This is a genomic window from Ramlibacter sp. (assembly GCF_050250995.1).
Classification (GTDB): Bacteria; Pseudomonadota; Gammaproteobacteria; order Burkholderiales; family Burkholderiaceae_C; genus Ramlibacter.
The window spans coordinates 1-55,969 of sequence record NZ_JBFWNP010000035.1; the positions used below are offsets into that span (position 1 = coordinate 1).

At 68.9% G+C, this 55,969-nt stretch carries 52 protein-coding genes and 1 riboswitch; of the genes, 22 read left to right on the plus strand and 30 right to left on the minus strand.

All coding sequences use genetic code 11. The features are described from left to right. Positions 1–121 precede the first annotated feature (121 nt). Complete coding sequence (locus tag AB7E83_RS19485) at positions 122–721, minus strand: FHA domain-containing protein (protein WP_428572443.1); 600 nt, start codon at positions 719–721, stop codon at positions 122–124. Positions 722–794: 73 nt separating this feature from the next. Continuing rightward, positions 795–1,388, minus strand: coding sequence for a hypothetical protein (locus AB7E83_RS19490; protein ID WP_428572444.1), 594 nt, complete (start codon positions 1,386–1,388; stop codon positions 795–797). Between the two features lie 93 nt (positions 1,389–1,481). Between AB7E83_RS19490 and AB7E83_RS19495 the strand changes: the two genes are divergently transcribed. Continuing rightward, the gene (locus AB7E83_RS19495) at positions 1,482–2,717 is read left to right on the plus strand and encodes a YbfB/YjiJ family MFS transporter (protein ID WP_428572446.1); all 1,236 of its coding nucleotides are present in this window, start codon (positions 1,482–1,484) and stop codon (positions 2,715–2,717) included. On the opposite strand, the gene AB7E83_RS19500 is transcribed toward AB7E83_RS19495, so the two are convergent. The 3 genes from AB7E83_RS19500 to AB7E83_RS19510 are packed head-to-tail and all read right to left on the minus strand — an operon-like array spanning position 2,614 to position 5,414. Then, entirely contained in the window at positions 2,614–3,498 is an 885-nt protein-coding gene (locus AB7E83_RS19500; protein WP_428572448.1) for an alpha/beta fold hydrolase, read from the minus strand. The two genes, AB7E83_RS19495 and AB7E83_RS19500, sit on opposite strands and share 104 nt — an antisense overlap. Next, complete coding sequence (locus tag AB7E83_RS19505; RefSeq protein ID WP_428572451.1) at positions 3,495–4,685, minus strand: MFS transporter; 1,191 nt, start codon at positions 4,683–4,685, stop codon at positions 3,495–3,497. Before AB7E83_RS19505 ends, AB7E83_RS19500 begins: the two co-directional genes overlap by 4 nt. Positions 4,686–4,703: 18 nt before the next feature. Continuing rightward, a complete protein-coding gene (locus AB7E83_RS19510) occupies positions 4,704–5,414 on the minus strand; it encodes a transglutaminase-like domain-containing protein (RefSeq protein ID WP_428572453.1) in 711 nt (236 codons plus the stop codon). A gap of 65 nt (positions 5,415–5,479) precedes the next feature. On the opposite strand from AB7E83_RS19510, the gene AB7E83_RS19515 reads away from it, so the two are divergent. Then, positions 5,480–5,851, plus strand: coding sequence for a DUF2007 domain-containing protein (locus tag AB7E83_RS19515; RefSeq protein WP_428572454.1), 372 nt, complete (start codon positions 5,480–5,482; stop codon positions 5,849–5,851). Here the strand turns inward: AB7E83_RS19515 and AB7E83_RS19520 are convergent. Continuing rightward, the gene (locus AB7E83_RS19520) at positions 5,817–6,392 is read right to left on the minus strand and encodes a M23 family metallopeptidase (protein WP_428572455.1); all 576 of its coding nucleotides are present in this window, start codon (positions 6,390–6,392) and stop codon (positions 5,817–5,819) included. The genes AB7E83_RS19515 and AB7E83_RS19520 overlap by 35 nt on opposite strands. A gap of 13 nt (positions 6,393–6,405) precedes the next feature. Then, the gene (locus AB7E83_RS19525) at positions 6,406–7,491 is read right to left on the minus strand and encodes a L,D-transpeptidase family protein (RefSeq protein WP_428572456.1); all 1,086 of its coding nucleotides are present in this window, start codon (positions 7,489–7,491) and stop codon (positions 6,406–6,408) included. Positions 7,492–7,619: 128 nt separating this feature from the next. On the opposite strand from AB7E83_RS19525, the gene AB7E83_RS19530 reads away from it, so the two are divergent. After that, on the plus strand, positions 7,620–7,898 hold the full coding sequence (locus AB7E83_RS19530) for a toxin-antitoxin system TumE family protein (protein ID WP_428572457.1): 279 nt from the start codon (positions 7,620–7,622) through the stop codon (positions 7,896–7,898). A 1-nt stretch (position 7,899) separates the two neighbouring features. Continuing rightward, positions 7,900–8,262, plus strand: coding sequence for a MarR family transcriptional regulator (locus tag AB7E83_RS19535; protein ID WP_428572458.1), 363 nt, complete (start codon positions 7,900–7,902; stop codon positions 8,260–8,262). 12 nt (positions 8,263–8,274) lie between these two features. Here the strand turns inward: AB7E83_RS19535 and AB7E83_RS19540 are convergent, their stop codons facing one another. After that, on the minus strand, positions 8,275–10,296 hold the full coding sequence (locus AB7E83_RS19540) for a penicillin-binding protein 1A (protein WP_428572459.1): 2,022 nt from the start codon (positions 10,294–10,296) through the stop codon (positions 8,275–8,277). A gap of 196 nt (positions 10,297–10,492) precedes the next feature. Between AB7E83_RS19540 and AB7E83_RS19545 the strand changes: the two genes are divergently transcribed. From AB7E83_RS19545 to AB7E83_RS19560, 4 genes are all read left to right on the plus strand, one after another. Continuing rightward, positions 10,493–11,278: a DODA-type extradiol aromatic ring-opening family dioxygenase gene (locus AB7E83_RS19545; RefSeq protein WP_428572460.1), complete on the plus strand. Its 786-nt coding sequence runs from the start codon at positions 10,493–10,495 to the stop codon at positions 11,276–11,278. Between the two features lie 73 nt (positions 11,279–11,351). Continuing rightward, a complete protein-coding gene (locus AB7E83_RS19550; RefSeq protein WP_428572461.1) occupies positions 11,352–12,581 on the plus strand; it encodes a CynX/NimT family MFS transporter in 1,230 nt (409 codons plus the stop codon). A 9-nt stretch (positions 12,582–12,590) separates the two neighbouring features. After that, the gene (locus AB7E83_RS19555) at positions 12,591–13,856 is read left to right on the plus strand and encodes a phospholipase D-like domain-containing protein (protein WP_428572462.1); all 1,266 of its coding nucleotides are present in this window, start codon (positions 12,591–12,593) and stop codon (positions 13,854–13,856) included. A 48-nt stretch (positions 13,857–13,904) separates the two neighbouring features. Continuing rightward, positions 13,905–14,753 carry an alpha/beta fold hydrolase gene (locus AB7E83_RS19560; RefSeq protein WP_428572463.1) on the plus strand — a complete coding sequence of 283 codons (849 nt, stop codon included), beginning with the start codon at positions 13,905–13,907 and terminating at the stop codon, positions 14,751–14,753. Here AB7E83_RS19560 and AB7E83_RS19565 read toward each other — a convergent pair. The 7 genes from AB7E83_RS19565 to AB7E83_RS19595 form a co-directional block, all read right to left on the minus strand. After that, the gene (locus AB7E83_RS19565) at positions 14,750–15,553 is read right to left on the minus strand and encodes a hypothetical protein (RefSeq protein WP_428572464.1); all 804 of its coding nucleotides are present in this window, start codon (positions 15,551–15,553) and stop codon (positions 14,750–14,752) included. The two genes, AB7E83_RS19560 and AB7E83_RS19565, sit on opposite strands and share 4 nt — an antisense overlap. Positions 15,554–15,564: 11 nt before the next feature. Further along, positions 15,565–16,017: a CesT family type III secretion system chaperone gene (locus AB7E83_RS19570; RefSeq protein ID WP_428572465.1), complete on the minus strand. Its 453-nt coding sequence runs from the start codon at positions 16,015–16,017 to the stop codon at positions 15,565–15,567. A gap of 122 nt (positions 16,018–16,139) precedes the next feature. After that, positions 16,140–16,859: a PAQR family membrane homeostasis protein TrhA gene (gene trhA, locus AB7E83_RS19575; protein ID WP_428572466.1), complete on the minus strand. Its 720-nt coding sequence runs from the start codon at positions 16,857–16,859 to the stop codon at positions 16,140–16,142. A 90-nt stretch (positions 16,860–16,949) separates the two neighbouring features. Next, entirely contained in the window at positions 16,950–18,290 is a 1,341-nt protein-coding gene (locus AB7E83_RS19580) for a lipase/acyltransferase domain-containing protein (protein ID WP_428572467.1), read from the minus strand. Between the two features lies 1 nt (position 18,291). Continuing rightward, positions 18,292–19,053: a hypothetical protein gene (locus tag AB7E83_RS19585; protein ID WP_428572469.1), complete on the minus strand. Its 762-nt coding sequence runs from the start codon at positions 19,051–19,053 to the stop codon at positions 18,292–18,294. Beyond that, positions 19,053–20,150, minus strand: a complete 1,098-nt coding sequence (locus AB7E83_RS19590; protein WP_428572470.1) for a CHAT domain-containing protein — start codon at positions 20,148–20,150, stop codon at positions 19,053–19,055. The genes AB7E83_RS19585 and AB7E83_RS19590 overlap by 1 nt, the downstream gene beginning before the upstream one ends. 75 nt (positions 20,151–20,225) lie before the next feature. Further along, positions 20,226–22,262, minus strand: a complete 2,037-nt coding sequence (locus tag AB7E83_RS19595) for a hypothetical protein (RefSeq protein ID WP_428572471.1) — start codon at positions 22,260–22,262, stop codon at positions 20,226–20,228. Between the two features lie 214 nt (positions 22,263–22,476). Here AB7E83_RS19595 and AB7E83_RS19600 point away from each other — a divergent pair, with 214 nt between their 5' ends. The 5 genes from AB7E83_RS19600 (at position 22,477) to AB7E83_RS19620 (ending at position 26,168) form a co-directional block, all read left to right on the plus strand. Continuing rightward, complete coding sequence (locus AB7E83_RS19600; protein WP_428572472.1) at positions 22,477–22,674, plus strand: hypothetical protein; 198 nt, start codon at positions 22,477–22,479, stop codon at positions 22,672–22,674. A 97-nt stretch (positions 22,675–22,771) separates the two neighbouring features. Next, positions 22,772–24,259 (plus strand): radical SAM protein, encoded by a 1,488-nt coding sequence (locus tag AB7E83_RS19605; RefSeq protein WP_428572473.1) that lies wholly within the window; start codon positions 22,772–22,774, stop codon positions 24,257–24,259. A gap of 84 nt (positions 24,260–24,343) precedes the next feature. Beyond that, the gene (locus AB7E83_RS19610; RefSeq protein ID WP_428572474.1) at positions 24,344–25,081 is read left to right on the plus strand and encodes a 2OG-Fe dioxygenase family protein; all 738 of its coding nucleotides are present in this window, start codon (positions 24,344–24,346) and stop codon (positions 25,079–25,081) included. Next, the gene (locus tag AB7E83_RS19615; RefSeq protein ID WP_428572475.1) at positions 25,078–25,860 is read left to right on the plus strand and encodes an AzlC family ABC transporter permease; all 783 of its coding nucleotides are present in this window, start codon (positions 25,078–25,080) and stop codon (positions 25,858–25,860) included. The genes AB7E83_RS19610 and AB7E83_RS19615 overlap by 4 nt, the downstream gene beginning before the upstream one ends. After that, a complete protein-coding gene (locus AB7E83_RS19620; protein WP_428572476.1) occupies positions 25,857–26,168 on the plus strand; it encodes a hypothetical protein in 312 nt (103 codons plus the stop codon). The genes AB7E83_RS19615 and AB7E83_RS19620 overlap by 4 nt, the downstream gene beginning before the upstream one ends. A gap of 19 nt (positions 26,169–26,187) precedes the next feature. Here AB7E83_RS19620 and glsA read toward each other — a convergent pair whose 3' ends face one another. Further along, positions 26,188–27,120 (minus strand): glutaminase A, encoded by a 933-nt coding sequence (gene glsA, locus AB7E83_RS19625; RefSeq protein ID WP_428572477.1) that lies wholly within the window; start codon positions 27,118–27,120, stop codon positions 26,188–26,190. Positions 27,121–27,308: 188 nt separating this feature from the next. Here glsA and AB7E83_RS19630 point away from each other — a divergent pair, with 188 nt between their 5' ends. Together AB7E83_RS19630 and AB7E83_RS19635 are read left to right on the plus strand one after the other, a co-directional pair. Beyond that, the gene (locus AB7E83_RS19630) at positions 27,309–27,824 is read left to right on the plus strand and encodes a (2Fe-2S)-binding protein (protein WP_428572478.1); all 516 of its coding nucleotides are present in this window, start codon (positions 27,309–27,311) and stop codon (positions 27,822–27,824) included. Continuing rightward, positions 27,821–30,022: a molybdopterin cofactor-binding domain-containing protein gene (locus AB7E83_RS19635; protein WP_428572479.1), complete on the plus strand. Its 2,202-nt coding sequence runs from the start codon at positions 27,821–27,823 to the stop codon at positions 30,020–30,022. The genes AB7E83_RS19630 and AB7E83_RS19635 overlap by 4 nt, the downstream gene beginning before the upstream one ends. A gap of 28 nt (positions 30,023–30,050) precedes the next feature. Here AB7E83_RS19635 and AB7E83_RS19640 read toward each other — a convergent pair whose 3' ends face one another. Together AB7E83_RS19640 and AB7E83_RS19645 are read right to left on the minus strand one after the other, a co-directional pair. After that, positions 30,051–31,250 carry a PLP-dependent aminotransferase family protein gene (locus tag AB7E83_RS19640; protein WP_428572480.1) on the minus strand — a complete coding sequence of 400 codons (1,200 nt, stop codon included), beginning with the start codon at positions 31,248–31,250 and terminating at the stop codon, positions 30,051–30,053. A 50-nt stretch (positions 31,251–31,300) separates the two neighbouring features. Next, on the minus strand, positions 31,301–32,407 hold the full coding sequence (locus AB7E83_RS19645) for an ABC transporter substrate-binding protein (protein ID WP_428572481.1): 1,107 nt from the start codon (positions 32,405–32,407) through the stop codon (positions 31,301–31,303). Between the two features lie 194 nt (positions 32,408–32,601). Between AB7E83_RS19645 and AB7E83_RS19650 the strand changes: the two genes are divergently transcribed. Then, the gene (locus AB7E83_RS19650) at positions 32,602–32,847 is read left to right on the plus strand and encodes a helix-turn-helix domain-containing protein (protein ID WP_428572482.1); all 246 of its coding nucleotides are present in this window, start codon (positions 32,602–32,604) and stop codon (positions 32,845–32,847) included. Then, positions 32,841–34,172 (plus strand): type II toxin-antitoxin system HipA family toxin, encoded by a 1,332-nt coding sequence (locus tag AB7E83_RS19655; protein WP_428572483.1) that lies wholly within the window; start codon positions 32,841–32,843, stop codon positions 34,170–34,172. Before AB7E83_RS19650 ends, AB7E83_RS19655 begins: the two co-directional genes overlap by 7 nt. Before the next feature lie 2 nt (positions 34,173–34,174). Here the strand turns inward: AB7E83_RS19655 and AB7E83_RS19660 are convergent, their stop codons facing one another. Then, on the minus strand, positions 34,175–35,785 hold the full coding sequence (locus tag AB7E83_RS19660; protein WP_428572484.1) for a gamma-glutamyltransferase family protein: 1,611 nt from the start codon (positions 35,783–35,785) through the stop codon (positions 34,175–34,177). A 45-nt stretch (positions 35,786–35,830) separates the two neighbouring features. Here AB7E83_RS19660 and nth point away from each other — a divergent pair, with 45 nt between their 5' ends. The 3 genes from nth to AB7E83_RS19675 are packed head-to-tail and all read left to right on the plus strand — an operon-like array spanning position 35,831 to position 37,863. Continuing rightward, positions 35,831–36,475: an endonuclease III gene (nth, locus tag AB7E83_RS19665; RefSeq protein WP_428572485.1), complete on the plus strand. Its 645-nt coding sequence runs from the start codon at positions 35,831–35,833 to the stop codon at positions 36,473–36,475. Between the two features lie 40 nt (positions 36,476–36,515). Next, positions 36,516–37,541: a response regulator transcription factor gene (locus AB7E83_RS19670; RefSeq protein ID WP_428572486.1), complete on the plus strand. Its 1,026-nt coding sequence runs from the start codon at positions 36,516–36,518 to the stop codon at positions 37,539–37,541. Between the two features lie 43 nt (positions 37,542–37,584). Continuing rightward, on the plus strand, positions 37,585–37,863 hold the full coding sequence (locus AB7E83_RS19675; protein ID WP_428572487.1) for a hypothetical protein: 279 nt from the start codon (positions 37,585–37,587) through the stop codon (positions 37,861–37,863). A 17-nt stretch (positions 37,864–37,880) separates the two neighbouring features. Here the strand turns inward: AB7E83_RS19675 and AB7E83_RS19680 are convergent, their stop codons facing one another. From AB7E83_RS19680 to AB7E83_RS19730, 11 genes are all read right to left on the minus strand, one after another. Then, complete coding sequence (locus AB7E83_RS19680; RefSeq protein WP_428572489.1) at positions 37,881–39,278, minus strand: efflux transporter outer membrane subunit; 1,398 nt, start codon at positions 39,276–39,278, stop codon at positions 37,881–37,883. Next, complete coding sequence (locus AB7E83_RS19685) at positions 39,275–42,514, minus strand: efflux RND transporter permease subunit (RefSeq protein WP_428572490.1); 3,240 nt, start codon at positions 42,512–42,514, stop codon at positions 39,275–39,277. The genes AB7E83_RS19680 and AB7E83_RS19685 overlap by 4 nt, the downstream gene beginning before the upstream one ends. A 10-nt stretch (positions 42,515–42,524) precedes the next feature. Further along, positions 42,525–45,626 (minus strand): efflux RND transporter permease subunit, encoded by a 3,102-nt coding sequence (locus tag AB7E83_RS19690; protein ID WP_428572491.1) that lies wholly within the window; start codon positions 45,624–45,626, stop codon positions 42,525–42,527. Then, the gene (locus tag AB7E83_RS19695; RefSeq protein WP_428572492.1) at positions 45,623–47,242 is read right to left on the minus strand and encodes an efflux RND transporter periplasmic adaptor subunit; all 1,620 of its coding nucleotides are present in this window, start codon (positions 47,240–47,242) and stop codon (positions 45,623–45,625) included. Before AB7E83_RS19695 ends, AB7E83_RS19690 begins: the two co-directional genes overlap by 4 nt. 279 nt (positions 47,243–47,521) lie before the next feature. Then, the gene (locus tag AB7E83_RS19700) at positions 47,522–47,959 is read right to left on the minus strand and encodes a universal stress protein (RefSeq protein WP_428572493.1); all 438 of its coding nucleotides are present in this window, start codon (positions 47,957–47,959) and stop codon (positions 47,522–47,524) included. A 104-nt stretch (positions 47,960–48,063) separates the two neighbouring features. Continuing rightward, a complete protein-coding gene (locus AB7E83_RS19705; protein ID WP_428572494.1) occupies positions 48,064–49,515 on the minus strand; it encodes a cobyric acid synthase in 1,452 nt (483 codons plus the stop codon). Further along, entirely contained in the window at positions 49,512–50,345 is an 834-nt protein-coding gene (locus AB7E83_RS19710; protein ID WP_428572508.1) for an ABC transporter ATP-binding protein, read from the minus strand. The genes AB7E83_RS19705 and AB7E83_RS19710 overlap by 4 nt, the downstream gene beginning before the upstream one ends. Before the next feature lie 17 nt (positions 50,346–50,362). Continuing rightward, on the minus strand, positions 50,363–51,337 hold the full coding sequence (locus AB7E83_RS19715) for a FecCD family ABC transporter permease (protein WP_428572495.1): 975 nt from the start codon (positions 51,335–51,337) through the stop codon (positions 50,363–50,365). Next, positions 51,334–52,254, minus strand: coding sequence for an ABC transporter substrate-binding protein (locus AB7E83_RS19720; RefSeq protein WP_428572496.1), 921 nt, complete (start codon positions 52,252–52,254; stop codon positions 51,334–51,336). The genes AB7E83_RS19715 and AB7E83_RS19720 overlap by 4 nt, the downstream gene beginning before the upstream one ends. Next, positions 52,247–53,056 carry an ABC transporter substrate-binding protein gene (locus AB7E83_RS19725; RefSeq protein WP_428572497.1) on the minus strand — a complete coding sequence of 270 codons (810 nt, stop codon included), beginning with the start codon at positions 53,054–53,056 and terminating at the stop codon, positions 52,247–52,249. Before AB7E83_RS19725 ends, AB7E83_RS19720 begins: the two co-directional genes overlap by 8 nt. A 25-nt stretch (positions 53,057–53,081) precedes the next feature. Then, positions 53,082–54,887 carry a TonB-dependent receptor domain-containing protein gene (locus tag AB7E83_RS19730; protein WP_428572498.1) on the minus strand — a complete coding sequence of 602 codons (1,806 nt, stop codon included), beginning with the start codon at positions 54,885–54,887 and terminating at the stop codon, positions 53,082–53,084. 86 nt (positions 54,888–54,973) lie between these two features. After that, positions 54,974–55,242: riboswitch (cobalamin riboswitch) on the minus strand. Positions 55,243–55,276: 34 nt separating this feature from the next. Between AB7E83_RS19730 and AB7E83_RS19735 the strand changes: the two genes are divergently transcribed. Both AB7E83_RS19735 and AB7E83_RS19740 read left to right on the plus strand, forming a co-directional pair. Further along, positions 55,277–55,483 carry a DUF904 domain-containing protein gene (locus AB7E83_RS19735; RefSeq protein WP_428572499.1) on the plus strand — a complete coding sequence of 69 codons (207 nt, stop codon included), beginning with the start codon at positions 55,277–55,279 and terminating at the stop codon, positions 55,481–55,483. A gap of 8 nt (positions 55,484–55,491) precedes the next feature. Further along, positions 55,492–55,815 (plus strand): cell division protein ZapA, encoded by a 324-nt coding sequence (locus AB7E83_RS19740; protein WP_428572500.1) that lies wholly within the window; start codon positions 55,492–55,494, stop codon positions 55,813–55,815. The last annotated feature ends 154 nt before the right edge of the window (positions 55,816–55,969 follow it).

Genomic DNA, 55,969 nt, shown 5'->3' on the forward strand with positions numbered 1-55,969 from the left:
TATCATGTCCATGGTGATCACTCCGTTTTGCTCCCGCTGAAAAATTCAGCAGGACCGTGATACACCCTGGTCAATTTTGGGTTGGCACACCCCTCAAAAAATGGTCAGTTTTCGGTTGGCGTCAACAAATCATGCGGGTCCCGGCGAGCTCCAGCACGTCCATGTGCTGCAACAGCTGCGCCTCGTCGCCGAGGGGCTCGTTGTTCAGGAGCGGCCGGCTGGGACCCGTGAGGTGCGTCACGAAATAGCCGCCTCGGCGGTGCGACACGGAAACCACCGCGATCCCCGGCTTGCCGAAGGTGGTGACCGCCTTGACGATGGGCACTTCGAGCCCCGCCGAGGTGCCGGTCTGCACCTGGAAGAAAGCATGCGCGGGGGCGGCGTCGGCCGGCATGGCCGAGGTCTGGCCGAAGCCGCTCGGCTGCTCGGAGGCCTGCAGGTAACGGATTCTGAACGGCCCGATGGCGATGACGTCGCCGTCGTGCAGCAAGGTGCGCGCCTTGAGCATGTGGTCGTTGACGTAGGTGCCGTTCGTGGAGCCCAGGTCGCGCAGCCAGATGTCGGCAATGCCTTCCAGCTCGAAGCGGCAGTGCTTGCCGCTGACGACCATGTTGTCGAGCACGATGTCGTTGCCCGGCGAACGGCCGAGCGTCGTTTGTGCCTTGGTCAGGTAGACGTGCTTGACTTCGACGCCCTGGACCGAGGCGATGAGTTGCGGCATGGTGATCTTTCCGGTGCCCGCTCCCCGCGGTCACGGCCCATGGTAGCGGCGGGCGCGCCGCGCTACAACCGGCTCAATCCCAAGGGCCTTCCGACAGCGGCCCTGCGGCCCTCGGCGCAAGCCGATCGATGATCTCGATGCAGCACTGGAAGACTTCATGGTAGGCGGAATCTTCTCCGCCGGAAGCGATGGCCGCCGGTTGCGCGGCCTGGGCATCCGTGCGCCGGCCCACATAGGTCTGGCAGAACGACTCGAAGATCGACTGGAACTCCTCGGCCGAGGATGCGCGCGACACACCGATCGCCGGATCCACGGCGCCCATCGCAGACGAAAACGATTCGAGTCGACCGCCGAGGTCCGTGAGTTGCGGCATGTAAGCCGTGGTGAACCTGTCGAGGTCCACTCTGCCGGGCGTCGCGCGCAGGTCCGAGACGAGCATCTCTCGCTTGAGGCGCTCGACCGCCGTGCGCATGCCGATGAGTTTCTCCAGCACTCTCGGGACATCGTCCCCGGAAAGTTCGGCTTCCCTTCCTCGGCGGGCGAGACGCTCGCCGTCGACCGGTGCCACCGCGATCTCGAGCTCCGGCTCGGGCCTCTTCGCCGGCACCGGGCGGGCAGCGGGCTGGAGCGTCGCAAAAAGCATCGAATCCGAATAAAGCCTGTCCATCGGGACTCCCGCAGTTGAAAAGTGCCCGGATCATAGGAGCGGGTCCCCCTCGTTCCGCAGAGACCATCGTCTAGCCGTTAGCATCGGCCGGGCATGCATCCCCGCCCCGCCGCCATCGCCCTCGCCGGCCTCGTCTCGCTCGCCGTCGCCATGGGCATCGGCCGCTTCGCCTTCACGCCCATCCTGCCGATGATGCTGCACGACCGCACGGTCGACCTCGCGCAGGCCAGCTGGCTCGCGAGCGCGAACTACATCGGCTACCTGCTCGGCGCGCTCCTGTGTACCTTCCAGCCCTGGTTCGCGGCGCGGCTCGGACGCACGGGGCCGGTGAATGCAGGACGGCTCGTGCGCATCGGCCTCGCGGTCACCGTGCTCCTCACCCTCGCCATGGCAGCGCCCTTGCCCGCGCTGTGGCCGACGCTGCGCTTCGCCGCGGGCGTGACGAGCGCGGTGGTGTTCGTGTATACGACGACCTGGTGCCTCGGCCGCCTCGCGCGCTTGCAATTGCCCGCGATGGGCGCGCTGATCTACACCGGCCCCGGCGCGGGCATCGCGCTCGGCGGACTCGCGGCGAGCGCGATGGTGGCGCTCGACTGGCGGGCGACGCAGGCGTGGGCGGCCTTCGGCGTGCTGGCCGCGATGCTCACGGCCCTCGTGTTCCGCACCTACGGCGCGCCGGAGGACGCGACGCCGGCATCGGCCGCGAACGCCGCAGCCGCGCCCACGACGACGACGGCGCCGCACCACGGCGCCACCGAAGTGGCCCTGCTGTCCACCGCCTACGGCCTCGCCGGCTTCGGCTACATCATCACGGCGACCTTCCTGCCCGTGATCGCGCGGCAGACGCTCACGGCGTCGCCCTGGCTCGATCTGTTCTGGCCCATCTTCGGCGCGAGCGTGGTCGTGGGCGCGATCGTCGCCTCGCGCATGCGCGTCGCGGGCGACCTGCGCGTGCCCCTGGTGGGTTGCTTCGTCATCCAGGCCGCGGGGGTCGCGGCAAGCCTCGTGAGCCCCACCCTGCCCGGCTTCGCCGTCGGCAGCATCCTGCTCGGCCTGCCGTTCACGGCCATCACCTTCTTCGCGATGCAGGAGATCCGCCGGATCAAGCCCGCGCACGCGCCCAGCTACATGGGGCTCGCGACGGCCACGTACGGGCTCGGGCAGATCGTGGGGCCGCCGCTTGCCGCGGGCCTCGTCGCGCGCAGCGCCACCGCGGCGGCGGGCTTCAGCCAGGCATTGTGGATAGCGGCGGGCGCACTGGGGCTCGGCGCGCTGCTGTTCGCGCTCCTGACGAAGTGGTATCCAGCCAGGCCAGCATCGCAGAATTGAATTCGTCGGTGGCCTTGAGCATCACCCAGTGGTTGCTGGGGAAGGCCTGCACCTTGCTGGCCGGCAGCGCCGCGATGCGCTCCAGCCACTTCGGCGAATGGAACATGAAGGGCTTGCGCTCGCCGTACGCATAGAAGATCGGGCATGGGGGCTCGACGCGCAAGCTGCCCTTGGCGCGGCCGGTCCACACGTGCCAGTACGGATAGTTCATCTGCCACGTCACCTTCGACGCATCGCCGGGATGGCGCAGCCTGCGCGCCATCCAGCGCGTCATCCGCGTGCCCGTGCCGCCCCGCAACTTCCAGGCGAGCGCGAGCCACAGCTGGTAGAACACGACCATGGCCTTCGCCCCGAGCGACAGCGAGCGGATGAAGGCGCCGCTGTTGGTGTCGCCGATGTCCACCGCCACGATGCGGTCGACGCGCTCGGCATGGCGCATGGCGTACTGGTAGCCGAAGACGCAGCCCCAGTCGTGCAGCAGCAGCGTGACCGGCACGCTCGGACTCACGCGGTCGACGATGGCGGCGATGGTGTCCACGATCTCGTCGGGCAGCGGCTCGCGCGGCGGCTTCGCCGGGTCGAACCCCGGCAGCGTGAAGCGCACGCAGCGCCGCCGGCCCGAGAGCAGGTCGACCTGCGCATCCCACAGCCGGTACGTGTCGGGCCAGCCGTGGATCATCACCACGGTCTCGGCGCCCTCGCCTTCGACGTGGACATCGATGCCCTCGACCACCATGTCGAACCGCCGCAGGTCGAGCATGCCCTGGGTCGCTGCGTTCATCGCTTCTTCTCCTCCTGGACGAGCGGACGCATCATCCAGAGGCCGATCATGGGTCCGATGGCGAGCCAAGGCAAGACCCAGGCGAGCGGCCAGGCGACGGCGGCGCGCACGAAGACCTCGATGCTCACGACCGAGATCGCGAAGCCGATGCAGTTGCTGAACGTCAGCACGCTGCCCACCCACTGAGGCGGCGCGTTGCGCGCCGTGAGCGCGGAGAACTGCGGCGAGTCGCCAGCCACCGTCGCGCCCCACACGAGCAGCCAGGCGATGAAGACGGCATCGGGCGCGCGCAGCATTGCCGGGGCGAGCAGGCAACAGGTTCCGCTCGCGGCGAGCTGCCATTGCGCGACCCGCGCGCTGCCGAAGCGCTTCACGAAGATTCCCCCGCCCGCGCAGCCCACGGCGCCCGCCGCGATGGCGAAGAACGCGCCCGCGCTGATCTGTGCGGCAGTGGCATAGCGCGTGGCAAGGATCGCGGGCACGAGCACGATGAAGGCGTACAGCTCGCCCATGTGGCCGAAATAACCGAAGACCGAGGCGCGCACGGGACGGTCGGTCCAGATCAGCCCGAGCGCGCGCGGCGAGATGCGCGTTGCGCGCACCTGGTGCGGACTCTCGGGCACGAACAGCGCGGTGGCGACTCCGCCCAGCGCCGCGAGCGCGGACACGACCAGCACGACGGCCTGCCAGTCGCCGCCGCCGATGTCGAGCGCGCGCAGCCCGTGCGGCAGCGCCGTACCGAGCACGAGCGCGCCGATCAGCACGCCGAGCGCCGCGCCCAGTCCTTCGCGATACCAGCTGGCGGCGATCTTCATGCCCACCGGATAGATGCCCGCGAGCAGGAAGCCGACGCCGAAGCGCGACGCGAGCAGCAACGCGAATTCCCCCTGCAGCACGACGATGGCCGCGTTGAGCGCCGCGCCCCCGAGCGAACACGCGAGGAACACGCGCGAAGGCACGAAGCGGTCGGCCAGCATGAGCAAGGCGAAGACCAGCGTGCCCGCGACGAAGCCGAGCTGCACGGCCGACGTCAAGGTGCCGACGGCGGCGGCCGGCAGGCCCCAGGCCGCCTGCAGGTCGGGCATCACCGCGTTGACCGCGAACCAGAGCGAGGTGCCCGCGAACTGCGACAGGACGATCACCGGCAGCACGCGGCGCGGGACGCGGGTGCCTCGACTCGCGTTCACGTTCATCGCGACCGCGGCTCAGGGACCTGGCCGCGCCTGCGGCTCGCGCGCCACGTCCGCGAGGAAGTCCGCCTTCGCAAGTTCGGAGGTCTTCGCGGACGCGGGCGCGCCGAAGCCCTCCGGGTAGACCTCGCGAAAGCCGTCGATGAGCGCCTGCAGCGGCACGTCGTCGAAGGTCCCGCGCTGCCGGATGTATTCCATGTGTCTGTGCCCGGTCGCATCGAAGGGATGGAAAATCGAATCGGACACGCCGTCGAAATCGAGCGGCAGCAGGCCGAACTTCTCGCACAGTTCGACGTTGAACGCGGGCGTGGCCTTGCGCCATGCGCCGTCGATCCAGAGGTCGGCATAGCCGTGCCAGGCGAACACGTCGGTCTTCATCTGCTCGCGCATGCGCTCGGTCGAGAGGTGGTTGCGCACGTCGGCGAAGCCCACGCGCGCCGGGATGCCGGCCGCGCGGCAGACGGCCGCGAGCAGCGTCGCCTTGGGCACGCACCAGCCGTGGCCGTTCTCGATGACCGAGCTCGCGCTCATGCCGCCGGGCGTGAGGTCGATGCGATAGGGGTCGTAGCGAAAACCGTCGCGCACGGCGTAGTACAGCGAGACGGCGCGTTCGCGGTCGGTGCCGCCTTCGGCATGCCGCTTGGCAAATGCCACGACGGCGGGGTGGGCACTGTCGACCAGCGTGGCGCTGGACAGACAGTCCTCGGGACGGGGATCGATGGACATGGGTGCAACATACCAGAGGCGCGGTAGCATGGTCGACCCGGGGGAGACCCACGAAAGATGCATCGATGAAGACGGTCTACGAAGCGGCGCACGGCCTCGAGGCGCACATGATCGCCGACCTGCTGCGCCAGCAGAGCATCGTGGCGCGCGTCGAAGGCGAGTACCTCGCCGGCGCCATCGGCGAGCTGCCGGCGGCCGGACTCGTCCGCGTGGTGGTGGACGAAGACGACTACGCGCCCGCGCGGCGCGTGATCGAAGGCTGGTTCGCCGAGCAGCCCGCGGAGGATCCGGCGGACGCGCGCATGCCCCGGCTGGCCTCCCGCGCGCGCTGGCCCTATGTCGCGGCGGGGCTCGTGCTCGGCATCGCGCTGTCGCACGCCGGGCAGATCGTGCAAGCGCTCTTCACGACGGCCGAGGTCGAGACCTGCCGGACGTGAAAGCCGCCGTTGCCGCCGTCGCGCGGATGGCGGAGAGCGCCGGATAGGGGTTCACCGGCTGCCCCTTCCACCATTGCTTCTCCGGGCCCAGCCGGAACACCGCGAAGTGCAGGTGGGGCGCATCCATGCGCGCATTGCCCGACGTGCCGACGTAGCCGAGGGTGTCGCCTCGCCTGACCGTCATCCCCTCCTTCAGGCCATCGGCATAGCGGTCGAGATGCGCGTAGTAATAGGCCAGATTGCCTGCGGGATCGAAATGGTAGATGGTCAAACCGCCCGGTACGCTTGTGAACAGCTTCGCGATGCGGCCATCGTCGACCGCGACGACGCGCGTTCCGCGAGGCGCCATGATGTCGAGCGCCTCGTGCCTGCGTTCGCCCCGGCCTTGATCGTAGGTGTCGGTCAACGCGGCGGGCGCGACCCCGTCCACGGGCACCCGCAACGTTCGCGCCGCGAGCAGCGCCGGGCCATCCGTCGCGGCGGCGAAGGTTAGGCCCGCGAGCAGCGCGGCAACGACGCCGACACCCTTCGTCATCCGCATCGCCGGCGCGGCCTCAGCCCTGAACGTCCACCACGGCGCCGGGCTTGACCACGCTCGCCACGCGCAGCACGTCCCAGTTGCTCAGGCGCACGCAGCCGTTGGACGAGGCGCGCGCGAGCGTGGACGGTTCGTTCGTTCCGTGAATGCCCCAATGCTTCTTCGTGAGGCCCAGCCACATCACGCCGACGGGGTTGTTCGGTCCCGGCTGGAGCCGAACTTTCGGATCGTCCGGTTTCGCGGTTTTGAGCAGGGCGGGGTTGTAGTCGAAATAAGGGTCCTTGACTTCGCTCACGATCTTCAGGCGCCCGAGCGGCAGCGGGTCGCGGTCCTCGCGCCCGAAGGTCGCGGGAAATGCCGCGAGCAGTCGGTCGCCCTCGCCCAGCAGATAGACCTTCTTGTCCGACTTGTCGATCCGGATCGACGTTACCGCCGCGCCGAGCGGCACCGTCTGCGAGGTGTCGGTGACCACGAAGGTCTCGCCGGCCCGCGCCGTGCGGCCCGCGTTCAACTTCGCGAGCGCCTTCGGGCTCATATGGAAGCGCTCGGCCAGCATCTCCATCGGCGTTTCGTAGCCGAGGGCCGGCAGCTTGGCGAGCTCGGCCACGTCCTTGGGCAGCGGCGCGTACGGCGCTGCCATGTCCTGTTCGGTGAGCGTGTAGGTCGTGAATGCCGCCGCCTGCCCCTCCGACAGGACCTTCCACGTCGCCTCGTCGATCACGCCCGTGGTGGGAAGGCTGCGCGACAGCTGGAAGGCCTGCACGGTGCGCTTCATGTTCACGCCGAAGTGGCCGTCGATCTCGCCGGGGGAAAACCACAAGCGATCGAGCAGTGCCTGCGCGCGCATCACGCCTGGGCCCTTCGCGCCTTCCTTCATCGGCAACGCGGAAGGCGTCGCGTTGAGTTGCGCGACGGCCTCGGTGGCGGCGGATGCGGTTGCCGAGGCCGTTGCAGTCGTGTTCGCACTGGCACTGGCGGACTCCGCCGTGGCCGACGACTGCGCAGTGGATTGCATGGGCAAGAGGCTCAGCGCCGCAACCAGGGGCGCGAGCACGAGCGCGAAGAGGGGATGGGGAGCGTTCGTCGGTGTCCGGAGTTTCATGCGCTCAGCGTACGCACTTCGCTCGCGCCGGCGTGTCGGCGGTCCCCGATGCGCCGGGTCGGCGAAACCTCACCCCATGTAGCGGTATTATTGCTAATTGGCTACATATATTGCTAATATGCAACCCCATGACGACTCGACTCATTCTCGCAGTAAAAGAATTGCGCGACAACGGAACGTTTATCGAGATTTCGATTTACGAAGACGAGGTCGCGACACCTCCCAATACGCACCCCTACCGATATGTCTTGTTCTTCGGACGAAAATTGGAGTGCCTGGTCAGATACGATAACAGGCTGGGCAGCGGCGACCGACGAGAAGTCGAGGGTGTGGACGGTCCCTACACCTTCGTGGATCTCGACCGCCTGCTGGACGACTTCAAGAACGACACCGAGCAGTGGGAATGACATGAAAGCCATCATCGAGATCTCGCCGCGGGGCTCCGCGGTGCAGGCCGCACGCCGCCACGCGCGAGCCGGCGAGAACTCGCCGAAGTACCGGGCCGACTACTACATGAGCTTCGAGTCGGCGCGGCTTCTTTTCACCGAACTCACCCCGGCGCGCATCGACTTGCTCGACTCGCTGCGGCAGGTGGGTCCGTGCTCGGTGTATGCGCTCGCCAAGTCGGTCGACCGCAACTATTCCAATGTCCACAGCGACATCGGCAAACTCGAGGAACACGGCCTCGTCGCGCGCACGCCCGACGACGCGGTGTTCGTCCCCTTCGACGCGATCGAGATCCGCATGGAGATGCCGCGGCCCTCGCTGTAGCCGCACCGGCTCCTAGCGCAAGCCCCTGAGCAGGCGCTCGAAGAGGTTGTCGAGGATGTCCTGCACCGGGTCGCGCCCGCCCCGCTGGGGCTGCGGCGGCTGGCGGGGCTGGGGCCTCGGCCGCGGGATGTCGAACTCCACGCGCGGATCGATCCAGCGGTTGCGCAGCGACTGCTGAACGGTTTCCCCGACGATGGGCAAGGCGCTGCGCGCGCCCTGCCCCCAGCTGTCGCCCATCGTCACCTTGTTGTCGTTGAAGCCGACCCACGCGCCCGCCACCAGCTGCGGATGCATGAGGATGAACCAGCCGTCGCTGTTGTCCTGGGTGGTGCCGGTCTTGCCCGCCACGTCGGCGTCGATCCCGTAGCGCGTGCGGATCGCGGCGCCGGTGCCCTCGTCCACCACGCCCCGCATCGTGTCGACGAGCTGCAGGGACTTCGGGCGCGACATGACCCGGCCCTCGGGCTCGGGCACTTTCAGGGTCTCGAGCACCTCGCCCTTGCGGTTCTCGATGCGCGTGATGAGCACCGGCTCGATGTAGAACCCGCCGTTGGCGATGGTGCCGTAGGCCGCGACCATCTCCTTCAGCGTGACGGGGCTCGTGCCGAGCGCGAGCGACGGCACTTCGTCGAGCTTGCTCTGGCGGATGCCGAGCCCGCGCGCGAACTGCGCCACGCGTTGCGGCCCGACGCGCATCATGAGCTGCGCCGTGATCGTGTTCTTCGAGTACACCAGCCCGTCGCGCAGCGTGGTCGGCTGGCCCGTGGGCGGCGTGCCGTCGGTCGGGCTCCACACGGTGTTGCGATCGACCTGGATCTGGACCGGCTGGTCGTAGAACGTGTCCATCGGGCTCATGCCATCCTCGAATGCGAGCCCGTACACGAAGGGCTTGAAGGTCGAGCCGGGCTGGCGGCGCGCCATGTTGACGTGGTCGAACTGCTCGTTCTGGAAGTCGCGGCTGCCCACCCACGCGCGCACGTGGCCGTTGCGCGGATCGATGGCCAGGAAGCCCGCCTGCAGCAACTGCCGCTCCTGCCCGCGCGGCACGGCGCGGTCGGCCTGCTGCTGCAACTGCGCGAGCTGCCGTGCCACCGCCTGATTCGCCGCCTTCTGCATGCGCGTGTGGATGGTGGTGCGCACCACCAGGCCGTCCGAATAGATGTCGTAGCCGCGCCGGTCGGCCCAGGCGATGAGCCAGCGCCGCACCTGCTGCGCGGCGTGCGGCGCGGGGCCGAGCGGCTCCGTCTGCCGCTCGAAGTCCAGCCGCATCGGCCGGGCCGACAGCGCCTTGAGGCTCGCGGGATCGAGCTTGCCGTTCTTCGCCATCTGCGCGAGCACGAAGTTGCGTCGCGCGAGCGCGCGCTCGGGGTTGAGCACCGGGTTGTAGTAGCTGGTGCCCTTGAGCATGCCGATCAGGGTGGCGGACTCCAGCACGTCCAGCCGCTGCGCGGGCTTGTCGAAATAGGTGCGCGCGGCCATCTCGATGCCGAACGCGTTGTAGAGGAAGGGGACGGTGTTGAGATAGCTCTCGAGGATCTCGTCCTTCGTGTAGACCCGCTCGATCTTCAGGGCCGTGTACGCCTCCTTGAGCTTGCGCGACAGGTTGGGCGCGCGGCCGATCTCCTCGGGGTACAGGTTGCGGGCCAGCTGCTGCGTGATGGTCGAGCCGCCCTGCCGGTCGCCCATCGCGGTGCGCAGCGCGGCGCCCACGGTGCGGCGAAGGTCGATACCGGCGTGCCGATAGAACCGCTTGTCCTCGGTGGAGATGAGCGCGTCGACCACCTTGGGCGAGATCTTCGCGAGCGGCATCCACTGCCGGTTGATCCGCTTGAACTCGGCGAGCACCACGCCATCGGCCGACATCACGAGGGCCGGCGCCTCGACCTTCTGCCGCTTGATGTCGTCGATGCTCGGCGTGAAGGGCAGCATCGCGAGCAGGTAGACGAGCAGCGCGCCAGGCAGCACCGGCCAGGCGCGGGCGGGGCCGCGTCGCCAGAAGTTCGAGGCGCGCCGCAGCGCGGGTTGGAAATTCATCCGAAAGAATCTAGGGGTCGGGCCACCTCAGCAGTGTAGGACTGGGACGCGATGAAGGTGCCTTCTGCCCGGCCGTGGCCCCGATCGCGCCCCGCCCGGTCTCCGCGACGCGCGCGATCCGGCCGCTCCGGCGTGACACACTGTCCTGTCCGCTGGACTTCCGCCCGGGAGCCGGTGGCCTTAGATTCGAGGCATCATGAACCGTCTGCCCACCCTCTTCGTCTCCCACGGCTCGCCGATGTTCGCGGTCGAGCCCGGCATCGCCGGCCCGCAGCTGGCGCAACTCGGCCGCGAGCTGCGCGAGAACGTCAAGGCGGTGCTCGTGCTGTCGCCCCACTGGATGACGCGCGGGGTGTCGGTCACCACGACGGACGCGCCGCCGACCATCCACGACTTCGGCGGCTTCCCGGACGTGCTCTACACCCTGCGGTATCCGGCGCCCGGCAGCCCGGCCGTCGCGGCGCGCGCGCTCGAGCTGCTGAACGCGGACGGCTGGAACGCGAGCGCCGACCCGTCGCGCGGACTCGATCACGGCGCGTGGGTGCCGATCATGCATCTGTTCCCCGATGCGCAAGTGCCCGTGGTGCAGGTTTCGCTGCCGCAGTCCATGGACGCGGAGGCCGCCGTGCGCCTCGGCCGCAGCCTCGCGCCGCTGGCCGACGAAGGCGTGCTGATCGTCGGCTCGGGCAGCATCACGCACAACCTCTACGAGGTGTTCCGCGAGCCGGTGACCGATGGCGCGGCCTATGCGAAGGAATTCGTGGACTGGGCACGCAGCTCGGTGGCCGGCCACGACGAAGGCGCGCTCGTGGACTACCTGAAGCGCGCCCCGCACGCGAAGCGCGCGCACCCGACCTCGGAGCACTACCTGCCGTTGCCCTTCGCATTCGGCGCGGCCCGCAGGGACTACGACGCGAAGGTCCTCGACGGCGGCTCGACGCATGGCGGCGTGCTGGCGATGGACGCGTACGTGTTCCAGTGAACGTCATTCCCGCGCAGGCGGGAATCCAGGGCTCCCGAATCGAACGGAGCCCCCGATCCACGTGCGCGCGGGGATGAGCGCCGCGCCCGCCGTGTTCGCACCGCTCTTCATCGTCCTCGCCGGCATCGCCTCGGCCTTCCATATCGGCAAGCTGCCGCCCGCGATCGGCGTGCTCCAGCAACAGCTCGGGGTCTCGCTGGTCGAGGCGGGCTTCCTGCTGTCGGCGGTGCAGTTCGCGGCGATGGCCTGCGCGATCGCGATGGGCGCCTGGTCCGACAGCATCGGCCTGCGGCGCGGCATCCTGTTTGGGCTGACGCTGCTGGCGCTCGCCAGCTTCGCCGGCGCGTTCGCCCAGGGCGCGACGACCCTGCTCGCGCTGCGCACGGTCGAGGGCTTCGGCTTCCTGCTGGTCGGTTCCAGCGCTCCCGCGCTCATGCGCGAAATCGTCCCCGCGGAACGCGTGAACAAGATGCTTGGTGTCTGGGCTTCGCACATGGCCACGGCAACAGCCCTGGCCCTGCTCGTGGGCCCGATCTGGATCGAGGCCTTCGGCTGGCGCGCATGGTGGCTTGCCGCGGGCGCGCTCTCCGCGGCGGCGGCGGTCGGTGTCGCTCTGGGAATTCCGGCGCGGGCACGCTTGCCGCATGCGGCCGCGTCGGATGCCGGCGCCCGGGACGACGGCCTTCGCGCCCGCGTCTGGCGCACCATCACGCGCCCCGCGCCCTGGCTGCCCGCCCTCGCCTTCTGCACCTATGCGTTCCAGTGGCTCGCCGTCATCGGCTTCCTGCCGGTCATCTTCGAGCAGGCCGGCATCGCGGCCGGCACGCGCGGCGTCCTCACCGCCCTTGCCGCCGCCGCGAACGTCCTCGGCAACGTCGCGGCCGGCCGGCTGCTGCATGCCGGATGGCGCGCACAGACGCTGCTGCGCATCGGCCTGGGCGCGATGACCGCGATGGCCATCGTCGCCTTCGCGGGCGCCGATGGCGGCGGCGCACCCGCCATGGTCCGCTACGGCGCGGTGCTGCTTTTTTCCGCCATCGGCGGGCTGGTTCCCACCACGCTCTTTTCCCTGGCCGTGCAAGCCGCCCCGGACACGCGCACCGTGTCCACCGGCGTCGGCTGGATGCTGCAGTGGTCGGGCGCGGGGCAGTTCGCCGGCCCGCCGGCCGTCGCGTGGGTCGCCAGCCTGGCCGGGGGCTGGCACTGGACCTGGGCCGTCACCGGCGCGATGGCGTGTATCGGCTTATTGCTGACAACGGTCATGGCAAAGGTCCTGCCGCACCGTCGAGCTGGGCCACCCTAGCATCGACGGATGAAGAATTCACGCTTGCTGCTTCTCGTCGGCTCGGTCCTCATGGCGGGCATGGCGACGGCGATCTGGTCGCTGCGCCGCCAGAAGGCGCCCAAGCTCAGCATCGACTGCGAGTCGCCCATCGGCGACGTGATGCAATCGCTCGCGGGCCTCACGCTCGGCACGGTGGTGGAGGGGAATGCGGTCGACATCCACGAAAACGGCGCGTTCTTCGACGTGCTCATCGATCGCGTGCGCGCCGCGAAGCATTCGATCCACTTCGAGACCTTCCTCTGGAAGGACGGCACGCTCGGCCGCCGGCTCGCGCAGGCGTTCTGCGACCAGGCGCGCGCCGGCCGCTGCGTGCGCGTGATGCTGGACCACGTCGGCGGCGACAAGATCGGCGACGAAGTCCTGGCGATGTTCAAGGAAGCGGGCGTCACCCTGCGCTTCTTCCACAAGCGCTCCATCCAGAACCTGGGCGTGCTCAACGACCGAGACCACCGCAAGCTGTGCGTGATCGATGGGCGCGAAGCCTTCGTCGGCGGCCACTGCATCGTCGACTCGTGGCTGGGAAACGCCGAGGACGGCGTTCATTTTTCCGACGTCAGCCTGCATCTGCGCGGCCCCATCGTGCACACCATCCAGTCGACCTTCTGCGACAACTGGATCGGCGAGACCGGCGAGCTCTTCATGGGCGACCATTTTTTCCCGAAGCTCGAGCCCGTGGGCGACATCGCGATGCACGCTGCGTTCATCAAGCCGAGCAACTCGGCGCCCGCGGTGAAGGTGCTGCACCACAGCGTGATCTGCATCGCGAAGAAGCGCATCTGGATCCAGAACCCGTATTTCATCCCCGAGCCCGAGGCCATCGACGCGATGGGCGAGGCCGTGAAGCGCGGCGTCGACGTGCGCGTGCTGATGCCCGCGACCAGCGGCTCCGACAGCCCGATGGTGCAGCACGCCGGACACCGCAACTTCGAGAAACTGCTGCGCAACGGCGTGCGGCTTTTCGAATACCCGCATACGCTGCTGCACCAGAAGGTGATGACGGTCGACGGGGAATGGTCGGCGGTGGGCTCCACCAATTTCGACGACCGCTCGTTCGAGACGAACGACGAGATCAGCGTGGGCATCCTGGACCGCGGTGTCGCGACGCAGCTCGACGGGATATTCGAGAAATACGTCGCCCGCGCGCACGAGATCACGCTCGAGAAATGGGCGAAGCGCCCCCTGCTGCACAAGGCGAAGGCGCAGGCGGCTTATCTGATCAACGAGCTGCTGTAGGTCGCGCCGCGCCGCGCCGCGCGGGGGCCCGACAGCGACAATCGGGGGATGCTCGCAGACGATCTTCCTCCGCAGGCGCTCGACGTCCTGTCCCGCGCCGAAGAATTCACCACGCGCCACGCCGCTGGCGCGGCCATCCAGTGGCATGCCTGGGGCCGCGGCACACCCCTCGTGCTGTTGCACGGCGGCAGCGGCAGCTGGACGCACTGGATCCGAAACGTGGAGCCGCTCGCCGCCGCAGGCCGGCGCGTGATCGTGCCCGACCTGCCGGGCTTCGGCGATTCGACTGCGCCCGCGGGCGCGGTGGATGCGGACGACCTGACGGGCGTCATGGCCGAAGGCATCGCGCAGGTTGCGGGCAACGCGCCATGCGACATCGTCGGCTTCTCCTTCGGCGGGCTCGTCGGCGGCCTGATGGCGGCGGCGCATCCGTCGGCGGTGCGCCGTGTGGTGATCTGCGGCACGCCCGGTCTCGGTCTGCGCAGCAAGCGGCTCGCGCTCGTGGCGTGGCGCGACCTCGACGATCCGGAAGCGCGGCATGCGGCGCACCGGAAGAATCTCGCGACGCTGATGCTGCACGACCCGGCGTCCATCGACGATCTCGCCATCGCGATCCAGGAAGCCAACCTGGAGCGCGACGCGATGCCGCGACGACGGCTCTCGCTGACCGACATCCTCGCCCGCACCCTGCCCGGCGTCCGGTGCCGGATCGACGGCATCTATGGCGAGATGGATGCGCTCTATCGCACGGTGCAGCCGGAGCTGAAGGCCTGCTATGCGAGCTTCCCGACGCTTGGCGAATTCGTGCTGATCCCGCGCGCAGGGCACTGGGTCCAGTACGAGGAGGCAGCGGCGTTCAATTCGCAACTGCTGCGGCTGCTGGCGCAGCCGGCCTAGGGAAGCGCTCGGGGATCCTCCAGGACGACGGCCGCACGAGCCTCCGCCTCGCCGACATGGCCGTGGTAAACCGCATAGTAGATGCTGTCCTGCGGCACCTGCTGCAGCTTGAACCTGTCCCACCAGTTCATCCGCTCGGCGCGCTGGAGCCAGTCGCGAACGCCTTGCATGACCTCACGCACGACAAGAGGCGAAATTTCCTGGGGCTGATGCTGCGCGGCAGCCGCACGGGCGCGCAGCGGATGACCCTCGGGGAGCGCGGTGCTCATCACTTCCAGGAGCTCACGATCCGGGATACTGCGCTTCGGAGCGCGAAGGTCCCGCTGTGCCTTCCTGTAGAGCTCGACATCATCTTTTGCGCACCTGACGTACGCGCGAAACGCGGCACGGACCTCGGGCGGTGCGTATTCTCGTGGGTCCTCCCCGATCACGTGTCCCCAGGTCAGCACCGGGAGTCCGACCTGTCGATGCCGGTCCGGGCCGTGCGGCGGCGCAACGAGACCGGCCGCCAGCCCACGGAGCGCGTGAGGGACGCTGTATCGCGCCCCTTCACGACCTTCAAGCCCCTCGACGATTTTGGCTTCTTCGCCTTCGGTGAACGGTTGGACGGGATCGACGGCATAGGCTGCCGCGGCGCCAGCGGGTTCGCGCGCCACCGCCCCGCCCCTGCCGAAGCAGCAGAAAAGTCCGACGTTCGTTGACACCCCCCGTCTTGCAGCCGGCGCATCGGCCCGCTGGTCGACGGGGACGGAAACCGGAGCCGCGTGACGCGAGGCCCACACACCGAGGAAATGCTGCATCGAAGACGAATTCAGGCAAGACCGTGGATCAGCGACGCGGGCGGCGTCGAACTCGCGCTCGGAACCTCGCCATCGCGCCACTGCAGGGCGGTGTCGATGCCGGCGTCGACCACGGCGAACAAGTCGGCTGCGGTCGTCGCCTCGAGCGGATGAAGCAACTGAAGCACCGCGTCGCCGGTGGCCGGGTTGCGCGCGAAGACCGGCGCGCCTGGCTGCTGCCGGAAGAAATTGGCGTCGAGCAGACCCGCGACGGCCGCACCGTTGTGCTCGGGCAAGGGGCCCATCTCGACGATCACCAGGATCCGCTGATCGTCGACGGCCGGCGAATACACGAAGTCGACCGTGACGCCGCGGAGCCGGACGTGAAACGCCACCAGGCCCTCGGCCTCCATTTCAAGCTGCGGGGCTGGCACCCCGGCGATGCCGCAATAGCCGTCGCACAGATCCTGGAATCGGGCGGTCATGGTCACTCCTCGTTGGAACCGCGCGATCGTCGCAGCTAGAGCGTTCCAGCGCACTCATACGGCGGTCTCGACTTCGACATCGGTTGCCCCCGTGACGGCGACATCGCCGGGGACGGCCGCGATCAGACGATGGCGTAGTGCAGAACCGCCAGGAAATGGCAGGCGCTCGCGCTCAGCACCAGCAGGTGCCAGACGAAGTGGGCGTAACGGATCTTCTCGTCGAAATGGAACACGATGGCGCCGAGCGTGTACAGCACGCCGCCGCCCAGGATCAGCATCACCCCCGTCGGCGGGGTCTTCACGATCAGCGGCTCGAGTACGAAGACCGAGAGCCAGCCCAGGCCGAGATACAGTCCGGTCGACACATAGGGATGCTTCAGCCGGTCGGCGCACTTCGCGGCAGTGCCGATGCCGGCGAAGGTCCACACGACGACAAGCAGCCACAGGCCGCCCGAATCGGCGACGCTTCCCAGCATGAAGGGCGTGTAGGACCCGGCGATGAACAGGAAGATCGCACCGTGGTCGAGACGGCGCATCAGGTTCTTCATCGCACCCTGCGGCAGCCAGTGGTAGGCCGCGGAGATCGAATACAGCAGGATCATCGAGAGTCCGAAGACGGCCGCCGCGATGCCGTGGACCGTCCCCGCTCGCGACGCATTCGAGATGAGTTGCGGCAGGAAGATGGCGGCGAGCACGGCGCCGAGACCGTGGCTCCAGGAATTCGCGAGTTCTTCGCCGGGCGACTGCTCGCGGCTCATGCCGGAGCCGGCGGCTTGCGGCGCGGGCTTCGACGGGGACGTCCGTGGGTGCGTCAACAGCGTGGGCGACAGGGTCTGCGACATGAGATGCATCCGGGTCTGGTTTGCATCCATGCTGCGCCCCGCTCGCGCCGCATCCTGTCGGCCCGCCGACAGACCGGGGGTCAGCCGTCCCTACCGGTCCTGCACCAGCAATTCGACAGGCCGCGCCGTCGGCAGCGTCGTACCTGCGTGTAGGCCGAAGGCATAGACGCCGGCGTAGGCGGGGACGGGAACGACGACGGTCATCGAGTCGATGGCGGCCCCTGTGTACCGGATGCGGTGGCGCGCCACGACCGCTTCGGCGATGGCGCGCCCGTCCGCCGCCGCGCGCTTCGTCACGACGATCTCCGCATCGAGGCTCGAAAGCGGCGTGCGCGGCAGGACGACGGCGCGGACAGCGTCGCCGGGCCGCGCGAACTGCGTCGACAGCGCGAGCCGCAACGCTGTCGCGGACAGCGCAAGCACGCCCGCCTTGCCCAGCAGGGCGGCGAGCGTGCGGCACACCTCTTCGTCCTGGTAGAGCGTGCCATGCTCGCCCCCCACGGCGAGCTGCTGCACGCCGGGAAATGCGGCACTCCACGCAGGCACGGTGCCGTCGCCGGAGTCGTCGGCAAAGACGCCGCGCGGGTCCAGCGTCGTCGACGCGAAATCGGCACGCGCGTGCGAGAGCGTCGCGTGGCGCGTGCCGACGAAGCAGAAGTAGTCGATGTGCGGCGGGCGGCGCGCGACGTCGAGCGCGGCGTGGAATTCCCGGGCGCTCGCGACGTTCGCGGCCGAGAGGCCGAGCCGCCCCGCCACCTCGTCGTCGTACGGCGAGCGGTGCGCAAGCCGCGAGTCGGCCGAGGTGTCCCAGAGGAAAGGCTCGGACGGCGGCGGCAGGAGCTGGTAGAGCGCCGGGAAGTCCGGATGGGAAGCGATCTCCTTGACCTGCGCGGCCGACAGGAACAGCCGCCCCTCCTGTCCGAGCGCCGTCGACAGCGCGAGCGGCGCGCCTCGGTGCGGCGTGCCGAAGGTGACGAGGCGGCGGATGTTGGCGAAGCCGGAGCAATTCGCCTCGTCGAAGCGGCCGGATTCGAGCAGGTATCGGGCGACGAGCCCGCCCATCGAATGCGCGAGCAACGCGATGCGCACGCCAGCGCCGTGGTCCTGGCGCAAAGCCTGCACATGCGTCGCCAGCGTGCGGGCCGAGACGGCGTTGTCCTTGCGCCAGTCGTAGGCGCACAGACGCAGCGTAGGCTTGTCGCCCTCTTCGCGAAAACCGCAGGCGGCGAGCGTGTCGACCAGATGCTGGTACTGCACCGACACCGACACGCGCCGCACGACGTCGCCCACGCGCAGCGCGGGGTCGAGCAACTGCGCCATCTTCGCGTAGGGCAGCAGCAGCTCGAACGGCGAGCCGGGCCACACGAGCTCGTCATCGTTCCAGAGTTCCGAGCCCATGATGCCGGGGACCACGATGACGGCTTCGGTCATGTCAATGCTCCTTCATGCGCCGCAGCGCGGCGAGCAATGCGTCGGCGGCGGCCGCCTCTTCGGGGGGAAGCAGGCGCAGGCACTGTGGATCGATGGCGAGCTGGCGGATCGCCACGACGACGTCGTCGCGGTTCGCATCGAAATCGAAGATGCATCCGCGCGTTTCTTCATGCGACGGCACGCCGTGCTTCAGGCCGAGCATCTGCGCGACGAGCAGCATGCCGACCGCCGCCTCGTAAGGCCGGCGGGCTTCGGCGGCATAGCGGCGCAGGTCGAAGGTGGAAACCAGCGATACATGATCCCGCCCGAAAGCGAAGTAGTTCCAGTGCGCGCGGCCGTCCTCGGTGAAGGCGACCATGGCCGTCGTCAGGCCAAAGAGGTAGTCGAGCGAATGCTCCTTTCGCACCCCTTCCGCGAAGTAGAGAAATTCGTCGGCGACCATGTTGCGGCCGGGTGGATGCGCCTCGACTTCGCCCTGCGACGTTCCGTTGGCACGCGACCACGCCGCCAGCGACTCGCGCGTCTTGATCAGGCCGGCGGGCACCGGCGTCATCACCTCGAGGAAGCGGAAACTATCCTGCGCCGCGTTCATGCGTTCGAGCAGCAAGGGCATGCGCGCCACCCACGCGCCCAGGTCGAGGAGGCCGACCGAGGTTGCCGCCACCGCTTTCACGCGCCTCGCACGTTTCGCCTCGGGCTGGCGAACCGTCGATGGCCGCTTGACCAGCGTGTGGTCGTTCTTCGATGGCATCCGGGTCGCCATCACGCCCTCCTCCCCACGCGAAACACCTGCGCCGCGCCCGGCAGCCGATACAGCGTCGGAATACCCCACTCCACGATGGCCCGGCCCGGCTCCACCGTGTTGCGCAAATCGATGGCGAGGGCCACGCGCGCCGCACTCATGGCCGAATCGATGTTGCCGTCGCTCAACAGCCGCGTGTAGAGCGCCCCGAGGAACGGCGCAACCGAGCGCACCGGAATCGACGCCTGATTCGCCACGACGGCGGGAATGCCCGCGCGCAACAGCGCCGTGGCCACGGGGCCGAAATCGTCGCGCGCATCGCCCGCGCTCGAAAGGCAGGCGCTCAGGATGCAAAGCTTCAGGCCCTGCCCGCCCAGGGCGAGCGCCAGATCGGTCGCGCGGATGCGGTCGCTCGTGCGCCGGTCCACGTCGACCAGTGCGAGTTCGCCTTCCCCGTCGGCCGACACCCCGCCGTGCCCGAGGAAATGAAAGACGTCGTAGCGCCGCGCACCGAGCGCCCGCAGCAGGTCGCGCGCGCTCGCGCCCGGAACGATCTTCAGTTCGGCCGCGAACGAAGTCTGCGCCTCGAACGCGCGACGCAGGCTCGCATGCACGTCGCTCCAGCCGACGCCGGGCTCGTCCACGGGATCGGCCACGGCGAGCAGCACGCGCAGGCGTTCGCGCGGCGTCGCCGGCTTCGGCTCCGTGCTCGCGCGAATCGGCAGGACGCGCACCACGCAGCGCTCGGGATGCGGCACCGGCACGCGATTGGGCGGGCGCAGGTATTCCCAGGGAATGCCGTGCAGGTCGGGGGCGTCGGCCGCCACCTGCACGCTGAAACGGCCGGGCGGCAGCTTGTCGTACAGCTCGCGCACCGCGCCGCCGAAGAAGAAGCGGAACATGCGGTCGCCCAGCGCGTCGAGTTCGGCGACCGTGGGTCGCGCCGCGCCGAGGGCGACCCGCTCGATCTCCTGCCGGAAAGCGACGAACGCGCGAATCTCGTCGCTGTCGCGCTCGACCTCGTGGACCGCGATGTCCGGTCCGCGGCAGGCCAGGACGAGCAGCCTCGCCGTGGCGCTGCCATGGAGGACGTACAGCTCGAGCTGCGGGTGAACCACGCGGGCCACCTCCTCGGAGGATCGTGTGCCTCCATGCTACGGCCGAGCTGCCGCCGCGGCAAGCCGCCACCCTGCTCAGGCGAACGCTTCGAGGTTCGGCGCGTAGGGAGGCGGCGGCTCCTCGTAGGGAGGCGAAGCGAGGTCCCGCAGGGTATGGATCGAGCGGCGCAGCGACGCGCTTTCGACGGCGGTGAACTGGCCTTTGCGGTCAAGATAGGCCTTGGAGGCAACAACGAGCTCGTCGAGGTGCGCTTCCACGCGGTCCACGTTGGCCTGGGGATCGACCTCATTGAACTCCAGCGCGAAGTCCTCGACCACCATCCTCTGCACGCGCGGGTTCGTGCGCCACGCGTAGCCCGTGCGATCGAGGATGTCGAGCACCACGCGTGCGGATTCGCCCAGCAACTCCACATCCGCTTCCTTGAAGCCCGCCTTGCGCCACACCTGCGCAGCGTGCTCGGGCTCCGGCATCCGGGCGGCCTGCATTGCCCAGTTGCACAGCATCATGTCCACCAGGAAATTCTTGCCCGCGTCCTTGCCCTCGCGCATCGCATTGACTTCCTCGATGAATCTGTCGACGTCGTCGGGCCGCAGCCGCGCGAAGGCGGTGCCGAACATCAGGAAAAGGAACTCCAGGCGCGTGGCGACCTTGATTGCACGCTCCTGATAGGGGCCGGCGATGACGGCGTCCTTCTTGACGAGGTCGCGCGTTCCGACGAAGGGGATGAAGATGGTTCCCGCTTTCGCATCGATGTAGATGAGGGCGAACTCACCCTTGGGATCGCGGTTGGCGAGTTCCGCGTCGATGACGATGCCGAAGGTCTTTTCCACCGCATCGATCGTCTCGACCGTGAGCCGCATGACGACCTCGCCCGGCCGCGGCGGCCGGGGCAGGCTGTCGATGAGTTCCTGCACGCTCTCGTCGCCGAGCATGCGCGCCGTGAAGCCCGGTCCCTGCACCGTGTAGCGGTCGCCCGCGACCCACGCGTTGCCATCGGCATCGCGGCACCCGAGCGCCAGTTCGTTCGCGGTGGGACTGCTGCCGCCCGTGGAGCGCGACGGACCTCCCCCTTTGCCGAAGAACTTGATCAAGTCGATCGCATCCATCGCGATCTTCGCGCGCTCCGAGTAGAGGATTCCGAGGAAGATGCCGAGCCCCTTCGGCACATCGCTCTGAGCCACCATGCCGGTCCGGATCTTCAGGTGATTGAACGCGCCGGCGATCAGCAGGTCGAGCGCCTTGCGGGACTCCCACAGCGGCACCACTTCGATGTGCGCCAGGCCGTTGGCCTTCAGCGTATCGATCAGGAACTGGACCTTCGCGGGATCGTCGCAATCGGCGATGACGATCGAGCGCGTCGAATCCAGCGGGTCGTCTCGCATCTCCTGGATGATCTGGACGAGCTTGGGCCCGTCCAGCGCCGCCTGGTTGATGCGGCTCTGTCCCTCGCACAGGCGCATGCCGTGGCGCTCGACGACGCGGGCAACGTGGCTGTCCGGCGGAAGAAGCCGCTCGAGTTCTTCTTCGCGTGCACGCAGGTCGAACACCGCGCCGGATCGCGCGAGATCCGAGGTCTCTTTCACGAGCGCCACGGCCGCTTCGTACTCCGGCGCGTCGCCCATCTCCTCGAGGAGGATCGTGCACATCTCCTGAATCTCCAGGCGACGCACGGCTTGCCGCGCGAACGGCGGCAGGTTCTGCCCGTCGTGGTCGCCCCCCGTCCAGGAGTGAAGCTCGCCCAGGTGCTCCGCGTCGCGGGCATGGATCATGCCGCGCACGAGCAAGCCCTTGGTCAGCACGGAGCACTCGTACTCTTCGGCGTGCGTCGGCGGGTCGGCGAAATCGTTCGCGCCCTTCAGGTAGGTCCGCAGCAGCTGCAGCGCCTCGATCTGCGACCGCGGCTGGATCCCGCGCTCTTTCAGGAACGCGAGCATCCCCTTGATGTGCCCGGGATGAAAGGTCGGGTGCGGCGTCACGGTGAGCGCGATCCAGGCGTTGGCATCGCGCTGCTTCAGGTCGCGGGGAACTCGCTGCGCGCGCAGGGCGATCTTTTCGAGGGGAATGAGGGAAGTGCGCGATCTCTGCGCGGCCAATCCAACTGATCTCAGCATCGAAGCTCCTTGGTGAGTGACGGGCGCGTTTGTAGCAGTCGCAGCCCTTCATGCAGATCGGTGAATGCGCCTGAAAAGACCTTTGTCTCGTGTGATTTGGTGGCAATAGCCCGAGCGTCGTCGAAGGTGTCAATCAAGACCTTTGTATAGGGATACGAACAGCCCATCCATCGGTACAGTCCGCCCGTCTTCAACTTCAAACGAAAGGGACAACATGACGAACATCACTTCGAACATCTCGACCATCGGCGGCACCGTGGGCGGCACGGTTGGCGGAACCGTCGGCGGCACCGTGGGCGGCACGGTCGGCGGCACCGTGGGCGGAACCGTGGGCGGCACGGTCGGTGGCACCGTCGGCGGCACGCTGTCCAGCGCCCCCTGCGCGCTGCTCAAGACCCGGCTGACGAAGTAACGAGTGAAAGGCGCGCGCCGCATCCCCTCCCCATCGAGCGGCGCGCGCCCCAACTAGAACGGGGACAGGACAACGAGAGACAAGGGCGGACGAAATGATGACGACGAAGCGATTCACGCTTTGCAGGGATGCGGTCGAACTCCCCACCGGCGGCCACGTCGCCGTCTACCACCGGGAACGCGGCGGGCTATGCATGCTCGACACCGCATCGCATGAAATCTTTTCGGGATTCCGCGGCGGGCGCGAGGTGCCGCAGTCGTGGACCGACGGCGAAGCGCCCACCCGCGAAGCCGAACTCGTGCAGCAGCTGATCGCGCGCGGCCTGCTGATCGATGCGGCCCATGACGACGAGCCCGCGGCGCCGACGCCGGTCGAGAAGAAGGTCAACATCATCCAGCTGATCCTGGCGAATGCCTGCAACTTCGGCTGCACCTACTGCTTCGAGGGCATCCAGGGCAAGGAGATGTCGGCCGAGGCCGAAGTCGCGAAGGTCGACCTGAGCCGCCTGCGCTCGCGCGACGAGATCCGCATCGACCTCAACGATTCCATGTACGCGTCGAAGGAACGCTTCGAACACCAGTACGACCCGAAGAACCGGCACATGAAGGCGCACGACGCCGTCCGCTACGTCGAGAAGGCGCTCGAGACGTCGCGCTCGGCCGGCGTCCACAGCGTCATGGTGCAGTTCTTCGGCGGCGAGCCGCTGCTCAACTGGAAGGCCATCGAGGCCGTGCTCGACCGCTTCGGCAATGGCGAGCGCGACGGCATGCACATCGCGTATTCGACGGTCACCAACGGCTCGCTCATCACCGAACACGTCGCGAAGGTGTTCGCGCGCCACCAGGTGGCCGTGTGCGTGAGCTTCGATTCGCCCACCAGCCCCGCCCGGCCCTTGAAGAACGGCGACGACAGCACGCCGCTTGTCATGCGCGGACTGCGCCTGCTGCAGGCCGAGGGTAACCGCATCGCGATCAACGCGGCGCTCACGACCTCGACCTGGGACGACTTCGACGAATCCATCGTCGATCTCGCGGTCGACGTGAGCGCCGGCGAAATCGGCGTCGTCGTCGACTTCGACCCCAGCTTCTATTCGCGCTTCGGCACGCAGAACATCGTCGATCGCCTGTGGCGCATCGTCGAGTACGGGCGCAGCCGCGGGGTGGTGCTCACCGGCTACTGGCACCAGATCTTCCAGGTGCTGCTCGGGCACGACGCGGTGGCGCAGCGCGGCTTCAAGAACTGCTCGGCCAAGGGCGCGCAGTTCAGCATCGAGCCCAATGGCTCCGTGTTCGCGTGCAAGGCGGGCTCCACGCTGCTCGGCTCCATCGAGCAGGGTCCGGCCCTGCTGGACGCGCCCAATTACGTCGCCCACGCCAAGCTGCGCCACGAAAACCCCGCGTTCTGCCGCGGCTGCGAAATCGAAGGCTTCTGCGCGGGCCTGTGCCTCGGCCCGCTTGAAAAGAAGTTCGGCGCCATCGACACCGTGGAGCCGACCGCCTGCGATTTCTACCGGGGCATCACGCGCAAGCACATCGAGGCCCTGAAGCCCTTCGAGATCGCAACGTTCGAACTCGAGCCGGCGTAGCGCGGCGCCCCCCACCCTTCCCTCACCCAGCGCCCGACGGCGCACGCCAGGAACCTCCAGGACACTCTCATGGATGCATGCCTCATGGATCAAGCCGACATCGCCGCAAGCGGCAGTTTCGCCCGCCGCGGCTACGCGGTCATCGACACGCCGCCGCCGTCGGCGCAGGTGCTCGACTCCTTCAATCACATGCCGCGGGACAGCCACAGCTTGAAGCGGCTGCGCGAAATCCGCCTCTCGCAGTTTTTCGCGTACCGCGAGGACGATCAATGGATCTTCGCGTTGCTGCCGCGGCGCAAGTACATCCAGTCCGCCGAGTACATCCGCCTGGCCGAAGCCGGCGGCGTGATGCGTCACCGCGAGCAGCTGCAGTGCGACCCCTCGCCGCTGATGGCGGCGGTGCTCGATGCACTGCCGGTCGACGTCGCGGTCACCTACCACCTCAACGTGAACCAGATCCGCGTGATCGCGAACAGCGAGTTCAGGGGCGTGACCGTCCCGGAAGGCCCGCACCGCGACGGCCACGAATTCAGCGTGATCGTCGTCGCCGCGCGCCACAACGTACTGGGCGGCGAGACGCAGATCATCGACCCCGCGTCGAACGAGATCGTCCACCGCCGGGTGCTCGCGCCGAACCAGGCCATCCTGATCGACGACGAGCGCTACGTCCACTACGCCACCGACATCGTGCCGGCCGAGGGAAGCGCGGGCTATCGGGACATCTGGGTGATCGAAGTTAACCGCTGGCACCGACGCGCCTATGGCCCCGCGCACGAACGCCGCGCGCTCGCGGCCGGCTCGCTCCTTGCAGAGGCGGCATGAACACGGTCGGCCAGGACTTCGCCGTCCACAAGACGGCGGGAGGGGTCGCGGTCGTTCCCGCGGCCGCGGTCGCGGTCGCGGCTGGCGCAGTCACGGTGCCCGACACGGTGGGCGCCGCCTTCCGGCGCGCCGCGCCCACGGCGCTCACGCTGCTGCCCATCTGCCTGCTGCTGGGCGTGCTCGCCGGCCATTCCAACTGGAGCGTGTTCGAGGTGTTGCTGTTCAGCGCGCTCGGCTTTTCGGGCAGCGGGCAGTTCGCGCTGCTGCCGCTTGCCGAGCAAGGGCAGAGCCTGCTGGTCATGCTCGCGCTCACGGCATCGATCAACAGCCGCTACATCCCGATGGCGCTCACCACCGCCGACCGGCTGCCGCGCTCCGCACTGCGCCGCGGGTTCGTCGCGCACATCCTGGGCGACGAAGCCTTCGCCATCGAGCGGGCTGGCGACAGCCGCCGCTCGGTCCTGGTGGTGCGTGCAACGATCTACGGCACCTGGGTCCTGGCCACCGTCGTCGGCGCATTGCTGGCGCGGCAAGTCCCGACCGACCTCGGCACCGCGGTGAACCTCGGCTTTCCGGCCAGCGTCGTTCTCTTCGTACTGTCCTTCAGCCAGCTGAAGGTGCGCGTGCCGCAGATCGGCGCGAGCTGGCGCCGGCGCCTGATCGAAGTCGGCCTGTGCGTCCTCGTCGCGCTCGGACTGCTCGCCGTGCTCGGACCCGCGTGGTTCTGGCTGCCCAGCATCGCCTTCAGCTCGTGGCGCGTGTGGGAGGCGGAACGATGAACTTCTCCGCCAACGGCCTGGCCATCCTGGCCCTCCTGCTCACGAGCCTGCTCGTGCGCGTCCTGCCGGCTTTCGTACGCGTGCGGCCTTCCCAGCGGATGCAGGACCTCCTCGAACGCGTGCTGCCGATGGCGGTGTTCCTCAACTTCGCCGTCTACATCGCGTGGACCGAAATCCGCACCGCGCCCGTGGCGGCCATTGCGGCCATCGTCGTCGTCGGTGTCGCGACCCTGTCGACGCGGCTCGGGCTCGTGGTGCTGACGTGCGCAGGCACCCTGATCTATGCAGCGGTTCAGTTGGCCCTGTGACCGGCGGGACGCGGCGGCTTCAGAGGCGAAACATCGCCAGATTCCAGTCGGCGGACCAGGCGCGCAGCGCGGCGACGGCCCGCACGCTGTGGCCGTGCGAATCGAGCCGGGGCGAATACACGGCCAGGCCCATGCGCCCCGGCACGACGGCCAGGATGCCGCCGCCCACGCCGCTCTTGGCCGGCAGGCCGACCGTGTAGGCCCAGCTGCCCGAGGTGTCGTACATGCCGCAGGTGAACATCAGCGTGAGCACGTCGCCGACATGGTCGCGCCGGATCGCACGCTCGTCCGTCACCGGATGCTCTCCCCCGTTGGCGAGCGTCGCGGCCATGAGCGCGAGTTCGCGCACGTTCGCGGTCGCGGTGCATTGGCGGTTGTAGAGCTTCATGGACCCAACGATGTCGTCGCCGATCACCTCGAAGTGCCGCAGCAGGTGCGCGATGGCCAGGTTGCGGTGCGCCCCCGAGACGTCGTCGACGGCGCGCGGGTGCCGCGTCGCCTCGCGCCCCATGTAGCGGCCGAGCATCGCCATCATCGTCGCGCTCGCCGAGTCAGGGTCGGCGTGGTGCAGCATGGCCGAGATCGCGATCGCGCCCGAGTTGATCATCGGGTTGTACGGCAGGTGGTCCTCTTCGAGCTCGGTGAGCGAGTTGAACGCCTCGGTGGTCGGCTCCACGGCCACCTTGGCATGCACTTTTTCGCGGCCGAAGAGGTCGAGCGCGAGTCCGTACAGGAATGGCTTCGAGATCGACTGGATCGCGAATTGCACGCCGTCGTCGCTGGCGCCGAAGACCTGACCGTCGACGGTTGCGAGCGCGACGCCGAAGCGCTCGGGTTCCGTGTCGCCGAGCGCTTCGGATGCGCCGTTGATCGAACCGTCGGTCAGCGGACGGAAGCGGACGAGAAGATCGTCGAGGTAACCGGCGGGATCGGAGCTTGGGAGATGTGACATGCGGCCACGATAAAGCAAACCGACGCTCCACATAGACGAAGGTCTGTTGTGACGTCGCCCCAGGCTTCGCAAGCTACGCCCACCTGGCACGTTCTTCAGTCAGCGAACCGCGCCCCTCCCATGCACGACGCCAGGCGTGCAGATCGGTTTCGATCGGAGCGGCGCGGCCCTTGTCGAGGATTCTTCCCGTGACCGTCACCCTCCAGCTCAACGGCGAACGCGTCGCGTTCGATGCCGACCCCCAGACGCCCCTGCTGTGGGTCCTTCGCGACAGCGCCTTTCTCACCGGCACCAAGTTCGGCTGCGGCATCGCCGCCTGCGGCGCATGCACGGTCCACCTCAACGGCGCGGCGGTGCGCTCCTGCGTCATCCCGCTGCAGGCCGCGAGCGGCGCAGAGGTGGTGACGATCGAGGGCCTGCCCAAGGCTGCCGGCCTCCCGCGCGACACCCTGCATCCGCTGCAATCCGCATGGATTGCAGCGCAGGTGCCACAGTGCGGCTACTGCCAGTCCGGGATGATCATGGCCGCGGCCGCCTTGCTGAAGGCCAAGCCGGTGCCGACGGACGCCGACATCGATGCTGCCATGACCAACATCTGCCGCTGCGGCACGTATCCCCGCGTGCGCGCGGCCATCCATTCCGCCGCCACGGCCATGGCTACGGCGGCGCCCGCGCCCACGTCCACGCAAGGAGTCGCATCGTGAAGCGCCGCAATCTGCTCATCGGCGCGGCTGCGGCGCTCGGCGGCGGCCTCGCGGTCGGACTGGTCCTGCGCGACCGGCACTTCTCGCAGCAGGCGGCGGAACTCACGAAATCCGACGGCAGCAAGCTCTTCGGCGGCTGGCTGCGCATCGCCACCACCGGCGAGGTCACGCTCTATCTTCCGCATTCCGACATGGGCCAGGGCGCGTCGACCGGCATCGCGATGATGGTCGCCGACGAGCTCGACGCCGACTGGAAGACGATGAAGCCCGTCCAGGCGCCGGCCGAGCCCGCGTTCGCCAACCGCTTCTTTCTCCAGGGCTTCCTGCTCGGCGAACGCTCGGTGCCCGATCTCGTGCAGCCCGCCCTGGGAACGGCTTTCGGCGAAATCGCGCGGCTGGCGCACCTGCAGATGACCGGGGGATCGGCGTCCATCCGGACGACCGGCCAGGGTGGCATGCGCATGGTTGCGGCGGCTGCGCGCGACATGCTCGTCCGCGCGGCCGCCGCGCGCTGGAACGTCCCGGCGGCCGAGCTCACCGTGCGCGACAGCGTCGTGTCGCATCGTCCCACGGGCAGGCAAGCCGGCTTCGGTGAACTCGCCGCGGCCGCCGCCGAACTCTCGCCCCCGAGGTGGCCGAAGCTGAAGACGCGCGCGCAGATGCGGCTCGTCGGCCGCTCCACCCCGCGCGTCGACATTCCCGCCAAGGTCAAGGGCGAGGCGAAATACGGGATCGACGTGCAGATGCCCGGCCTGCTGGTCGCCACCGTGAAGGCGGCGCCGGTGCAGGGCGCGAAGCTGGAGTCGGTCGAAATCGAACCCGCGCTGCGCATCGCCGGCGTGCGCAAGGTGGTCAAGATGGAGCGCGCGGTCGCCGTCGTTGCCGACGGCTACTGGCCCGCGCGCCAAGGCCTCGCACAGCTGCAACCCGTCTTCGGCAAGACGGCCGACGACGGAGTCGACAGCGCGACGCAATCCGCGAAGCTGCGCGCCGCCCTCGACGGCGAGCTCGAGACGGTCAACGAGATCGGCGAACCCTTCGCCGGCCCGGCGTCCAGGACGGTGGTTGCGCAGTACGAAGTCCCCTTCCTGCACCACGCGACGATGGAGCCGATCAACGTCACGGCGCGCTTCGCCGACGGCAGGCTCGAAGTGTGGGGCAGCGAGCAGGATGCGCTCGGCGCGAAGTACAACCTCGTTGCGATCACCGGCCTCGAACCCGCCGCCATCGAGTTCCACCCGATGTTGCTCGGCGGCGGCTTCGGTCGCCGTTCCGCGCCGAAGAAGGATCATCTCGACCAGGCATGGCAGCTCGCCAGGGCGATGTCGCCGGAGCCGGTGAAGCTGATCTGGTCGCGCGAGGAAGACTTCGCGCAGGGCGCCTACCGCCCGGCGGTGGTCACCACACTCGAAGCCCGGCTCGGCGGCGACGGCAAGCCCGCCTCGTGGGAGCAGCAGGCCAACGACACGCCCGGCCTGATCAACGAGGGCTGGCCGATCGGCTATGCAATCCCCTACCAGCGCATGCAGAGCGCTGCCTCGCCGGTGCATACGCGCACGGGCGCATGGCGCAGTGTCGCGCACAGCCAGCACGGCTTCTTCACCGAGTGCTTCATGGACGAACTCGCCGCCGCCGCCGGGCGCGACCCCTACGAGTACCGTCGCGACCTGTTGCCGGCGGATTCGCGCAAGCGGCGCGTGCTGGACGAAGCGGCGCGCCTGTCCGGGTGGCGCACGGCGCCGCCGGCGGGCCGAGGCCGCGGCATCGCACTCGTCGAGAGCTTCGGCAGCATCGTCGCCGAGGTGGTCGAAGCGTCGGTGGAGGCCGATGGGACGCCCCGCGTACATCGCGTCGTGGCCGTGGTCGACTGCGGCCTGCTGGTCAATCCGGACTCGGGCCGGCAGCAGGTCGAGGGCGCGATCATCATGGGCCTGAGCGCAGCGCTCGGCGAAGCCATCACCATCAAGGACGGCGCGGTGGTGCAGAAGAGCTACCCCGACTATCCGATCATGAGGATGGCGCAGACGCCGAAGATCGAGGTGCATTTCATCGACAGCGACGAAGCCCCCGGAGGCCTGGGCGAAGTCGGCTTGCCGCCCGCGGCGCCCGCACTGGTCAATGCGCTGGCCCGGCTGGGCGTGCCGCGTATCCGCAAGCTCCCGATCGGGAAGGTGGCGACCGAGCTGAAGGTGGCGTGAACGGCGGGGGGGGCGTCGCCCTTCGGCGCTACTTCACCGCCTCCCCCAAGCGCCCCACGCCCTCCTCGATCTTCGCCACGTCCGCCGTGGCGAAAGACAGCCGCAGCGTGCTCGGGTCCGCGTCCTTCGCATAGAAGGGCGCGCCCGGCACGAACGCCACGCCCTTCTCGATGGCGCGCTTCGCGAATTCCCCGGCGTCCTTCACGCGCCCGCCCGCACCCGTCAGGCGCGCCCAGAAGAACAGGCCGCCCTGCGGTTGCGTGAACTCGATCGCATCGCCCAGCTCGCGCTTGAGTGCGCGGCCCATCGTTGCCGCGCGCTCCGCATAGACGCGTCGCACATTCGCCAGGGTCGCGGGCATGCGCCCGGACTTCAGGTACTGCGCCGCCGTCGCCTGCGCGAACGTGCTCGTGTGGGCGTCGCTGAACTGCTTGCACATCGTCGCCTTCGCGAGCAACTCGGGTTGCGCGACCATCCAGCCCACGCGCAGGCCGGGGGACAGCACCTTCGACATCGAGCCGCAATGCGCGATCCATTCGCGGCTGCCGGGCACGTCCGCGCTCAGCGCGAGGATGCTCGGCGGCGGCGCCTCGCCGAAATACAGGTCGCCATAGGGATCGTCCTCGACGATCAGGGTCTGGTACTTCACCGCGAGATCGAGGATCCTGCGCCTGCGCTCCAGGTTCAGCAGCGCGCCGCTCGGGTTGCCGAAGGTGGGGATCAGGTAGACGAACTTCGGCTTGTGCGCCCGGATCAACTCTTCCAGCCGGTCCACCTGCACGCCGTCGGCATCGATGGGCGCGCTCACGAGGTCCGCGCCGTAGAGGCGGAAGCACTGGATGGTGGCCAGGAAGGTCGGGCCTTCGACGATCACCTTGTCACCGGGGCTGATCATCGTCTTGCCCAGCAGGTCGAGCGCCTGCTGGCTGCCCGTCGTCACGATGAGGCCCTGCGGATCGATGTCGCGCACGCCTTTGGACTTCATGAACCCGGCGAGCTGCGCGCGCAGCGGATCGTAGCCTTCGGTGGCGCCGTACTGCAGCGCGCCGCCGGGCTCGTCGCGCAGCGCCGCCTGCGAAGCTTCGCGCAGCCCTTCCACGTCGAACATGGCGCTGTCGGGGAAGCCGCCGGCGAAGCTGATGATGCCGGGCTTGCCGAGGAGCTTGAAGAGCTCCCGGATCGCGGAGGTTTCGACGTTGTCGAGGCGGGTGGCGAATTGGAGGGGCATCTCCGAATGGTAGCCGGGTCCGAGTCGTCTCCCGCGGCCGGCGGATGACGCTACTGCGTCGTCAGCCGGCCGTCGCGCGTGACCATCGCCAGGTCGACGTACTTGCTGCCGTGCTGGGCGCCGGGTGCGAAGGTGACCTTGTAGCCGCCCAGGTCGAAGGTGCCGAGATTGGACAGCGCTTCGAGCAGCGTCTGCGCGTTCACGGGCTTCTTCGCGCGCCGGATGCCCTCGACCAGCACGCGCGCGCCGAAGCACGCCTCGAGCTGCGTCGTGTTCATCGGCTTGCCGGTGAGCGCCTCCACCGCCTTCGCGCATTCGCGCACCGCGGGCAGCGCCGACGTCGGCGACGGCACCACCTGTGCAATGGACACGCCCGAGCCCGCCGTGCCGGCCGCCTTGATGAACTGGTCGGCGCCCACGAACGACAGGCTCGACGTGGGCACCATGCGGCCCATGGCCACGAGTTCCTTCTGCAAGGCGGCGGCCGCGCCCGACAGCGTGGTGTTGATCACGAGCTGGGGCTGCTGGGACACGAGCTTTTCCGCTTCGGCCTTGCCGACGACCGCGTTGCGCTTCAGGGCGAGCGCCTGCGGCGCCAGGTTGATCTTCTTCAGGTATGCGACGACCACGCCCAGGTTTTCGCGCCCGACCTCGTCGTCGTAATGCACGACGCTCACACGCTTGAAGCCGAGGCTCGTCCAGAAATTGAGCATCTTCTCCATCTCTTCGCCGTAGGACGCGCGCATGGTGAAGAGCACGGGGTTGTTGACCCGCACCGGATTCGCGCCGGAGAACGGCGCGAAGAACGGCACGCTCTTCGCAGTCGCCTGCGGAATCGCGTCGAGGCTCAGCGTCGCGGAGGCATAGCCGAAGAGCGCGAGCAGATCCTTCCGCTCCAGCAAGTCCTTGGCATTCGCGCCGGCCGTCTTGCGGTCGTTCTTGTCGTCGAGCGTCACCAGCTCCACCGGCCGGCCCTGCACGCCGCCGCGCGAGTTGACCACCGCGAACCAGGCGTTCGCGCCGTTGCGGATGTCGTTGCCGAACACGGCGTTGCCGCCCGTGAGCGGGGCGGACTGGCCGATGATCCACTTGTCCTGCGCCTGCGCGGCGCACGTCGCGGCCAGCACCGCGGCCAGCGCAAGAAACTTCAACTTCATCGCTCTCACTTCGTCCTCCACCCAAGGCACATACGACGGCTCAAGGTTAAGTCCACCGAAGGGGCTTGCCGCCGGCGCGTCGTGCTCGTTTACCCTAGTCGGGTGCGGGGCACCGCCACTCTCCCCAGGAGTAGTAAATCCAATAAACAACTTAAACGTAGTAAACTGGAAAAACCACCAATCAGGAGTGTGCCGTGTACCCCGTCGATACCCCGCAGCAACTGCGGTTCGTCCTGCGCTCGCTGCGGCAATCGCGCGGTCTCACGCAGGCGCAGCTGGGCGAGCGCATGGGCGTGTCGCAAAAGCGCATCGCGCGCATCGAGGGCGCCCCGGAGGTCACGAGCTACGACCAGATCGCCCGCATCGTCAACGTGCTCGGCTACCGGCTCGTCGCCATCGAGTCCGGCCCGCCCCAGGCGAGGGAGCCCACCGCTTGGTGAGCGCCGCCCGCCAGCGCGAGCTCGCCGTGTGGGCCAACGGCGAGCGCGTCGGCACGTGGACGGTCGACGCGGGCACGCACGTGCTCGCCTACGACCCCGGGTGGATCGCCGCGCCGCATGGCCGGCCGCTGTCGCACTCGCTGCCCTTCGGCACGGGCAACGCCGCCCACCGGGGCGCGGCGGTGCGCGACTATTTCGAGAACCTGCTGCCCGACAACGACACGATCCGCCAGCGAGTCCAGCGGCAGTTCGGCACGCCCGACACCTCCGCCTTCAGCCTGCTGCGCGCGGTCGGGCGCGATTGCGTCGGCGCGATCCAGCTCCTGCCGCCCGGCGAGGCGCCGCCCGATGTGAAGCGGATCGAGGCGCGGCCGCTCACCGACGCGCAGGTCGCGCAGGCGATCGAGGCCATGCTCGACGGCGGCTTCGAGAATGCGGCCGATGTCGTCGGCCCGTTTCGCATCTCCATCGCCGGCGCGCAGGAGAAGACCGCGCTGCTGCGCCACGAAGGACGCTGGTGCGCGCCCCTGGGCGGCACGCCCACGACGCACATCCTCAAGCTCCCGCTGGGGCTGGTGGGCAACCTGCGCTACGACATGAGCGCCTCCGTCGAGAACGAATGGCTTTGCGCGACGATCCTTCGCGCCTGCGGCCTTCCCGTCGCGACGGCCGAGATCGCGACCTTCGGCCGCCACCGCGTCCTCGCCGTCGAGCGGTTCGACCGCGCGCTGCAACACCACGCCGTCCCCTGGCTGGCCCGCCTGCCGCAAGAGGACTTCTGCCAGGCGCTCGGCCTGTCGCCAGCGCGCAAGTACGAGTCGGATGGCGGCCCGGGCATCGACGCGATCTTCCGCCTGCTCGACCTGAGCACGCGCGCGGACGCCGACAAGCTCACCTTCCTGAAGTCGCAACTGCTCTTCTGGATGCTCGCCGCCGTCGACGGCCACGCGAAGAACTTCTCCCTGGCCATCGAGCCCGGCGGGCGCTTCCACCTCACGCCGCTCTACGACGTGCTGTCGGCCTGGCCCATCGTCGGCAATGGGGCGCACATGATCCACTTCCGGCGGCTGCGCCTCGCGATGGCCGTGCGCGGCCAGAACGCGCACTACCACGTGCATCAGGTCCAGGCCCGCCACTGGGATGCGCTGGCGAGGCGCTACGTGGGTGCGGGGGCGTTCGACGAACTCATCGTGCTGGCCCTGGGCATGCCGCATGCGCTGGAACAGGTCGAAAGCGCCCTGCCCGAAGCATTTCCGCGCCGGGTCTTCGACACCATCCGCAACGGCACGCTGCGCATGGCGAAGGTGTTCCTCGACGGCGTCTGAAGCTAGAAGCCCGCCGCCAGCCCGTCGCGGCGCGAGTCGGACGCGACCACGTAGCCCTCTTTCGCCGGATCGCCCATGCGCCAGATGAACTGGCCCGCGCCGAAGTCCTGGTAGCTGTCGTCGATCACGTCGATCTTGTGACCGCGGCGAGACAGTTCCTCGATCGTCGCCTTGTTCATCTGCGCCTCGACGTTGATCTCCAGCCCGGAATTGAAGCGCCAGCGCGGCGCATCGCACGCGGCCTGCGGATTCTGGGCGAAGTCGATCATGCGCACGAGCGTCTGCATGTGCCCCTGCGGCTGCATGTTGCCGCCCATCACGCCAAAGCTCATGACCGGCTGGCCGTCTTTCGTGAGGAACGCGGGAATGATCGTGTGGAAGGGTCGCTTGCCCGGCGCCACCTGGTTCGCGCCGGGCTTCAGGCTGAAGTTGTGGCCGCGGTTCTGCAGGCTGATGCCGAAGGTGGGCTCGACCACGCCCGAGCCGAAGCCCATGTAGTTGCTCTGGATGTAGCTCACCATCATGCCGCTCTCGTCGGCCGCGGTGAGGTAGATCGTGCCGCCCTTGACAGGGTTGCCCGCCTGGAAATTCTGCGCGCGCTTCATGTCGATCAGCTTCGCGCGGCTCGCGAGGTAGGCGTCGTCGAGCATCTGCTCGGTGGTCACCTCCATGGCCGAGCGTTCGCCGACAAATTTGTAGGTGTCGGCGAAGGCGAGTTTCATCGCCTCGATCTGCAGATGCTGGAAATCGGCGCCGTCGATCTTGTGCGACGCGATGTCGAGATGACTCAGGATGCCCAGCGCCGCCAGCGCGGCGATGCCCTGCCCGTTCGGCGGGATCTCGTGCAGGGTGTAGCCCCGGTAGTCCTTCGAGATCGGCTCGACCCATTCGGGCTTGAACGCGGCGAGATCCTTCGCCGTCATGCTGCCGTTGTTCTCGCGTGCGAAGCGCTCGATGGCCTGCGCGATCTCGCCGCCGTAGAAGGCCGTGCCCTTCGTCTGCGCGATCAGCTTCAGCGCGCGCGCGGCCGCCGGGAAGCGGAACAGCTCGCCGACCTCGGGCGCGCGGCCCCAGGGCAGGTAGCTTTGCGCGAAGCCGGGCTCGTTGCGCAGTTCGGGCGTGGCAGCCGCCCACTTCTGCTGCACGACCACGGGCAACAGGTAGCCGCGCTCGGCGATCTCGATGGCGGGCTCCAGCAGGTCGGCGAAAGGCAGCTTGCCGAATCGCTCGGACAAGGCCACCCAGCCCGCCACGGCGCCGGGCACCGAGGCCGAATCGAAGCCGCGCTTCGGCGGCGTGGCGGCGTTGTCGCCGTACTTCTTGCGGAAGTACTCGGGCGTCCACGCGGCCGGCGCGGGGCCGGACGAATTCAGGCCGTGAAGTTCCTTGCCGTCCCACAGGATCGCGAACGAGTCGCTCCCCAGCCCGTTGCTCACCGGCTCGCAGATCGTCATGGCCGCCGCGCAGGCGATGGCCGCGTCGACCGCATTGCCGCCCTTCCACAGCATGCGCAGGCCCGCCTGCGAGGCGAGCGGATGCGAAGTCGACACCGCATTGCGCGCGAAGACGGGGATGCGGGTGGTGGGATAGGGATTGTGGAAATCGAACTTCATGCCCCCGATTATGGACAAGGGGCGGGGCCGTTAGCATCCGGCCCCATGAAGCAAAAAGACGTCGAGCCCTTCTTCGCCACGCTGCGCGCGGCCAACCCGCTGCCGGCGAGCGAGCTGGAATACACGAGCGTGTTCGAGCTGCTCGCGGCGGTCCTGCTGTCCGCGCAGGCCACCGACGCCGGCGTGAACAAGGCGACGCGGCGGCTCTTCCCCGTCGCGAACACGCCGCGTGCGATCCTGGCGCTGGGGCAGGACGGGCTGGAGAGTTACATCAAGACCATCGGCCTGTACCGCATGAAGGCGAAGCATCTTCTGGAGGCCTGCCGCATCCTCGTGGACGAGCATGGCGGGCAGGTGCCGCGCAGCCGCGAGGCGCTGCAGGCGCTGCCGGGAGTCGGGCGCAAGACCGCGAACGTCGTGCTCAACGTCGCCTTCGGCGAGCCCACCATGGCGGTCGACACGCACATCTTCCGCGTGAGCAACCGGACCGGACTCGCGCCGGGCAAGGATCCGCTCGAAGTCGAGCTGGGGCTCGTCGAACGCATCCCCGCCGAATACATGCAGGATGCTCATCATTGGCTCATCCTGCACGGGCGCTACGTCTGCGTGGCCCGAACGCCGAAGTGCTGGCAATGCGCGGTGACCCGGTACTGCGCGTTCTCGTCGAAAACGCCACCGCCCGGGCAATAGGTCACACCGCAGGCTCGGCAGTTACGGAAGAATCGGGGCGATGCCCTCCGCCCTCGTCATCGACGACGACCCCCCGCAGCGCGCGATGGCGGTGTACACGCTGCGCAAGGCCGGCTACAACGTGCATGAGGCGGGCGACGGCGAAAGCGGCCTTGCAAAAGTGCGCGAGCTGCGGCCCGACGCGGTCGTGTGCGACGTGATGATGCCGCGCATGAACGGCTACCAGGTTGTCGCGGCCATACGCAAGGACGCCTCGATCGCAAGCACGCTCGTGATCATGCTCACGAGCATGGGCGAGCGCGGGCAGGTGCGACTGGGCATGACATCCGGCGCGGACGACTACCTCGTGAAGCCGTGCAAGCAGCACGAGCTGCTCGAAGCGATCGAGGCCGCGGCCAACCGGCGGCATGCGCAGCAGTCCGCGGTGCTGCAGACCCTGCGCGACGAGGGCGAACTGGCGCCCGAGGCGAAAGTGGCGGGCCCGCAGCTGCACTACCGCGCGGCGACGCTGCTGCTGGCGAACCTTTTCGAGGCGCTGCCGAACGGCGCCGTGGGCCGCGGCGCGAGTCCCGAGCAGGCGGCCCGCGTGCTCGAGTCCGCGCGGGACACGCTTTTTCTCTTCGGTGCGACGCAGGTGCTGCCCTATGGCCGCGACCTCCTGGCGATCTTCAGCGCGGAGCGCGACGATCATTCCGTTCGCGCGGCGGCGCGGGCTGCACGCGCCGCATTCAAGCTGGAGTCGTCGATGGAGCGCGCGCTCCACATGCGCTCGGGCGCAGGCGGCGTCGGCCTCACCGTCGCGTTGCACTGCGGCGACCTCAGCCTCGTGCGAATGCAGGACGTGCTGCATGGCGACGCCGGCATGGCGCCGGTGCCGAGCCCCCCGCTTCACTTCGCTTGCATGCTGCGCGACTTCGCGCAGTCGCAGGGCTGGAGGGTCGCGGCCACCGTCTCCGCGCTCGCCGACGTGCCGCCCGACGTGGCGGTGGTGGCGCAGCGCGCGGCACTGGCCGAGCGGCACGTGGCGGAGCTGCACGCGCCGCCGCCCTTCGCGCGATCGGGCTGATCGTTCCCGGCGACAATGGACCCCGCGACTTCACAGGGCCATCATGGAAAACAACGAAATCGAGGAAACGCTGAGCCTGCACACGCAGAGCATCCAGGGCCTTGTCGACAACCAGCTCCTGCTGGCCGCGCAGGTGCAGGTCCTGCAGGCCGCGCTCGCCACGATGCTCCTGCACCACCCGGACCGCCCGACGCTGCTGCGCACCTTCAAGGGCTACATGAAGATCTCGAAGGAATCGACCCCGCAACTCGCCAAGCACATGGCGGCCCTCGAAGGCGGCATGCTCGCCCTGCTCGGCGAAGGCACCGAGCCCAAGAATTAATTGGGGTCAGATTCCAATTAAATGCCGCGCCAGCCGCCGCCCAGGGACTGGATCAGCGAGACCGAGGCGATCTGGCGATCGATTTGCGCCTGGATGTAGGCGCGGCGTGCGTTCGCGGCGCTGACTTGCGCCGTCACGACTTCGGTGTAGCCGACCTGGCCTGCGCGGTAGCGGTTCATCACCTGCTGTTCGACCAGTTCCGACGCCTGCCATGCGCGCTGACGCAGCGACTGCTGCTGCTCCAGGACGCGCAGCGCGACGAGCTGGTTTTCGACATCCTGGAACGCCGTCAGCACGGTCTGACGATAGCGGGCCGAGGTCTCTTCGAGCGCGGCGCGCGACTGCTGCACCTGCGCGCGCGTGGCGCCCGCATCGAACAGCGTCTGCGCGAGCGACGCGCCGATCGACCACACCAGCGCCGACGCACTGAACAGATCGCCGAAGCTGGCCGCGGCCAGGCCCACCGTGCCGGACAGCCGAATGCTCGGATAGAAGCCCGCGCGCGCGATGCCGATGCGCGCATTCGCCTGCTGCACGCGCCGCTCCGCCCCCGCGATGTCGGGGCGGCGCTGCAGGATCGTCGAGGGCACTTCGGGCGGAATCGCGGGCGTCTTCAACGCCACCTTGGGATCGGGCGGCAGGCTGAAATTCGACGGCGCACGGCCGATCAGCACCGCGATCGCATGTTCGAGCTGCGCCCGCTGCCGCTCGAGCGTCAACAGCTCGGCCTGCGCGTTCGCGACCTGCGACTCGGCCTGCAGCATGTCGGTGCGCGCGACCACGCCGACGTTGTAGCGGTTGGTCGCGATCTCGAGCGAGCGCCGGTAGGCCGCGAGCGTCTCGGCCTGCATCGCGCGCTGGATGTCCATCTCGCGCAGGCCGAAGTAGTTCACCGCCAGCTCGCCCTGCGCGGCGAGCTTCGCCGCCGCGAGGTCCGCGCTGCTCGCTTCCTCGCCCAGCCGCGCATTCTGCACACCCAGGCGCAGGCGGCCGAACACGTCGGGCTCCCAGCTTGCGCCGATGCCGACCTGGTAGCTGCCGCGCGACGGCCCGTCGCCGCTGCCGCTGCGGTTGCCGCTCGTGTCGAGCGACACGCGCGGAAAGAGCGACGCGCGCTGCTCCGCCGTGATCGCACGCGCCTGCGCATACGCGGCGACGGCCGCCGCCACGTTCTGGTTGCTCACCTCGACGCGCGAGGCGAGATCGTTCAGCACGGGGTCGTCGAACAACTCCCACCACGGTCCGCGCTCCAGCGTGTCGGCGGGTCGCGCGGGTTCCCACACGCCATTGCCTTCCTTGAACGCGATGGGCGTTTCGACCGCCGGCACTTCATAGGTCGGCGCGAGATTCGTCGCGCAGCCGGCGAGCACGAGGGCCGCGGCCAGCACGGCGAGACGGAGAGGATTTGGTTTCATGTCGGTTGCGCCGCGTGCCGGCCCAGCTGGTTTTCGAGCGGACTGCGCCGGCGCAGCTTGTCGAGCAGGAGGTAGACCACGGGCGTGGTGATCAGCGTGAGGAACTGGCTCGCGATGAGCCCGCCCACGATCGCGATGCCCAGCGGCTTGCGCAGCTCGGCGCCCTCGCCGAAGCCGATGGCGAGCGGCAACGCGCCGAGAATGGCGGCGAGGGTCGTCATGAGGATGGGGCGGAAGCGCAGCAGCGACGCCTCGCGCACCGCCTGATACGCCGTCAGCCCGCGCGAGCGCTCCGCATCGAGCGCGAAGTCGATGATCAGGATCGCATTCTTCTTCACGATGCCGATCAGCAGGAACAGCCCGATCAGCGCCATGATCGAGAACTCCATCTTGAACAGCATCAGCGCGAGCACGGCGCCGACGCCGGCCGCCGGCAGCGTCGAGAGCACCGTGACCGGATGGATCAGGCTCTCGTACAGGATGCCCAGCACGATGTAGATGACAACGATGGCCGCGAGGATCAGCAAGGGCTGCTCGTTCTGCGACTCCTGCGCCGCGCGCGCCGTCCCCTGGAAGCTGCCGCGCACGTTGTTGGGCAAGCCGATCTCGGCCTCGGCCTGTTTCACCGCCGCGCGCGCCTCGTCGAGATTGGCGCCCTCGGCAAGATTGAACGAGATGGTGGTCGCCAGCTCCGCGTCCTGGTGGCTGACAGAGCTCGCGGTCGGGCGCTCGTAGAACTTCGCGATGGCCGACAGCGGCACCATGGCCTTCGCCGATGCGCTGACCGCCGTCCCGCTCGATGCATCCCTCAGCGAGGGATTGATCGAGACGCCCGGCGCTGCGGTGGCGGCCGCGGTCGACGTGGAGGCCGAAGCGGACGACGACGTCACGGTCCCCGACACGTTCTTCGCCGGCACGTAGATGTCGCGCAGCGCCTCGGGGCTGCGGATGTAGCGCGGCGCCACCTGCATGATCACGCGGTACTGGTTCAGCTCCTCGTAGATCGTCGCGACCTGCCGCTGGCCGAACGCGTTGTACAGCGCGTTGTCGATGTCGCGCGAGCTGATGCCCATGCGCGCCGCGCTGTCGCGGTCGACCTCCACCATCGTCTCCACGCCGTTTTCCTGCTGGTCGGTGTCCACGTCGGTCAAGGCATCCTGCTGCTTCATCTGCTCCGACAGGCGCGTGGCCCAGCGGCGCAGGTCGGCGACGTTGTCGCTCTTGAGCGTGTACTGGTAGGTGCTGTTGCTCTGCCGCCCGCCCATGCGCACGTCCTGCACCGGGTTCAGGAAGAGGCTGATGCCCGTGACCTGCGCGAGCTGCGGGCGCAGCCGGGCGATGACGGCCTGCCCCTTCTCGCCGCCCTCGCCCGTGCGCTTGAGGCTGACAGACAGGAAGCCGCCGCCGGCGCGTCCGCCGCCGGTGAAGCCGACGACCGTGTCCACCGCCGGATCGGCGCGGATGATGTCCACCAGCTCGCGCAGCTTGGCCTGCATCATCTGGAACGAGATGCTCTGGTCGGCACGCAGGCCGCCGTTGAGCTGCCGGGTGTCCTGCTGCGGAAAGAAGCCCTTGGGGATCTTCACGAACAGGTAGACGTTGAGGCCGATCACGGCGAGCATGATCGCCATCACGAGCCAGCGCGCCGACAGCGCCCAGTCGAGCGACACCTCGTACGCCTTGTGGACGCGGGTGAAGCCGGCCTCGAACCAGCGCCCGATGCGCCCCGGCCTGCGCTCGTGCGCATCGGCGCGCAACAGCCACGCGCACATCATCGGCGTGGTGGTCAGCGAGATCAGCAGCGAGATCATCACCGCCGCCGACAGCGTGATCGCGAACTCGCGGAACATGCGGCCCATCTGCCCGCCCATCAGCAGCAGCGGGATGAAGACGGCGATGAGCGACAGGCTGATCGACAGCACGGTGAAACCGACCTCGCGCGCGCCGAGCAGCGCGGCCTGGAAGCGGTCCATGCCCGCCTCGATATGGCGGCTCGTGTTCTCCAGCACGACGATCGCATCGTCGACGACGAAGCCGGTCGCGACCGTCAGCGCCATCAGGCTGATGTTGTTGAGCGAGAAACCCAGCAGCCACATCACGCCGAAGGTGCCGAGCAGCGACACGACCGTCGCCACCGCCGGGATGATCGTCGCGCGCGTGCTGCGCAGGAACGCGCTTACCACCAGCACGACTAGGATCACGGCGATCACCAGCGTGATCTCCACCTCGTGCAGCGATGCGCGGATGGAGTGCGTGCGGTCGGAGGCGACCTGCAGCTTCACGTCCTTCGGCAGCTGGTCCTGCAACTCGGGCAGCAGCTTGCGCACGCCGTCGACCGTGTTGATGACGTTCGCGCCGGGCTGCAGGGTAATGAGCACCACGACGGCGGGCTGACCGTTGAACAGGCCCAGCGTGTTGATGTTCTCGACGCTGTCGGTGACCTCGGCGACGTCGGCCAGGCGCACCGCCGCGCCGTCGCGCCACGCGACGACGAGGCCGCGGTAGTCCGACGCCGTCTTGCCGTTGTTGGCCATGCCGCTGCCGGTGTAGATCTGCAGGCGCCGGCCTTCGATGTCGATGTCGCCCTTGGGCCGGTTCGCCGCGCCGGACTGCAGGGCGGCGCGCACGTCCTCCATCGCGATGCCGTAGCGGTTGAGCGCGAAGGGCACGAGCTCCACCCGCACCGCGGGCTGCGAGCCGCCGCCGAGCTCGACGTCGCCCACGCCAGGGACCTGCGCGACCTTCTGCTGCACGATGTTCGAGACGGCGTCGTAGATCTGGCCGGGCGTGCGCGTGGGCGAAGTCAGCGCGAGGATCATCACCGGCGCGGCGGCGGGGTTGGCCTTGCGGTAGGTCGGGTTGCTGCGCAGCGTGGACGGCAGGTCGGCGCGCGACGCGTTGATGGCGGCCTGGACTTCCCGCGCAGCCGCGTCGATGTCCCGCTTCAGGTCGAACTGCAGCGAGATGCGCGCGCTGCCGTTGCCGCTGTTCGACGTCATCTCGTTGACGCCCGCGATGACGCCCAACCTGCGTTCGAGCGGCGTCGCGACGCTCGACGCCATCGTCTGCGGCGAAGCGCCGGGCAGGCTCGCCGAGACGCTGATCGCCGGGAAATCGACGTTGGGCAGCGATGCGACCGGCAGCTTGAAGAAGGCGGCAATGCCCGCGAGCGCGATCCACACCGTGAGAAGCACGGTGCCGACCGGGCGGCGGACAAAGGGGGCGGAAAGGTTCATGCGCTCGCCCTCACCCCCCGCCCTCTCCCGCAAGCGGGAGAGGGGGCGCGTCCCGGCGCCACCGCCGCCCCAGCCGATCGAACGCCAGGTAGATCACCGGCGTCGTGAACAGCGTGAGCAACTGGCTCACCACCAGCCCGCCGAAGATGGCCAGGCCGAGCGGCCGGCGCAGTTCCGCGCCCTCGCCCCAGCCGAACATCAGCGGCAGCGCGGCGAAGAGCGCGGCGAAGGTCGTCATCAGGATCGGCCGGAAGCGCAGCAGCGCCGCCTGGTGGATCGCCTCCCGCGGCGACTTGCCCCCCTCGCGCTCGGCGTCGATGGCGAAGTCGATCATCATGATCGCGTTCTTCTTCACGATGCCGATGAGCAGGATGATGCCGATGATCCCGATCACGCCGAGGTCGTTGCCGCTCAGCATCAGCGCGAGCAGCGCGCCGACACCCGCCGAGGGCAGCGTCGAGAGGATCGTGAGCGGATGGACGTAGCTCTCGTACAGCACACCGAGCACGATGTAGACGCACACGACGGCGGCCAGGATCAGCCACAGCTGGTTCGACAGCGACGACTCGTACGCGCCCGCCGCGCCGAGAAAGGTCATGGTCACGCCGGCCGGCAAGCCGATTTCCTTCGCCACCTCGCGCACGGTGTCGACCGCGCGGCCGAGCGAGACGCCCGCGCCCGTGTCGAAGCCCACCGCCGCCGCGGGATACTGCGCCACGTGCGTGATCTGCAGCGGCGCACGCCGCTCGCTGATCCGCGCCACGGCCGACAGCGGCGTCGGCTGGCCCGAACTCGTGCGTAGCTGAACGGCTTCGAGCGTGCGCGCCGATGCCTGCGCGTCCGGCCGCGCCTCCAGCACCACGCGATACTGGTTCGTTTCGGTGAAGATGGTCGACACGATGCGCTGGCCGAACGCGCTGTAGAGCGCCTCGCCGATGGTCGCCGCGCTGATGCCCAGCCGCGCGGCCGTATCGCGGTCGATGTCCACCTGCACCGCCGCCCCCGTCGCCGCCGCGTCGGTCGACACGTTGCGCACCGCCCGGTTGTTCTGCAAGGCGGCGACGAGCCGCGTCGCCCATTCCGTCACCGTGGCCTGGTCCGACGATTCCAGCGCGAACCGGTACTGCGTCGGGCCGCTTTCCGACTCGATGGTGAGGTCCTGCGTCGGCTGCAGGAACAGGCGCGTGCCCGGCACCCGCTGGCCGCGCGAGCGCAGCCGCTCCATCGTCTCGTCGAGATTGCCGCCCACGCCTTTGAGGTTCACCAGCATGCGGCCGGTGTGCAGCATCGTGTTGTTCGCGGCGTCGACGCCCACGAAGCTCGCGACGCTCTGCACGGACGGGTCCTCCATCAGCCGCTGCGCGACCTCCTGCTGGATCGCCGCCATGCGCGGATACGAGACCGACTGCGAGGCCTCCACGCGCACCTGCAGCTGCCCCGTGTTCTGCGTGGGGAACAGTCCCTTCGGAATCCAGAGGTACAGCAGCACCGTGAGCACGAGCGTGGCCAGCGCCACGATCAGCGTGAAGCCCTGGCGCGCGAGCACCCAGACCAGCCCGCGGTCGTAATGGGCGATCACGCGGTCCATGCCGTGCTGAAGCTTCGCGCCCCAGCCGCGCGTCGGATGCTCGTCGCCCTGGCGCAGCCAGCGCGCGGACATCATCGGCACGAGCGTGAGCGAGACGACCGCCGAAATCAGGATGGTGATGGCCAGCGTCACCGCGAACTCGCGGAACAGCCGGCCGATGACGTCGCCCATGAACAGCAGCGGAATGAGCACGGCGATGAGCGACACCGTGAGCGAGATGATGGTGAAACCGATTTCGCTGGCGCCCTTCATCGCGGCCGCCAGCGGCGGCTCGCCGTCCTCGATGTGGCGGCTGATGTTCTCGATCATCACGATGGCGTCGTCGACGACGAAGCCCGTGGCGATGGTCAGAGCCATCAGCGACAGGTTGTTCAGCGAATAGCCGAGCAGGTACATCACCCCGCAGGTGCCGATGAGCGAGATCGGAACCGAGAGGCTGGCGATCACCGTGGCGCGCAGGCTGTGAAGGAAGGCGAAGATGACGAGCACGACCATCACCACGGCGAGGGCCAGCTCCAGCTGCACGTGATGCACGGACGCGCGGATGCCCGTCGTGCGGTCGGTGAGCACGTCGACCTGCACCGACGCGGGCATGCCCGCGGTGAGCTCGGGCAGGCGCTGCTTGATCGCGTCGACGGTCGCGATCACGTTCGCCCCCGGCTGCCGCTGCACGTTGAGGATGATCGCCGGCTTCAGGTTGGCCCACGCGCCGAGCTTCACGTTCTCGGCGCTCTCGACCACCTGCGCGACGTCGGACAACCGCACCGGCGCGCCATTCCGGAAGGTCACGACGAGGTTGCTGTAGTCCTTCGCGGTGAGCAACTGGTCGTTGGAGTTGATCGTGTACGCGCGTGTAGGGCCATCGATGCTGCCCTTGGCCGCATTGGCATTCGCCGCGGAGATCGTGGTGCGGATGTTGTCGAGCGTGAGGCCGATCGCCGCCAGCGCCCGGTTGTCGGCCTGGATGCGCACGGCAGGCCGCTGACCGCCGGCGAGCGTGACGAGACCCACGCCCGACACCTGGCTGATCTTGAGCGCCAGGCGCGTGTCGGCGATGTTGCGCACTTCGGTGAGCGGCAACTGGTCGGACGTGAGCGCGAGGGTGAGCACGGGCGCGTCGGCCGGGTTCACCTTTGCGTAAACCGGCGGGCCGGGCAGGTCGGCGGGCAGCAGCGAGCCGCCCGCGTTGATGGCGGCCTGCACCTGCTGTTCGGCGACGTCGAGCGCGAGGCCCAGGCCGAACTGCAGCGTGACGATGGAGACGCCCGCCGCGCTGGTCGAACTCATGCGCGACAGTCCGGGCATCTGGCCGAACTGCCGCTCGAGCGGCGCGGTGACGGTCTGCGCCATCACCTCGGGGCTCGCGCCGGGGTACAGCGTCTGCACCTGGATGGTCGGGTAATCGACCTGGGGCAGCGCCGCCAGCGGCAGGAACCTGAAGCCCACGAGACCGGCCAGCACGATGGCCAGCATCAGCAGCGAGGTCGCGACCGGCCGCAGGATGAAGGGACGGGAGGGGCTCATTGCGGGCGTGCCGCTCCGCCCGGCCCGGCGGGTCCGCCCGGCCCGCCGCCGCCTGCGCCGCCCCCTTCGGCCGCACGTCGCTCGCGGAAGCGCTGGCGCGCGGCTTCGCGCTCCTCGGGCGACATCGCTTCGAAGCGCTTGCGCCGCTCCTCGCGCTGTTCGGGCGTGAGTTCAGGCCGATTTGCGCCGGCCATCGCCGAAGCGCCGGCCCATGGAGACGTCGCCTCGGCGCGCTGACGGGGAGCCGCTGTCGTCGCAGAGGCCGCCGGCCGAGCCGTACCTGCCGCCGAAGCTGCCGACGCCGCCACCCCCGGCGCCTGCGCGCCCTGCCCCCGCTGCCGCCTGCCACCGCCCTGGAACCCCTGTCCTGGCGCATCGCCCGGCAGCACGACGCGCGACCCATCGCGCAGGCGGTCCGCGCCCTCGGTCACGACCCGTTCGCCGACCTGCAGGCCGCTGGCGACCTGCACGCGGTCGCCGAGCGGCTGGCCCTTCACCACCGGCCGCAGCTTCACGGTGCGGTCTTCCTGCAGCACGAAGACGTAGTCGCCGGTGCCGCCCTGCCGCAGCGCGGAGACGGGCACCACCACCGCATCCCTGACCGTGCGGACCTGCAGCTGCACATTGACGAACTGGCTCGGGAACATCTGCATGCGCGCGTTGTTGAAGCGCGCCTTGGCACGCACCGTGCCCGTCTGCGTGTCGATCTGGTTGTCGACGGAGGCGAACGCGCCGGTATCGAGCAACTCGGTCCGCGTGCGGTCGTACGCTTTCACCTCCATGAACGCGCCGCCGTTGTGCTGAAGCCAGGCCGCATGGTCCTGCGGCACCGCGAACTCCACGTCGATGGGCGTGAGCTGCGTGACGAGCGCCACACCGTTCGCATCGCCGGGGCCGATCACGTTGCCGATGTCCACCGGCCGCAGGCCGACGCGGCCCGGGATGGGCGAGCTGACGCGCGTGTACGAGAGATTCAGGCGTGCGGTGCCCTCCGTCGCCTTGTCGGAGACGATGGCGGCCTCGAGCTGGCGGACCTGCGCGGCCTGCGTGTCGACCTCCTGCCGCGCGATCGAGTCCTGCGACAACAGCGTGCGGAACCGTTCCAGCTGAACCCTCGCGGCTTCGAGCTGGGCCTCGTTGCGCATGCGCGCGCCGACGGCCTGCTGCAGCGCCATCTCGAACGGGCGCGGATCGATCACGGCAAGCACTTCGCCGGCCTTGACCTGCTGGCCTTCCTTGTAGCGGATCTCCTTCAGCACGCCCGACACCTGCGGGCGCACGCGCACGGTCGCGCGGGGGACGACGGTCCCCAGCGCGTCGAGATTCACCGGAATGTCGGCGCGTTCGGCGACGGCGATGCCGACCGTCGTGGCCGCGCCGCGTCCGCCGCCGCCGGGTCCGCCGGGCCCGCGTGCGGCCCGTGCGCCGCTCGCGCCCGGCCGGGCGCCGGCTTCGGTGGGTGCATCGGGATGCGTGAGGTCCCAAGCCAGCCAACCGAGCCCCGCCATGATTGCAAGCGCGACCACGCTGCCCACGATGCGACCCCGCCGGCTCATGCGAGCGCCCTCGGCTGGGGCCGGCTCGTGCGCGGCTGGGGTCTTGTCGGGCTGTTCCATCGGTTTCCTTCTCGTTATTGCTTCCGCTGAGCCAAGAACGCGGCAGCCGCGAGCTTGAAGTCTCTTATGCCTGAGCTGCGCCAGTATGCGACGCGATCAGTTGTAGGCGGAATTCTCGCCAACGAGGAGGGTCGCCGCGGCGTGTGTCGCGGCGATGTGGCGAATGTTGCGGGCAGGCAAATCCGAGCGACCTGGATTCCCGCCTTCGCGTGAATGACGAGCCGGACGTGCGTCATCCCCGCGAACGCGGGGATCCAGGGCTTCCTGGCGGAACGGCGATCAGGACGTGATCGTCACCAGCACGCTGCAAGGCGCGTGCTCGATCAGCGCGCCGGAGATCGAGCCGCGCCACCAGCGCGCCGCCCAGCTGTCGAGGTGCTTGTGCCCCACGACGATCAGGTTCGCCTCGATCTTCTTGGCGTACTTGGTGATCTCATCGATCGCCTCGCCCACCAGCACCTCGCCGCGCGCCGTCCAGCCGCGCGCCGAAAGCCGGGACAGGCCGTCCTGCAGCACGGCCTGGTACTTCTTCTTCTCGCGTTCCTCGAGCTCGACGTCGTACACGCCGCCCTCGAGGCCGACGAAGCTCATGGCCGACGGCATGACCGCGACGAGGAAGACCTCGGCCTCCGACCACTGTGCGAGATCGCTGCAATCGAACAGCGCCTTCTGGCCGGCGTCGGAACCGTCGTAGGCGAAGAGGATTCGTTTGTACATGGGCGCTCCCGTGCTTGGTTCGCGCGAAGCATAGTCCGGGGCGCCGCGTTTGCGCAACCGAGGGGTTCTACGATGCGCGGACTACGGGTTTCCTCGGGGCGCGATCAGCGACCCTGCGCCAGACGCGCGAGGAACTCCGGCGCGAAATGGCAATCCACGAAGTCGGCGAGGCCGTCGAACACGCGCTCCAGCGTGGGCGCGCTCGCACCGAACAGCGCCTGCACGACGGCCGCGTCCTCGAACAGGCCGTGCAGGTACACGCCGAGCACGTTGCCCGCGGCGTTCTGCCATGCGAGATCGCCCGCCATCGCGACGTGTCCCGGCGCCATTCCGGGGTGCTGCATCGTCCGGCCTTGATGAATTTCGTAGCCACGCGCCGCCACGCCGTCGAGCATGGACCATGCGCCGTGCAGGGGGCCGAAGCGCGCCTGCGTCCGGCGCACGATCTTCTCCGGCGCGAAGACCGTCACGAGCGGCAGCAGGCCGAGGCCGGGCGCATTTCCGTCGATGCCGTGCGTGTCGACGAGCGCCTCGCCCAGCATCTGCAAGCCGCCGCAGATCCCGAGCACCCGGCCGCCGCGCGCGGCATGCTCCGAGACCGCGATGTCGAGTCCCTGCGCACGCAGCCACGCGAGGTCGCTCGCCGTGTGCTTCGAGCCCGGCAGCACGATCCAGTCGGCGCCCTTCACCGCGGCAGGCGTGCGCGCCCAGACGAGACGAACGCCGGGAATGTTCCTGAGTTGCTGGAATTCGTCGAGGTTGCTGATCCGCGGATAGGCGATCACTGCGATGGTGGATTCGACCTTGCCCGTGCCCGAGCCCGTCGCGCGGTCGTCGAACACGCCGTCTTCTTCGGGCAGACCGTGGCCCCACCACATCGGGAGCGTGGCGACGGTCGGCACGCCCGTGAGCGCTTCGAGCTGCTCGGGCCCCGGCGCGAGCAGCGACGCATCGCCGCGAAAACGGTTGAGAACGAAGCCGTGCAGCAGCGCCCGCTCTTGCGGCTCGAGCAGCGACCAGGTGCCGAAGAGGTGTGCGAATGCGCCGCCGCGGTCGATGTCGGTGGCAAGCAGGCAGCGTGCGCCGGCATGCACGGCGACGCGCATGTTGACGATGTCGGACGATTTCAGGTTGATCTCCGCGGGCGAACCCGCGCCTTCGATCACGACGAGATCATTCTCCTCGCGCAGCGCATCGAGCGAGCGCCTGACGTGCGGCCACACCGCCTCGCCGCGGTCCCGCCACGGCATGCGCGTGAGCGCGTCGTTCACCCGGCCGAGCAGCACCACCTGGCTGTGCGTGTCGCGCTCGGGCTTGAGCAGCACGGGATTCATGCGTACCTCGGGCTCGGCGCCCGCGGCGAGCGCCTGGAAGTACTGCGCGCTGCCGATCTCGCCGCCCTCGACGACGCGCGCGTTGTTGCTCATGTTCTGCGCCTTGAACGGCGCGACCTTCAGGCCCTGGCGCGCATACCACCGGCACAGCGCGGTGGCGATCCAGCTCTTGCCCGCGCCGCTGGTGGTGCCCAGCACCATGATGCAGGGGGCCGCCGTCATTCCCGCGCCTCCCGCACCTGCGTCGGCGACGGCGCTGTCACCGCCGGCAGCGCCACCCATTCCCCCGCGACCGCATGAATCGCGAGCCGACCGTCGAACACGTTGCGCAGCGCCGCGTGCGTCGCGGCATCCCCGCACGCGCCGTGATGCGCGAGACGCCCCGCCTCGATCAGCACGATGTCATCCGCATGCAGCGCCATCGTGATCTCGTGCAGCACCGACACGGCCGTGCCGCCGCGCGCGACATGCCGCCGCACGAGCGCGAGCCAGTCGGCCTGGTGCGGCGGGTCAAGGTTGGCGAGCGGCTCGTCCATGAGCAGGATCGTCGCACGCACGGCGAGCGCGCGGGCGAGCAGCACGCGCTGGCGCTCGCCGCCGGAGAGCGAACCCAGGGCGCGATCGGCCCAGGCCCAGCACTGCGTCTCGCGCATCGCGTCCTCGACGGCATCGCGGTCCTCGTCGCTCGCCGCGCCCCACCAGCCCTGGTGCGGCAGGCGACCGAGCATCACCACGTCGCGCGCCAGCAGATCTTCGGCGCCGGTCTCGTTCTGGCCCATCCACGCCACGCGGCGAGCGCGCTCGCGGTGCGGCCACGACGCCGCGTCGCGCCCCTCGATGGCAACCTCGCCCGTGTACGGGATGAGTCGCGCGAGCGCTTTCAGGAGCGTGGTCTTGCCCGCGCCGTTCGGTCCCGCGATGGAGGTCCAGCGGCCCGAACGGATCGCGAGGTCGACGCCATGAAGCACTTCGACCTGGCCCAGCGACACGCGAAGGCCGCGCGCTCGCAGTGCGGCGATGCCGGACGCCGCCGCGACCTGCGGCTCGGGCATTTGCGCAGAAGCACCGTTCACACCGGCCTCCTGTGCATCAGCCACAGCAGATAGCCGCCGCCGAGCACCGCCGTGAGCACGCCCACCGGCAGTTCCTGCGGCGCGAACACCCAGCGCGAGAGCACGTCGGCCGCCAGCAGGAGCACGCCGCCCGCCAGCGCGGAGAGCGGCACGAGCCAGCGATGGGTCGTCTTCACCGCCGCACGCACGAGATGCGGCGCGACGAGGCCGATGAAGGCGACGAGTCCGACCTGAGCGACGGCCGCGCCGGTGGCGAGCGCCAGCGTGCCCACCAGCACGAGCCGCACAGGGCCGAGCGCGAGACCGAGACTCGTCGCCGTCGGTTCGCCGAGCGAGAGCGCATCGAGCGCGCGGCTGAAGACGACGGCGGCGGTGCAGGAAACGGCAAGCACGATGGCGAGCACCGCGACATTGCCCCATCCGAGAAAGCCGGTCGTGCCGAGCAGGAAGGCCTGCATCGTCCGCATGATGTCGGGCACGCGGAACATGACGAGCGCGGAGAATGCGCCGAACACCATGCCGACGATCACGCCGGCCAGCAGCAGCCGCAAGGTGTGCTGCACGCCCTTGGCGAGGCCCAGCGTGACCAGCACCGCGACGATGGCGCCCGCGAATCCCGCGCCCGTCATGCCGAGCCGCGCGAGCCAGCCGCCCGCGGCGACGGGCGACGCGCCGAGCACGACGAGCAGCACCGCGACGCCGAACGCGGCGCCCGTCGCGCTGCCGAGCAGGTAGGGATCGGCCAGCGGATTGCGGAACAGCCCCTGCGCGACCGCGCCTGCCAGTCCGAGCAGCGCGCCGGTCATCCACGCGCCGAGGCTGCGCGGCAGACGGATGTCCCAGAGGATGGCGCTCGTGGCCTCGCCCGCGCTCCAAAGCGGCTCCCAGCCGAGGCTGCCGACGGCGGTGCCGAGGGCGACCAGCGCGAGCGACGCCGCGGCGAGCAGGAGCGCGAGGCGAGCGGGCGTCACGGCGCAGGACGCCTGGGTGCCGCGCCCTGCCCCCACCCCGGCCCTCGTCCAGCGGCGGAGAAAGGAGTCGCAAGGCAGCGCGCGAGGATTTCCGCCGCTTCGCCCATGCGCGGCCCGGGACGCGCGAGCACGTCCCCCTCGGCGGGCGCGAACGTGCAGACGCGCTTGTCGCGAATCGCGCGAATGCGATGCCATCCGGGCCGGGCAGCGAGTTCGTCGATCTCGCGCCGGCTCGCCATGACGAGCTGAGGATCGGCACGGACGACAAACTCGGGATTGAGCTTCGGCACGGTGCCGAGCTCGCCCGGCACGACGTTCACCGCGCCCAGCCTCGCGAGCACGGCGCCGACGTGCGACGAGGCGCTGGCCGCATAGCCGCCGCCGCTCACTTCGTAATAGACGGTCGTGCCGCGCGCGTTCGCCGGCAATGCTGCCGCGGCGGCATCGATGCGCGCATTCATGCGCTTCCAGATCGCTTCGGCATCGCCGGCTCCGACAACCTGCGAAACGCGCAGCAGCGCGCGCCGCACGTCGTCGAAGGTCTTGAGGTCGAGCCCCATCACCTTCACGCCCAGGCTCTCCAGGCGCTGCAAGGCACGCGACGAGGAAGACAGCAGCACGAGATCGGGCTTCAGCGCCACGATGCGTTCGATGCTCGCATCGTCCACGCCGCCGACGTGCGGCAGTCGCGCAACCTGCGCCGGCCAGTTGGAGTAATCGTCGACGCCGACGAGGCGTTCGCAGGCGCCGAGCTCGCACACAGTTTCGGTGAGCGATGGAAGAAGGGTGACGATGCGCTGCGGCGGCTTGGCGAGCGCGATCCTCGCGCCGCGGTCATCGACAACGGCGGCGCGGGCCTGCACCGTCATGAGCAAGAACATCGGAAGCAAGAGCAGCGCCGCCACGCGCCTAAGCATGCGCCGCACTCCACGCAAGGATTCGCCGATGCAACTGCTCCACCCCGTCGGTCAGGGCCGCCGGACCCGGCTGCAGGATGTCGGCCGACTTGATCTCGAACAGCTGCCCGTTCCTCACGGCATCCACCTGGCCAAAACCCTCGCGCGCCGCCACCTTCTCCGGCCGGAACTTCTTGCCGCACCACGAGCCGAAGATCAGCTCGGGATCGCGCCTCGCGATCTCGTGCCGATCCGCGATGATCCGGTCCTTGCCCATCGCCTGCACGGCGAGTTCGGGGAACACGTCGTCGCCGCCGGCAATGCCGACGAGCTCCGACACCCAGCGGATGCCGCTGATCGCGGGCTCGTCCCATTCCTCGAAGTAGACGCGCGGGCGGCGCGGCAGGGCACGGCCCGCGGCTTCGATCTCGCCGAGACGCGAACACATTGCCTCCAGCAGCGACACGCCGCGGGCTTCGCAGCCGACCATCGCCGCCACCTGATACAGCATCGAGAAAATCTCCTCGACGCTGCGCTGGTTGAAGATCGTGACCTGCACGCCCTTCCTCACGAGCGCCGCCGCGATGTCCGCCTGCAGGTCGGAGAAGCCGAACACGCAGTCGGGCTTCAGTTCCAGGATGCGGTCGATCTTCGCCGTGAGGAAGGCGCTCACCTTCGGCTTTTCCTCGCGCGCACGGCGCGGGCGCACCGTGTAGCCGGAGATGCCGACGATTCGCGACTCCTCACCGAGCAGGTACAGCCACTCCGTCGCCTCCTCGGTGAGGCAGACGATGCGTTGCGGGCCGCGGGGAATGGAGATCATGGAATCAATTGGGATCTGACCCCAATTATTTGGGCTGCCAGCGCAGGGTGACAAACGCGCCACGGCCGGGCTGGTTGTAGCCGTACGCGGTTTCGTAGCGCTTGTCGGTCAGGTTGTTCAGCTTCGCCTGCAGGCTGAAGTCCCGCGCGAACTGCCAGTCGGCGTGCAGGTCGAGCGTGGTGTAAGCCGCGAGCGGCGTGCGGTTCGCGGCGTCGTCGAAACGAACGCCCACATGCACGAGCGCGCCGCCGAAGCCCCAGGCGCCCACCTTGTAATCGGCCGCAACGGTGAACTGCCGCTTGCCCCGGCGCGGCAGCAGGGTGCCATTCGTTTCGTTTCGCGGGTCCAGCAGCTCCAGGTTCGCATTGACGTGCAGGCGTTCGGTCGCCTTGCCGTCGTAGCCGAGCGTCCAGCCGTCGATGCGCGCGCGCGGCACGTTCTGCGGCAGCGTGGTGTTGGTCATGAAGCCGCGGATGCGGTTGTCGAAGCGAACGAGCTTCACTTCGTGCGCGCCGCGCGTGTACGTCACGCCGACGTCGGTGTTCCGGCCCTTTTCCGGCTGCAGCAGCGGATTGCCGAACATCGGGAAGTACAGCTGGTTGAACGAAGGCGCGACGAACGACGTGCCATGCGACGCATGCACGCGCCATTCGGGCGTGAGCTTGAAGCCGTAGCCCGCGAACGCCGTGTCGGCGCTGCCGAACTGCGAGTTGCGGTCGCGCCGCACGTTCGCCTGCCACGTGTGGCGGCCGGCGCTTCCGTTCAGGCCGGCGAAGACGGAGTCGATCACGCGGTTCGTGACGGTGTAGGCCGTCGTCGCCGAGATGTCCTGTTCGCGCCGCTCCAGGCCGGCAACCACCACGCCGAGCGGTGTCTCGACGTCGTTCTGCCAGCTCCATTGCGTCTCGCGCGTCTCGAAGGCGCCGGGGAAACTCGCGACGATCGTGTTGGCCGTGTCCTTGCCCTGCGACACGGTCAGCGACGTCCGCCAGCCGGGCAGGACCGTGCCCTTCACGCCCGCATGCGCCGTCAGCGCGCGGATCACCGTGCTCGAGCGGATGCCGGGGCCGTCGTCGAACGCACTGATGCCGTCGGAGTGCATGAGGCCGGCGTCGAAGCGCCAGGACTTGCCGAACGCCCAGCCGAGGGATGCGTTGACGGCATCCTGGCGGAACGGATCGATGTCCGGGTTGTGGTTGCCGAAGGGCGCGTAGGGCTGGGTGGCATCGAAGCCGCGCTCGCGCTGCCGCTGCACGCCCACCGCATACGTCAGCGCGCCGCTGCCGCCCACGGCGCCTGCCGCCGCGGTGAAATGGTGGTCGCTGCCGACGGTCAGCGCCGCATTCGGATGGAAGCCTTCGCGCCCCTTGCGCGTGATGACATGGACCACGCCGCCCACGCCGTCGCTGCCGTAGAGCGCGGACGCCGGGCCCTTGAGCACTTCGATGCGCTCGATCATGTCGACGGGAATCGTCTCCCAGCTCGGGATGCCCGCGGTGGCGGAGCCGAGTCGCACGCCATCGACCATCACGATGGTGTGGCGGTTCTCCGCGCCGCGGATGAAGACGCTCGACTGCTTGCCCCGCCCGCCGTTGGCCGAAGTCTGCACGCCCGCGCGGCGCGCGAGCAGTTCGGTGAGCGTGCGCGCGGTGGACGCCTCGATCTCGGCGCGGCCGATCACCTTGACATCGCTCACGAGCTCGTCGGCGCGCGTCTCGACGCGGTTGGCGGTGACGACGGTTTCGCGCAGCATGGATTGCGCGAAGGCGGGGGAGGACGGAAATGCGGCGGCGAGCGCCAGCGGAAGCGCGGCGAGGCACGTGCGTTGCACGGAAGTGGTCATGATGAAAATGAAAACAAGCGAATCGCCCTCGCCGGCTTCCCCGCCGGCGCATGGGCAACATGGCCGCGGCTCACGCCGCGACCCCCTCGTTGGCCGGTATCCGGGCTGGCGGACGACGACTCCATCACCTTCCCAGGACGGCTGTTTCAGACCGTCCCAGTGGCTTTGCCGATGGAGCGGGAACGCGTGGACGCGCTCCTGCCGCTTACCGTTGCGGGGGCAGCGCAGGTTGGCAACCCCTCGGTCCCATGCGACATGGCATGAGCCGGCGGGGCGCTCCCTGCTTCCCGTTGAACTGCGGCATGCGAACCACACCGCGAGCACCAACCCCTTGATTCTAGGCGGACTTTTTCGGCTGCCCCCCTACAATCGACGCCATGGCCAGCGCTTCGCAGATGGACCTTCTCGCCGACCGCGTCGAGCGCTTGCTCGTACGCTACGAGGAGCTGCAACGCACGAATGCGCTGCTCGCCGAACAGACGGAGCTGCTCACGCAGGAACGCGACTCGCTCAAGTCGCGCCTCTCCGCCGCCCGCGCACGCGTCGACGCCCTGCTCGAACGCCTGCCCGACCTGCAGTCCTGATTCGTCCCGTGAAGCAACTCGAAGTCCAGATCATGGGCCAGAGCTACCTGCTCGGCTGCCCCGAAGGCGGCGAGCAGCGCCTGCTCGAAGCGGTGGAGCGCGTGGACACCGCCATGTGCAAGATCCGCGACGCGGGCAAGGTGAAGGCGCGCGATCGCATCGCCGTGCTCGCCGCGCTCAATCTCGCATTCGACGTGGCGGACCGTAGCGTGCCCGCGCCCGCGCCCGCGCCTGCTTCGTCGTCTTCATCGGCGGCCGGCGAAGACGCCCGCCTGCGCCCGCTGATCGAGCGGCTCGATCGCGTGCTCGGCGACGACGGGCACCTGATCTAGTTGAGTTCGCGCGCGCGTTGTCAAGAACCCTTGGCGCGCTCATGGATGCAGTGCGAATTTGCCCCACGCGCGGCCGCACGCCCCTACAATGACCTCGTCTGCGGCCCGTACCGGGCTTTATATTTCCTTGAACCAATGCTCATTGAGCAAGGGC

Coding starts and splice junctions, on each gene's coding strand:
- AB7E83_RS19485 (WP_428572443.1), bottom strand. CDS start 721: ATGCCGCAACTCATCGCCTCGGTCCAGGGCGTCGAAGTCAAGCACGTC.
- AB7E83_RS19490 (WP_428572444.1), bottom strand. CDS start 1,388: ATGGACAGGCTTTATTCGGATTCGATGCTTTTTGCGACGCTCCAGCCC.
- AB7E83_RS19495 (WP_428572446.1), top strand. CDS start 1,482: ATGCATCCCCGCCCCGCCGCCATCGCCCTCGCCGGCCTCGTCTCGCTC.
- AB7E83_RS19500 (WP_428572448.1), bottom strand. CDS start 3,498: ATGAACGCAGCGACCCAGGGCATGCTCGACCTGCGGCGGTTCGACATG.
- AB7E83_RS19510 (WP_428572453.1), bottom strand. CDS start 5,414: ATGTCCATCGATCCCCGTCCCGAGGACTGTCTGTCCAGCGCCACGCTG.
- AB7E83_RS19515 (WP_428572454.1), top strand. CDS start 5,480: ATGAAGACGGTCTACGAAGCGGCGCACGGCCTCGAGGCGCACATGATC.
- AB7E83_RS19520 (WP_428572455.1), bottom strand. CDS start 6,392: ATGCGGATGACGAAGGGTGTCGGCGTCGTTGCCGCGCTGCTCGCGGGC.
- AB7E83_RS19525 (WP_428572456.1), bottom strand. CDS start 7,491: ATGAAACTCCGGACACCGACGAACGCTCCCCATCCCCTCTTCGCGCTC.
- AB7E83_RS19530 (WP_428572457.1), top strand. CDS start 7,620: ATGACGACTCGACTCATTCTCGCAGTAAAAGAATTGCGCGACAACGGA.
- AB7E83_RS19535 (WP_428572458.1), top strand. CDS start 7,900: ATGAAAGCCATCATCGAGATCTCGCCGCGGGGCTCCGCGGTGCAGGCC.
- AB7E83_RS19540 (WP_428572459.1), bottom strand. CDS start 10,296: ATGAATTTCCAACCCGCGCTGCGGCGCGCCTCGAACTTCTGGCGACGC.
- AB7E83_RS19545 (WP_428572460.1), top strand. CDS start 10,493: ATGAACCGTCTGCCCACCCTCTTCGTCTCCCACGGCTCGCCGATGTTC.
- AB7E83_RS19550 (WP_428572461.1), top strand. CDS start 11,352: ATGAGCGCCGCGCCCGCCGTGTTCGCACCGCTCTTCATCGTCCTCGCC.
- AB7E83_RS19555 (WP_428572462.1), top strand. CDS start 12,591: ATGAAGAATTCACGCTTGCTGCTTCTCGTCGGCTCGGTCCTCATGGCG.
- AB7E83_RS19560 (WP_428572463.1), top strand. CDS start 13,905: ATGCTCGCAGACGATCTTCCTCCGCAGGCGCTCGACGTCCTGTCCCGC.
- AB7E83_RS19565 (WP_428572464.1), bottom strand. CDS start 15,553: ATGCAGCATTTCCTCGGTGTGTGGGCCTCGCGTCACGCGGCTCCGGTT.
- AB7E83_RS19570 (WP_428572465.1), bottom strand. CDS start 16,017: ATGACCGCCCGATTCCAGGATCTGTGCGACGGCTATTGCGGCATCGCC.
- trhA (WP_428572466.1), bottom strand. CDS start 16,859: ATGTCGCAGACCCTGTCGCCCACGCTGTTGACGCACCCACGGACGTCC.
- AB7E83_RS19580 (WP_428572467.1), bottom strand. CDS start 18,290: ATGACCGAAGCCGTCATCGTGGTCCCCGGCATCATGGGCTCGGAACTC.
- AB7E83_RS19585 (WP_428572469.1), bottom strand. CDS start 19,053: ATGGCGACCCGGATGCCATCGAAGAACGACCACACGCTGGTCAAGCGG.
- AB7E83_RS19595 (WP_428572471.1), bottom strand. CDS start 22,262: ATGCTGAGATCAGTTGGATTGGCCGCGCAGAGATCGCGCACTTCCCTC.
- AB7E83_RS19600 (WP_428572472.1), top strand. CDS start 22,477: ATGACGAACATCACTTCGAACATCTCGACCATCGGCGGCACCGTGGGC.
- AB7E83_RS19605 (WP_428572473.1), top strand. CDS start 22,772: ATGACGACGAAGCGATTCACGCTTTGCAGGGATGCGGTCGAACTCCCC.
- AB7E83_RS19610 (WP_428572474.1), top strand. CDS start 24,344: ATGGATCAAGCCGACATCGCCGCAAGCGGCAGTTTCGCCCGCCGCGGC.
- AB7E83_RS19615 (WP_428572475.1), top strand. CDS start 25,078: ATGAACACGGTCGGCCAGGACTTCGCCGTCCACAAGACGGCGGGAGGG.
- AB7E83_RS19620 (WP_428572476.1), top strand. CDS start 25,857: ATGAACTTCTCCGCCAACGGCCTGGCCATCCTGGCCCTCCTGCTCACG.
- glsA (WP_428572477.1), bottom strand. CDS start 27,120: ATGTCACATCTCCCAAGCTCCGATCCCGCCGGTTACCTCGACGATCTT.
- AB7E83_RS19640 (WP_428572480.1), bottom strand. CDS start 31,250: ATGCCCCTCCAATTCGCCACCCGCCTCGACAACGTCGAAACCTCCGCG.
- AB7E83_RS19645 (WP_428572481.1), bottom strand. CDS start 32,407: ATGAAGTTGAAGTTTCTTGCGCTGGCCGCGGTGCTGGCCGCGACGTGC.
- AB7E83_RS19660 (WP_428572484.1), bottom strand. CDS start 35,785: ATGAAGTTCGATTTCCACAATCCCTATCCCACCACCCGCATCCCCGTC.
- nth (WP_428572485.1), top strand. CDS start 35,831: ATGAAGCAAAAAGACGTCGAGCCCTTCTTCGCCACGCTGCGCGCGGCC.
- AB7E83_RS19670 (WP_428572486.1), top strand. CDS start 36,516: ATGCCCTCCGCCCTCGTCATCGACGACGACCCCCCGCAGCGCGCGATG.
- AB7E83_RS19675 (WP_428572487.1), top strand. CDS start 37,585: ATGGAAAACAACGAAATCGAGGAAACGCTGAGCCTGCACACGCAGAGC.
- AB7E83_RS19680 (WP_428572489.1), bottom strand. CDS start 39,278: ATGAAACCAAATCCTCTCCGTCTCGCCGTGCTGGCCGCGGCCCTCGTG.
- AB7E83_RS19685 (WP_428572490.1), bottom strand. CDS start 42,514: ATGAACCTTTCCGCCCCCTTTGTCCGCCGCCCGGTCGGCACCGTGCTT.
- AB7E83_RS19690 (WP_428572491.1), bottom strand. CDS start 45,626: ATGAGCCCCTCCCGTCCCTTCATCCTGCGGCCGGTCGCGACCTCGCTG.
- AB7E83_RS19695 (WP_428572492.1), bottom strand. CDS start 47,242: ATGGAACAGCCCGACAAGACCCCAGCCGCGCACGAGCCGGCCCCAGCC.
- AB7E83_RS19700 (WP_428572493.1), bottom strand. CDS start 47,959: ATGTACAAACGAATCCTCTTCGCCTACGACGGTTCCGACGCCGGCCAG.
- AB7E83_RS19705 (WP_428572494.1), bottom strand. CDS start 49,515: ATGACGGCGGCCCCCTGCATCATGGTGCTGGGCACCACCAGCGGCGCG.
- AB7E83_RS19710 (WP_428572508.1), bottom strand. CDS start 50,345: ATGCCCGAGCCGCAGGTCGCGGCGGCGTCCGGCATCGCCGCACTGCGA.
- AB7E83_RS19720 (WP_428572496.1), bottom strand. CDS start 52,254: ATGCTTAGGCGCGTGGCGGCGCTGCTCTTGCTTCCGATGTTCTTGCTC.
- AB7E83_RS19725 (WP_428572497.1), bottom strand. CDS start 53,056: ATGATCTCCATTCCCCGCGGCCCGCAACGCATCGTCTGCCTCACCGAG.
- AB7E83_RS19735 (WP_428572499.1), top strand. CDS start 55,277: ATGGCCAGCGCTTCGCAGATGGACCTTCTCGCCGACCGCGTCGAGCGC.